Origin of the sequence: Chitinophaga polysaccharea (genome assembly GCF_902150045.1) — a bacterium.
Taxonomy (GTDB): domain Bacteria; phylum Bacteroidota; class Bacteroidia; order Chitinophagales; family Chitinophagaceae; genus Chitinophaga; species Chitinophaga polysaccharea_A.
In genome coordinates this window covers 417,672-475,342 of the sequence record NZ_CABFVU010000002.1, presented here as the reverse complement: position 1 = coordinate 475,342, position 57,671 = coordinate 417,672, and the positions used below count along the sequence as shown (strand labels likewise).

General features: G+C 46.5%; 47 protein-coding genes (2 of these 47 cut by a window edge). 23 read left to right on the top strand and 24 right to left on the bottom strand.

Going from position 1 to position 57,671, the window contains the following annotated elements; genetic code table 11:
- Positions 1 to 319, bottom strand: partial view of a heme exporter protein CcmB gene (locus FN124_RS16505; RefSeq protein ID WP_142685894.1) — the 5' end (the start) only. It extends 350 nt beyond the left edge of the window; only the first 319 of its 669 coding nucleotides appear in the window; it begins with the start codon at positions 317 to 319; its stop codon lies beyond the left edge, outside the window.
- A gap of 125 nt (positions 320 to 444) precedes the next feature.
- On the opposite strand from FN124_RS16505, the gene accC reads away from it, so the two are divergent.
- Both accC and FN124_RS16495 read left to right on the top strand, forming a co-directional pair.
- The gene (accC, locus tag FN124_RS16500) at positions 445 to 1,935 is read left to right on the top strand and encodes an acetyl-CoA carboxylase biotin carboxylase subunit (RefSeq protein WP_142685893.1); all 1,491 of its coding nucleotides are present in this window, start codon (positions 445 to 447) and stop codon (positions 1,933 to 1,935) included.
- Between the two features lie 76 nt (positions 1,936 to 2,011).
- Positions 2,012 to 2,494 carry a GtrA family protein gene (locus FN124_RS16495; RefSeq protein ID WP_142685892.1) on the top strand — a complete coding sequence of 161 codons (483 nt, stop codon included), beginning with the start codon at positions 2,012 to 2,014 and terminating at the stop codon, positions 2,492 to 2,494.
- A 35-nt stretch (positions 2,495 to 2,529) separates the two neighbouring features.
- Here FN124_RS16495 and FN124_RS16490 read toward each other — a convergent pair whose 3' ends face one another.
- Positions 2,530 to 3,099, bottom strand: a complete 570-nt coding sequence (locus FN124_RS16490; protein WP_142685891.1) for a thymidine kinase — start codon at positions 3,097 to 3,099, stop codon at positions 2,530 to 2,532.
- Between the two features lie 90 nt (positions 3,100 to 3,189).
- Here FN124_RS16490 and FN124_RS16485 point away from each other — a divergent pair, with 90 nt between their 5' ends.
- Positions 3,190 to 4,137: a DUF8457 domain-containing protein gene (locus tag FN124_RS16485; RefSeq protein ID WP_142685890.1), complete on the top strand. Its 948-nt coding sequence runs from the start codon at positions 3,190 to 3,192 to the stop codon at positions 4,135 to 4,137.
- Here FN124_RS16485 and FN124_RS16480 read toward each other — a convergent pair.
- Positions 4,107 to 5,369, bottom strand: coding sequence for a 3-deoxy-D-manno-octulosonic acid transferase (locus FN124_RS16480; RefSeq protein WP_142685889.1), 1,263 nt, complete (start codon positions 5,367 to 5,369; stop codon positions 4,107 to 4,109). The genes FN124_RS16485 and FN124_RS16480 overlap by 31 nt on opposite strands.
- Positions 5,370 to 5,478: 109 nt before the next feature.
- Here FN124_RS16480 and FN124_RS16475 point away from each other — a divergent pair, with 109 nt between their 5' ends.
- Genes FN124_RS16475 through rfbD form a run of 6 tightly spaced genes read left to right on the top strand, consistent with a single transcriptional unit; the run spans position 5,479 to position 11,455 of the window.
- Positions 5,479 to 6,618 (top strand): DegT/DnrJ/EryC1/StrS family aminotransferase, encoded by a 1,140-nt coding sequence (locus tag FN124_RS16475; protein WP_142685888.1) that lies wholly within the window; start codon positions 5,479 to 5,481, stop codon positions 6,616 to 6,618.
- The gene (locus FN124_RS16470; protein ID WP_142685887.1) at positions 6,615 to 7,928 is read left to right on the top strand and encodes a UDP-glucose dehydrogenase family protein; all 1,314 of its coding nucleotides are present in this window, start codon (positions 6,615 to 6,617) and stop codon (positions 7,926 to 7,928) included. Before FN124_RS16475 ends, FN124_RS16470 begins: the two co-directional genes overlap by 4 nt.
- 20 nt (positions 7,929 to 7,948) lie before the next feature.
- Positions 7,949 to 8,893 (top strand): UDP-glucuronic acid decarboxylase family protein, encoded by a 945-nt coding sequence (locus FN124_RS16465; RefSeq protein ID WP_142685886.1) that lies wholly within the window; start codon positions 7,949 to 7,951, stop codon positions 8,891 to 8,893.
- 14 nt (positions 8,894 to 8,907) lie between these two features.
- The gene (gene rfbB, locus FN124_RS16460; protein WP_142685885.1) at positions 8,908 to 9,963 is read left to right on the top strand and encodes a dTDP-glucose 4,6-dehydratase; all 1,056 of its coding nucleotides are present in this window, start codon (positions 8,908 to 8,910) and stop codon (positions 9,961 to 9,963) included.
- A gap of 55 nt (positions 9,964 to 10,018) precedes the next feature.
- Positions 10,019 to 10,579 (top strand): dTDP-4-dehydrorhamnose 3,5-epimerase, encoded by a 561-nt coding sequence (gene rfbC / locus FN124_RS16455; RefSeq protein WP_142685884.1) that lies wholly within the window; start codon positions 10,019 to 10,021, stop codon positions 10,577 to 10,579.
- A 9-nt stretch (positions 10,580 to 10,588) separates the two neighbouring features.
- Positions 10,589 to 11,455 carry a dTDP-4-dehydrorhamnose reductase gene (gene rfbD, locus FN124_RS16450; protein ID WP_142685883.1) on the top strand — a complete coding sequence of 289 codons (867 nt, stop codon included), beginning with the start codon at positions 10,589 to 10,591 and terminating at the stop codon, positions 11,453 to 11,455.
- A 101-nt stretch (positions 11,456 to 11,556) separates the two neighbouring features.
- Here the strand turns inward: rfbD and FN124_RS16445 are convergent, their stop codons facing one another.
- Positions 11,557 to 11,970, bottom strand: coding sequence for a TapB family protein (locus FN124_RS16445; RefSeq protein WP_142685882.1), 414 nt, complete (start codon positions 11,968 to 11,970; stop codon positions 11,557 to 11,559).
- 207 nt (positions 11,971 to 12,177) lie between these two features.
- Between FN124_RS16445 and tyrS the strand changes: the two genes are divergently transcribed.
- On the top strand, positions 12,178 to 13,458 hold the full coding sequence (tyrS, locus tag FN124_RS16440) for a tyrosine--tRNA ligase (protein ID WP_142685881.1): 1,281 nt from the start codon (positions 12,178 to 12,180) through the stop codon (positions 13,456 to 13,458).
- Between the two features lie 104 nt (positions 13,459 to 13,562).
- Here tyrS and FN124_RS16435 read toward each other — a convergent pair whose 3' ends face one another.
- Together FN124_RS16435 and FN124_RS16430 are read right to left on the bottom strand one after the other, a co-directional pair.
- Positions 13,563 to 14,840: an amidohydrolase family protein gene (locus FN124_RS16435; RefSeq protein WP_142685880.1), complete on the bottom strand. Its 1,278-nt coding sequence runs from the start codon at positions 14,838 to 14,840 to the stop codon at positions 13,563 to 13,565.
- 30 nt (positions 14,841 to 14,870) lie between these two features.
- Positions 14,871 to 17,918 carry an amidohydrolase family protein gene (locus FN124_RS16430; protein WP_260607473.1) on the bottom strand — a complete coding sequence of 1,016 codons (3,048 nt, stop codon included), beginning with the start codon at positions 17,916 to 17,918 and terminating at the stop codon, positions 14,871 to 14,873.
- Positions 17,919 to 18,106: 188 nt separating this feature from the next.
- Here FN124_RS16430 and FN124_RS16425 point away from each other — a divergent pair, with 188 nt between their 5' ends.
- The 4 genes from FN124_RS16425 to FN124_RS16410 all read left to right on the top strand — a co-directional run bounded on the left by FN124_RS16425 (position 18,107) and on the right by FN124_RS16410 (position 21,981).
- On the top strand, positions 18,107 to 18,550 hold the full coding sequence (locus tag FN124_RS16425; RefSeq protein ID WP_142685879.1) for a DUF4890 domain-containing protein: 444 nt from the start codon (positions 18,107 to 18,109) through the stop codon (positions 18,548 to 18,550).
- A 62-nt stretch (positions 18,551 to 18,612) separates the two neighbouring features.
- On the top strand, positions 18,613 to 19,947 hold the full coding sequence (locus tag FN124_RS16420) for a glycerate kinase type-2 family protein (RefSeq protein WP_185937238.1): 1,335 nt from the start codon (positions 18,613 to 18,615) through the stop codon (positions 19,945 to 19,947).
- 84 nt (positions 19,948 to 20,031) lie between these two features.
- The gene (uxuA, locus tag FN124_RS16415) at positions 20,032 to 21,207 is read left to right on the top strand and encodes a mannonate dehydratase (RefSeq protein WP_142685877.1); all 1,176 of its coding nucleotides are present in this window, start codon (positions 20,032 to 20,034) and stop codon (positions 21,205 to 21,207) included.
- 303 nt (positions 21,208 to 21,510) lie between these two features.
- Complete coding sequence (locus tag FN124_RS16410; protein ID WP_185937237.1) at positions 21,511 to 21,981, top strand: MarR family winged helix-turn-helix transcriptional regulator; 471 nt, start codon at positions 21,511 to 21,513, stop codon at positions 21,979 to 21,981.
- 7 nt (positions 21,982 to 21,988) lie between these two features.
- Here FN124_RS16410 and FN124_RS16405 read toward each other — a convergent pair whose 3' ends face one another.
- Both FN124_RS16405 and FN124_RS16400 read right to left on the bottom strand, forming a co-directional pair.
- Positions 21,989 to 22,297: a FecR domain-containing protein gene (locus FN124_RS16405; RefSeq protein WP_185937236.1), complete on the bottom strand. Its 309-nt coding sequence runs from the start codon at positions 22,295 to 22,297 to the stop codon at positions 21,989 to 21,991.
- Positions 22,272 to 22,700: a hypothetical protein gene (locus FN124_RS16400; RefSeq protein ID WP_142685874.1), complete on the bottom strand. Its 429-nt coding sequence runs from the start codon at positions 22,698 to 22,700 to the stop codon at positions 22,272 to 22,274. Before FN124_RS16400 ends, FN124_RS16405 begins: the two co-directional genes overlap by 26 nt.
- Before the next feature lie 44 nt (positions 22,701 to 22,744).
- Here FN124_RS16400 and FN124_RS16395 point away from each other — a divergent pair, with 44 nt between their 5' ends.
- Complete coding sequence (locus FN124_RS16395) at positions 22,745 to 24,043, top strand: tetratricopeptide repeat protein (RefSeq protein ID WP_142685873.1); 1,299 nt, start codon at positions 22,745 to 22,747, stop codon at positions 24,041 to 24,043.
- On the opposite strand, the gene FN124_RS16390 is transcribed toward FN124_RS16395, so the two are convergent.
- The 4 genes from FN124_RS16390 to FN124_RS16375 all read right to left on the bottom strand — a co-directional run bounded on the left by FN124_RS16390 (position 24,044) and on the right by FN124_RS16375 (position 29,933).
- Positions 24,044 to 24,280: a hypothetical protein gene (locus tag FN124_RS16390; protein ID WP_142685872.1), complete on the bottom strand. Its 237-nt coding sequence runs from the start codon at positions 24,278 to 24,280 to the stop codon at positions 24,044 to 24,046. It abuts the gene before it with no gap.
- 101 nt (positions 24,281 to 24,381) lie between these two features.
- Positions 24,382 to 25,539 carry an alginate lyase family protein gene (locus tag FN124_RS16385; RefSeq protein WP_142685871.1) on the bottom strand — a complete coding sequence of 386 codons (1,158 nt, stop codon included), beginning with the start codon at positions 25,537 to 25,539 and terminating at the stop codon, positions 24,382 to 24,384.
- 4 nt (positions 25,540 to 25,543) lie between these two features.
- On the bottom strand, positions 25,544 to 27,343 hold the full coding sequence (locus FN124_RS16380; RefSeq protein WP_185937235.1) for a glycoside hydrolase family 36 protein: 1,800 nt from the start codon (positions 27,341 to 27,343) through the stop codon (positions 25,544 to 25,546).
- Positions 27,344 to 27,410: 67 nt separating this feature from the next.
- On the bottom strand, positions 27,411 to 29,933 hold the full coding sequence (locus FN124_RS16375) for a glycoside hydrolase family 95 protein (RefSeq protein ID WP_142685869.1): 2,523 nt from the start codon (positions 29,931 to 29,933) through the stop codon (positions 27,411 to 27,413).
- A gap of 360 nt (positions 29,934 to 30,293) precedes the next feature.
- Between FN124_RS16375 and FN124_RS16370 the strand changes: the two genes are divergently transcribed.
- Genes FN124_RS16370 through FN124_RS16360 form a run of 3 tightly spaced genes read left to right on the top strand, consistent with a single transcriptional unit; the run spans position 30,294 to position 32,193 of the window.
- On the top strand, positions 30,294 to 31,175 hold the full coding sequence (locus FN124_RS16370) for an AraC family transcriptional regulator (RefSeq protein WP_142685868.1): 882 nt from the start codon (positions 30,294 to 30,296) through the stop codon (positions 31,173 to 31,175).
- Between the two features lie 51 nt (positions 31,176 to 31,226).
- Positions 31,227 to 31,505, top strand: a complete 279-nt coding sequence (locus FN124_RS16365; protein ID WP_142685867.1) for a hypothetical protein — start codon at positions 31,227 to 31,229, stop codon at positions 31,503 to 31,505.
- A 22-nt stretch (positions 31,506 to 31,527) separates the two neighbouring features.
- On the top strand, positions 31,528 to 32,193 hold the full coding sequence (locus FN124_RS16360) for a siderophore-interacting protein (RefSeq protein ID WP_142685866.1): 666 nt from the start codon (positions 31,528 to 31,530) through the stop codon (positions 32,191 to 32,193).
- A gap of 11 nt (positions 32,194 to 32,204) precedes the next feature.
- On the opposite strand, the gene FN124_RS16355 is transcribed toward FN124_RS16360, so the two are convergent.
- The 5 genes from FN124_RS16355 to FN124_RS16335 all read right to left on the bottom strand — a co-directional run bounded on the left by FN124_RS16355 (position 32,205) and on the right by FN124_RS16335 (position 40,347).
- A complete protein-coding gene (locus FN124_RS16355) occupies positions 32,205 to 32,807 on the bottom strand; it encodes a response regulator transcription factor (protein WP_142685865.1) in 603 nt (200 codons plus the stop codon).
- 340 nt (positions 32,808 to 33,147) lie between these two features.
- Positions 33,148 to 34,608: a sulfatase family protein gene (locus FN124_RS16350; protein WP_142685864.1), complete on the bottom strand. Its 1,461-nt coding sequence runs from the start codon at positions 34,606 to 34,608 to the stop codon at positions 33,148 to 33,150.
- Positions 34,609 to 34,988: 380 nt separating this feature from the next.
- A complete protein-coding gene (locus FN124_RS16345) occupies positions 34,989 to 36,332 on the bottom strand; it encodes an alpha-L-fucosidase (protein ID WP_142685863.1) in 1,344 nt (447 codons plus the stop codon).
- 36 nt (positions 36,333 to 36,368) lie between these two features.
- Positions 36,369 to 38,528 (bottom strand): alpha-galactosidase, encoded by a 2,160-nt coding sequence (locus FN124_RS16340; RefSeq protein WP_142685862.1) that lies wholly within the window; start codon positions 38,526 to 38,528, stop codon positions 36,369 to 36,371.
- Positions 38,529 to 38,550: 22 nt separating this feature from the next.
- Entirely contained in the window at positions 38,551 to 40,347 is a 1,797-nt protein-coding gene (locus FN124_RS16335) for an alpha-L-fucosidase (RefSeq protein WP_142685861.1), read from the bottom strand.
- Between the two features lie 662 nt (positions 40,348 to 41,009).
- On the opposite strand from FN124_RS16335, the gene FN124_RS16330 reads away from it, so the two are divergent.
- The 4 genes from FN124_RS16330 to FN124_RS16315 all read left to right on the top strand — a co-directional run bounded on the left by FN124_RS16330 (position 41,010) and on the right by FN124_RS16315 (position 45,789).
- On the top strand, positions 41,010 to 41,582 hold the full coding sequence (locus FN124_RS16330) for a TetR/AcrR family transcriptional regulator (protein WP_142685860.1): 573 nt from the start codon (positions 41,010 to 41,012) through the stop codon (positions 41,580 to 41,582).
- 39 nt (positions 41,583 to 41,621) lie between these two features.
- Positions 41,622 to 42,062, top strand: coding sequence for a universal stress protein (locus FN124_RS16325; RefSeq protein WP_142685859.1), 441 nt, complete (start codon positions 41,622 to 41,624; stop codon positions 42,060 to 42,062).
- 374 nt (positions 42,063 to 42,436) lie between these two features.
- Positions 42,437 to 45,016: a phosphatidylglycerol lysyltransferase domain-containing protein gene (locus FN124_RS16320; RefSeq protein ID WP_142685858.1), complete on the top strand. Its 2,580-nt coding sequence runs from the start codon at positions 42,437 to 42,439 to the stop codon at positions 45,014 to 45,016.
- 56 nt (positions 45,017 to 45,072) lie between these two features.
- Positions 45,073 to 45,789 (top strand): AcvB/VirJ family lysyl-phosphatidylglycerol hydrolase, encoded by a 717-nt coding sequence (locus tag FN124_RS16315; protein WP_142685857.1) that lies wholly within the window; start codon positions 45,073 to 45,075, stop codon positions 45,787 to 45,789.
- On the opposite strand, the gene FN124_RS16310 is transcribed toward FN124_RS16315, so the two are convergent.
- The 5 genes from FN124_RS16310 to FN124_RS16290 form a co-directional block, all read right to left on the bottom strand.
- Positions 45,779 to 46,474 (bottom strand): LytR/AlgR family response regulator transcription factor, encoded by a 696-nt coding sequence (locus tag FN124_RS16310; RefSeq protein WP_142685856.1) that lies wholly within the window; start codon positions 46,472 to 46,474, stop codon positions 45,779 to 45,781. The genes FN124_RS16315 and FN124_RS16310 overlap by 11 nt on opposite strands.
- A gap of 430 nt (positions 46,475 to 46,904) precedes the next feature.
- A complete protein-coding gene (locus tag FN124_RS16305; protein ID WP_142685855.1) occupies positions 46,905 to 47,180 on the bottom strand; it encodes an HTH domain-containing protein in 276 nt (91 codons plus the stop codon).
- Between the two features lie 219 nt (positions 47,181 to 47,399).
- Positions 47,400 to 48,764 (bottom strand): TlpA family protein disulfide reductase, encoded by a 1,365-nt coding sequence (locus tag FN124_RS16300; protein ID WP_142685854.1) that lies wholly within the window; start codon positions 48,762 to 48,764, stop codon positions 47,400 to 47,402.
- Positions 48,765 to 48,963: 199 nt separating this feature from the next.
- Positions 48,964 to 51,147, bottom strand: a complete 2,184-nt coding sequence (locus FN124_RS16295) for a DUF5916 domain-containing protein (RefSeq protein ID WP_142685853.1) — start codon at positions 51,145 to 51,147, stop codon at positions 48,964 to 48,966.
- Between the two features lie 184 nt (positions 51,148 to 51,331).
- Entirely contained in the window at positions 51,332 to 53,944 is a 2,613-nt protein-coding gene (locus FN124_RS16290) for a beta-N-acetylhexosaminidase (protein ID WP_260607472.1), read from the bottom strand.
- Positions 53,945 to 54,514: 570 nt separating this feature from the next.
- Here FN124_RS16290 and FN124_RS16285 point away from each other — a divergent pair.
- Positions 54,515 to 56,098: an FMN-binding glutamate synthase family protein gene (locus FN124_RS16285; protein ID WP_142685852.1), complete on the top strand. Its 1,584-nt coding sequence runs from the start codon at positions 54,515 to 54,517 to the stop codon at positions 56,096 to 56,098.
- A gap of 176 nt (positions 56,099 to 56,274) precedes the next feature.
- Here FN124_RS16285 and FN124_RS16280 read toward each other — a convergent pair whose 3' ends face one another.
- Both FN124_RS16280 and pgl read right to left on the bottom strand, forming a co-directional pair.
- Positions 56,275 to 57,051 (bottom strand): amidohydrolase family protein, encoded by a 777-nt coding sequence (locus tag FN124_RS16280; RefSeq protein WP_142685851.1) that lies wholly within the window; start codon positions 57,049 to 57,051, stop codon positions 56,275 to 56,277.
- A 115-nt stretch (positions 57,052 to 57,166) separates the two neighbouring features.
- Positions 57,167 to 57,671: the 3' portion of a 6-phosphogluconolactonase gene (gene pgl / locus FN124_RS16275; RefSeq protein ID WP_142685850.1), read on the bottom strand. 221 nt of this gene lie beyond the right edge of the window; the window shows 505 of its 726 coding nt (coding positions 222-726); its start codon lies off the right edge, out of view — the gene reads right to left on this strand; the stop codon is at positions 57,167 to 57,169.

Sequence of the window (57,671 nt, the reverse complement as noted above, 5' to 3'; positions counted from 1 at the left end):
TCATCAGAATCACATTATAGATCAGTTTTGCCGCGATAAAGCAACGCGGATTCACCAGGGAATAGAAATACAACAGCCGTCCACGGCTTTCCTGCATAAAGCTCTTGGCCACTGCATTTACTGCTACAAAAAGCTGTATCACCCAGAAAAGGGCGTTCCATACCTTATCGTCAGGCCGTCCCATCATCAGGTTAATAACGAAGACGGTAGACACGATATAGAGCAATACCCCATAAAAGGCATACTGCTGGCGGAGTTCCAGTGTAAGATCCTTTTTTACAAGGGTGAATGTCTGGTGCAGAGGGTTGCTTTTTTTCATGATCAGGCGCAAAGATAGCTAATCACAATTAGCTTTCAGCCGTTACTCATTTTTAAGTATATTTAGCCCCTCATTAAAAAATGACATCCCCATAGCAAAGGGGCCTTTTTAAAAGCAAACTGCCGATGAAGAAAATTCTGGTTGCCAATAGGGGAGAAATTGCATTACGTATTATGCGTTCTGCACGTGAAATGGGGATACAAACAGTGGCGGTGTATTCCGAGGCTGATCGTACCATGCCTTTTGTACAATATGCAGATGAAGCCGTTTGCATTGGTCCTGCTCCCTCCAATCAGTCGTACCTGCTGGGCGAAAAAATAATTGCCGCAGCTATTGAAAAAGGTGCGGATGGTATTCACCCCGGTTATGGATTCCTGAGTGAAAATGCCCGCTTTGCACAACAGGTAACTGATGCCGGCATTACCTTTATTGGCCCCTCGGCAGCTTCCATCGAGGTAATGGGAAGCAAGCTGGCAGCCAAACAGGCCGCGCAGAAATTCGGTGTACCGATGGTGCCTGGTACTGAAACGCCCTTACGCAGCGTGGAAGAAGCCCGGGAAGTAGTAAAGAAAACAGGTTTCCCTATCCTGATCAAAGCTTCCGCCGGTGGTGGAGGTAAAGGAATGAGAGTAGTGAACAATGCCGAAGAATTGGATGAACAGATCAGGATGGCTAAAAGTGAAGCCCTTAGCGCTTTTGGTGATGATGCTGTATTCATAGAAAAATATGTGGGCTCCCCACGCCATATAGAAATACAGATACTGGGCGACCGCCATGGTAATTGTGTGTATTTATTTGAAAGGGAATGTTCTATTCAAAGACGCCACCAGAAGCTGATTGAAGAAGCGCCCTCCTCCTGTCTTACGCCAGCAATCCGCGCGGCCATGGGACAATGTGCAGTAGATGTAGCCAGGGCCTGTGATTATTATGGGGCCGGTACTGTAGAATTCCTGGTGGATGAGCAGCTGAATTTTTATTTTCTCGAAATGAACACACGGCTGCAGGTAGAGCACCCGGTAACGGAGCTGATTACCGGCCTCGACCTTGTGAAGGAACAGATAAAAGTAGCCCGAGGCGAAAAATTGTCCTTTACCCAGGATAGTCTTAAAATAAACGGCCATGCCATTGAACTGCGCATCTGTGCCGAAGATCCGGCCAATAACTTCCTGCCCGATACCGGTAAACTGGAAACTTATATCCGTCCGCAGGGCTATGGTGTAAGAGTAGACGACGGATATGAACAGAGAATGGACATTCCAATCTATTATGATCCTATGATTGCCAAGCTTATCGCCTGGGGCAGCAACCGCGAGGAAGCAAGGCTGCGCCTGATCCGTGCCATCGGGGAGTACCAGGTAAAGGGGATCAAAACCACGCTGCCTTTTGGCCATTGGGCTTTACAGCAGCCCGCATTCATTGAAGGAAACTTCGACACCAATTTCATCAATAAATATTTTACGCCACAGTCGCTGCTCACAGACGAAAAAGACATCAATAAACTGGCCGCCATACTGGCTGCATATGTGTGGCAGCAAAACAATATAAATTTACAGGAAGCGACCATCAGCAGCAATCCACGTGAATCGGCCTGGAAAAAAAGGAATATGTTAAGATAAGCCCAAACAGTTGTTAACTTTCGTTAAAGTGTTTTCAAAAAACGCTAAAACGTCTAACTTTGCGCCAATTTTAATTATGTTACGTAACATCATTTTACAGATCCTGCAATTCTTTTACCAGCCCTTTTCCAAGGTGATGCCCTGGCAAACCTTCCGCTACCTCGCGTGTGGCGGGGGCAATACGGTATTGGATATAGCACTGTACTCAATATGTTATAACCTTGTATTGCATAAGCAAATTGTTCACCTGGGCGCTATTGATATGAGCGCGCATATTGCCGCCCTTTTTATGGCAATGGCCGTTACGTTCCCTACCGGTTTCCTTCTCAGCAAATATGTAGTGTTTTCTGAATCCAATTTAAGGGGACGCGTACAATTGTTCCGGTACTTTATGCTGGTAGGTATCTGTATTCTGCTGAACTATTTATTTATGAAGATATTTGTGGACCAGCTTCACTTCTATCCTACCATTGGTAAAATATTTACCACTGCGCTGGTGGTAACTTTCAGTTACCTTACCCAGAAGAAATTTACTTTCAAGGTGAAACAACAGGTATAAAAGAAAGAGGAAGGTCGGCGACCTTCCTCTTTCTTTTATACCTCCTCATAATAACAATGCCTGCATCTCGGCTCATACAAATCCTTCTCTCCCAATAACAACGTTTCTTTAGATGCCGATTTGCGGTAAGAATAATTGGCGATATGCCCGCACTTTACACAAATGGCGTGCAGCTTGGTAATGTAATCTGCCTTTGCCAGCAGAAAAGGCATCTGGCCAAATGGTTTTCCTGTATAATCCATATCCAGCCCGGCGATGATAACACGTACTCCACGAAGTGCCAGCTGGTCGCATACATTAGGTAACTCGTCGTCGAAAAACTGTGCCTCGTCAATACCCACTACATCTACTTCCTGGGCAAGCAGCAATATCTGTTGGGAATTTTCTATCGGGGTGGAAATGATCTTATTTTCATCGTGAGAAGTGATGCTTCCTTCATCATAGCGGGTATCTACCGCGGGTTTGAATATTTCCACTTTCAGATTGGCGATACGCACCCGTTTGAGCCGGCGGATCAGTTCTTCGGTTTTCCCTGAAAACATAGAGCCGCAAATAACTTCAATCCAGCCCCTCCGCCCTCCTGCAAGAGAAGGTTCAATAAACATATTATACTAATTTGATTACTAATTAATTAAAATATTCTAATTTTATGAAAATAAAATAATTTCAATCACTAACCCGTTAACAATTAAGGCATGGAAAAAATTAATGCATTAATTGATAAACTGCAGGAATTAAAAAATTCCGGGGCTGAGCTTTCAGCAATTTCGTACTACGCGCAATTGCTCCAGGCAGAGGTGCTGCATGCGCGCAACAAGCTGCATCAGCAACAGGTACAGTCCACCCAGGGAAATATCGCGGTAATTATGCCGGCACAGCAACCTGTGGCTGTAACAATGCCCGCAGCTGCTGCGCCGCAAACTACAACATTACCTTCAAATAAACCGGCGGAAGCACCTGTTGCCTCCCCTGAACCAGAAGAAGTGAATGCCCGTGCGGCAAAACAAAATGATGTACCTACCCGTAACACTGTAATAATCTCTGAAGATATTAACACCCGCGCCGCAAAGGCAGAAGCCCCTTCAACAAACGAACAGGCGGCAACGCCAACGGCATCACCTGCGGAAATACCTCCTGCGGCAGACCTGGTTCCGCCTAAGCCAGAACCGGTGGTAACAGCGCAACCTCTTCCCACGCTGGTAGTAAACCAACCGGCAGCGGAAAAGCCCAGGTCCACGCCTGCAGCCACCTTGTTTGATGATATCCCGCCTGCAAAAGATACAGCATCCTCCGGTAACGGTGAGCTTAGAAAAGATCTCAACGAACTTGTTGGCAGTACCGGTACATCATTAAACGACCGTTTACGTCAGCAACAGGTTGAGGTAGCACAAAAGCTCGGGGAAATGCCTATTAATGATCTCCGCCAGGCCATTGGCATCAACGATAAATACCAGTTTATCCAGGAGCTGTTCAGGGGCGACCGTGACCTGTACGAACGTTCTATTAAAACCATTAATGAATTTGGTAATCTCCGGGAGGCCGACTACTGGATACAGCGTGAAATAAAAATTATACAGGGCTGGGAAGATGACAATCACCTGGTGCAGCACTTTTATTCATTGCTGAGAAAGCGTTTCTCCTGAATATAATCCAATACTTTTTGGGTGGCGCCTTTATTAGCCGCCACATAATTCCCAGCAATGGCCGCCACATTGGAATAAGACGTTGTGTCTGCCAGCAACCTTTCCATATAAGTGTGGAGGTTTCTATAATTATGTACCACCAATGCTCCGCCTGCCGACACCAACTCTACTGCTTCGAAATACTTCGCAAACCCGGGTCCTATGATCACCGGCTTGCTGTAAACCGCCGGTTCCAGTACATTATGTATACCATCTTTGCCGAAGCCGCCGCCTACGTAAGTAATGAAAGCGTACCGGTAAAGCGTAGTGAGCATACCGATATTATCTATGATCAACACATCAGATCCGTTACCGCCCCCATTCTTCAACCTCGAAAAAAGTTGCGCCCCCGGAAATAATGCCAGGATCGACTGGATGTGGCTATCATGAATTTCATGTGGGGCAAGGATGAGCTTTATGCCGGTTTCTCCCTTTTCTTTCCACCAGTCGCTCAATACTTTTTCATCAGCCGGCCAGGTGCTACCCGCCACAATCAACCTGCTTTCTCCGGAAAAAACGGAAATTTCAGGCAATTCCCGGTGTTCATTCAGTAATGCAGCTACCCGGTCGAAGCGGGTATCACCACTAACACTGCAGTTTTGAAGCCCTATTCCGCGGAGCAGTTCCAGCGAGGCATCATTCTGTACAAAGATGTGTGTGAGCTGCCGCAGGAGGCGCCGGAACATATTTCCGTATCCCTTAAAAAATACCTGGTCGGGGCGGAAAATACCTGATACCAGCAATGTTGGAATATTCCGCTGATAGAGGGCGGTAAGATAGTGATACCAGAATTCATATTTTATGAAGATAGCCAGGGTGGGCTGAATAATATCCAGGAAATCGCGGGCATTTCGGCTGGTATCCAGGGGCAGGTAATACACATAATCGGCGCCCTTGTAATCTTTCCGTACCTCGTATCCGGAGGGCGAAAAAAAAGTTAACAGGATTTTATACGAGGGCCAGGTAGTACGAATAGCTTCCAGTACGGGTCTTCCCTGTTCAAATTCGCCCAGTGAGGCAGCATGGATCCATATCACCGGGTGAGTGCCAATACCATCCTGTTGCATGCGCAACCGCCAGTTCTGCCGGCCTTCCAGCCAGCGGCTGGCTTTGGCTTTCCCTGCAAATGCAGCCAGGTGTACCCCCGCTTTATATAATTGAAGCCCGGCATTATAAATTCCTTTTGCTATCATTCTCCTGCGTACTTTTACTTAATTTTCAGCTGAATGCAAAGATAATCCCCATCCAATCCCAAAATTTGTAAATTTGCACACTTTAAACAAAATAAAAATATACGATCATATGGTTCCTATTCAGATGGTGGACTTGAAACGCCAGTATACAAAGATTAAATCACAGGTGGATGCAGCCATCGGCGAAGTGCTGGATAGTTCCGCTTTTATTAATGGTGGTGCGGTTCAAAAGTTTAGCAGCGAACTGCAATCGTACCTGGGAGTAAAACATGTGATCCCGTGTGCAAATGGTACAGATGCGCTTCAAATTGCCATGATGGCGCTCGAACTGGAACCAGGTGATGAAGTAATAACTCCCTCTTTCACTTTTATAGCTACGGCTGAAGTAATAGCCCTGCTGCAGCTGAAACCTGTTTTTGTGGATGTGGACCCTAAAACATATTGTGTAGATATAGCGGCTGTAGAAAAGGCAATTACACCCAAAACCAAAGCCATTGTGCCGGTACATTTATATGGTCATGTAACGGATATGAAGCCGCTGATGGCATTGGCAGCAAAACACAAACTGTATGTGATTGAAGATAATGCGCAGGCGATAGGTGCTGATTATACTTTTGCCGACGGCACAAAGAAAAAGGCCGGTACCATCGGGCATATTGGCTGTACTTCTTTCTTCCCGTCCAAGAACCTGGGTTGTTACGGAGATGGCGGTGCTATTTTCACCAACGACGACGACCTGGCGGCAAAGATCCGCATGGTGGCCAATCATGGCCAGTCTGCACGTTATTATCATGATGTGGTAGGTTGTAATTCCCGTCTCGATTCCGTACAGGCTGCTGTATTACGCATCAAACTTCCTTTGCTGGATGAATATATTACAGCGCGTCGTGCAGTAGCAGACGCTTATGATGCTGCATTTGCAGATATTCCACAGATAACAACACCTTACCGCGCCCCTTACAGTTACCATGTATTTCATCAATACACTCTGCAGCTGAATGGCGCCGACAGGAATGAACTGCAAAAATACCTGGCAGAAAAAGAAGTTCCTGCGATGATCTACTATCCTGTTCCTGCTCACCGCCAAAAAATGTTCGAGCACTTCGGCGGCGCAGCTTTTGATCTCCCCGTAACCGATAATCTCACCACCAAGGTGATTTCCTTGCCAATACACACTGAAATGGATCCCGATCAGCTGGAATATATTATCCAGTCAGTTAAATCATTTTTAAACAATCTCCCCACATGAAGATTACAGTAGTAGGAACCGGTTATGTAGGTCTCGTGACCGGTACCTGTTTTGCCGAAACAGGAAATGATGTCACCTGCGTAGACATTGACGCCAACAAAGTAAAAAAGCTTTCTTCAGGCCAGATCACCATTTACGAGCCTGGGCTTGAAAAATTATTTGAGCGGAACTTAAAGGAAGAGCGTTTATTCTTTACCACCAGCCTGGAAGAGGGCATTAAAGATGCTGAAGTGATTTTCCTGGCACTACCCACACCACCAGGGGCGGATGGCGCAGCTGACCTTTCCTTCGTGTTAAATGTAGCAGAGCATCTGGGTAAGATCATGACAGATTACAAGGTAATTGTTGATAAAAGCACTGTACCAGTAGGTACAGCCGAAAAAGTAACTGCTGCCATCGCTCAAAATTGCAAAACTCCGTTTGACGTGGTTTCCAACCCTGAATTTTTGCGGGAAGGTGTAGCAGTAGATGATTTCATGAAACCAGACAGGGTGGTGATCGGTACAATGTCCGAAAGAGCGAGAAAAGTAATGGGTGAGCTATATGCTCCTTTTGTGAGACAGGGAAATCCCATTCTGTTTATGGATGAGAAATCTGCAGAGCTTACCAAATATGCCGCCAACTCCTTCCTGGCTACAAAGATTTCCTTCATGAACGAAATTGCGGTGCTATGCGAGAAACTAGGTGCTGATGTGGATATGGTACGCAGAGGCATTGGTAGCGACGATCGTATTGGTAAGCGTTTCCTTTTCCCTGGCATCGGTTACGGAGGCAGTTGCTTTCCTAAAGATGTACAGGCGCTGGTAAAATCATCAGAGGATGCCCAGTATGAATTTAAGATCCTGAATGCCGTAATGGATGTAAATGAAAATCAGAAGTTATTCCTTCTTCCTAAAATAAAAAATTTCTTTAAAAACGATCTGAAGGGCAAACACTTTGCTTTGTGGGGGCTTGCCTTCAAACCTAATACAGATGATATCAGGGAGGCACCAGCATTGTATATCATTGATGCCTTACTCGCTGAAGGAGCCACTGTAAGCGTTTTTGATCCTGAAGCTATGGCAAACGTAAAACAGGTACTTGGGGATAAGATTAAATATGCAGATCATCAATACACTTGCCTGGAAAATGCAGATGCCCTGATCATTGCAACTGAGTGGAGTGTGTTCAGAACTCCCGACTTCAATAAGATATCAGCCAGTCTTAATAACCAGGCTATTTTTGATGGCAGAAACCTTTTTGAGGTGTCCCGTATGAAAGAACTCGGCTATCATTATGAAAGTGTAGGACGCATACCGGCTACTTTGTAACTATTATTTATACCTGACATATGGAAAAGAAAAGAATACTCATTGCAGGTGCTGCCGGATTTCTGGGGTCTCACCTTTGCGACCGGTTCATAAAGGAAGGATTTCATGTAATTGGCATGGATAACCTTCTTACCGGCAATATCAAAAATATTGAACACCTTTTTCCGTTGCCGGAATTTGAATACTATCATCACGATGTCACCAAGTTTGTGCATGTTCCCGGCAAACTTGATTACATATTGAACTTTGCATCCCCGGCTAGTCCGATCGACTACCTGAAGATGCCTATCCAGACGCTGAAGGTAGGATCACTGGGCACGCATAACCTATTGGGACTGGCAAAGGAAAAAAAAGCGCGTATCCTTGTAGCATCTACATCCGAGGTGTACGGAGATCCGAATGTGCATCCACAACCTGAAGAATACTGGGGAAATGTAAACCCCGTTGGCCCGAGAGGAGTATATGATGAAGCCAAAAGATTCCTGGAATCCATTACAATGGCCTATCATAATTTCCATGGTGTTGAAACGCGTATCATTCGTATCTTCAATACTTACGGTCCCCGTATGCGGCTTAATGACGGACGTGCATTGCCTGCATTTATGAGCCAGGCACTGAATGGACAGGACCTGACCGTATTTGGCGACGGTAGCCAAACCCGTTCATTCTGCTATGTAGACGACCTGGTGGAAGGTATTTACCGCTTACTGTTAAGCGACTACCATCTGCCGGTTAATATCGGTAACCCACAGGAAATTACCCTGAACCAGTTTGCAGAAGAGATCATTGCATTAACAGGTTCCAAACAAAAAATTGTTTATCATCCATTACCCAAAGATGATCCCAAACAACGGCAGCCGGACATTACCAAGGCCCGCACCCTGTTAGGCTGGGAGCCCAAAGTAGGCAGGCAGGAAGGGTTAAAAATTACCTACGAATATTTTAAAGAGGCCTTATTAAAATAAAATTTTTCTCTGGAATGAAGCGGACATTATTAATTACTGGCGGCGCCGGGTTTATTGGCTCTCATGTAGTACGGTTATTTGTCAATAAATATCCTGATTATCAGATTGTAAATCTTGATGCTCTCACCTACGCTGGTAACCTGGAAAATCTGGTGGATGTAAAAGATAAACCGAATTACATTTTTGAAAAAGGTGATATCACAGATGAAGCGTTCATTGATGAGCTTTTCGCCAGGTATCAGTTTGATGGGGTGATTCACCTCGCCGCAGAAAGCCATGTGGACCGCTCCATCATGGATCCGCTGGCATTTATTAAGACAAATGTGCTCGGCACTGCAGTATTGCTGAACAATGCGCGGAAACACTGGAAAGATAACATGAGCGGAAAACTGTTCTATCATGTGTCTACCGATGAAGTGTACGGATCACTGGGCGATGAAGGATTTTTCCTTGAAACTACCGCCTATGACCCGCGTTCGCCCTATTCCGCTTCAAAAGCCAGCTCGGATCATTTTGTAATGGCTTATTATCACACTTATCATTTGCCGGCTGTTATTTCCAATTGCTCCAATAACTATGGATCTCACCATTTCCCCGAAAAGCTGATCCCGCTGGCTATTCACAATATCAAAAATAATAAGCCGGTGCCGGTTTATGGAAAAGGTGAAAATATTCGCGACTGGTTGTTTGTAAATGACCATGCCCGCGCAATCGATACTATTTTCCATCACGGGAAAATAGGTGAAACCTATAATGTAGGCGGATTCAACGAATGGAAAAATATTGACCTGATTCAATTACTGTGCAAGATCATGGATAAAAAACTGGGGCGGCCTGAAGGCACCTCTGCACAGCTGATCACTTTTGTAAAAGACAGGGCAGGACACGATCTCCGTTATGCTATTGATGCTACCAAGCTCAATAAAGAACTGGGCTGGGAGCCTTCTCTCCAGTTTGAAGAGGGGCTGGAAAAAACAGTAGACTGGTACCTGGAAAATGAAGCCTGGCTCAACAATGTTACCAGCGGAAATTACCAGCAATACTATAACGAACAATATCAAAAAAGATAGTGATGCCGCAGTTAGCCTAAAAACTAACTGCCCATTGCTTTTATAGCTATTACACATGCCTTTTCAACAAACCGGGATACCCGACCTGTTAATTTACGAGCCCAAAGTTTTTGGCGATCACCGTGGTTATTTTTTTGAAAGTTACAATGCCAATACCTTCAGCGCCGAAGGTATTGAGTACAAATTTGTACAGGACAACCAGGCCCGCTCTACCTACGGGGTACTCCGTGGGCTTCATTATCAGCTGGAGCCTTATGCACAAACCAAACTGGTAAGGGTACTGGAAGGAAGTATTATCGATGCCGTTGTAGATATCCGTAAGGGATCTCCTACCTATGGTAAATCCTTTGCGATAGAACTCAGCGCCAGCAATAAATTACAACTGCTGGTACCTAAAGGGTTTGCACATGGTTATGCGGTGATCAGCCAAACAGCAGAAGTTATGTACAAATGCGATAACTTCTACCATAAAGGCAGCGAGGGAGGAATTATTTATAACGACCCCTCTCTTGGTATTGATTGGGGCATTAACCTGGATGATGCCATCGTTTCCGAAAAGGACCTGATCCTCCCCACACTGGCAAACATTCAACATAATTTTATTTTTAACAGCTGATCATTTGCTATGAAGAATATTCTTGTTACCGGCGGAAATGGCCAACTAGGACAAGCCCTGCAAAAAGTAGCAGGCGATTATCCGCAATTCAACCTGTTATATACCGATTACCAGGACCTGGATATCACTGATGCAGACGCCCTGGCAGCCTATTTTTCTGCACAGCAGATCGATGCATGTATTAACTGCGCAGCATATACGGCAGTGGATAAAGCTGAGGAAGAGGAAGACAAGGCATTTCTGCTGAACTTCCAGGCAGTACTGGGTTTGGCTGAAATATGCGCACAACATAAGGCACAACTGGTGCATATATCCACGGATTATGTGTTCAGTGGCAAACAGAATGTGCCTTATACTGAAAACGATGAAACTGATCCGGAAAGCATCTACGGTGCCTCCAAAGTACGTGGCGAGGCAGCTGCAGCAGGCTACAATCCAGATACTATTATATTGCGGACCTCCTGGCTTTACTCTGAATACGCGGTTAACTTCGTAAAAAGAATGCGGCAGCTGATGCAGGAAAAACAGGAACTGAATGTGGTTTTCGATCAGGCCGGCACCCCTACCTATGCGGGAGACCTGGCCAAAGCCATCCTGGATATATTGCAATACAAGGCAGCTAATCCCGAAACTGCCATTGGTGGTGTATATCATTACAGCAACGAAGGCGTTACCAGCTGGTTCGACTTCGCCGTGGCTATCAAAGAAATGACGAACGCCACTACTGCTATCTACCCCGTTACATCCGATAAGTATAAAACAGCTGCCAAACGCCCCGCATACAGCGTATTGAATAAGGAAAAAATTAAAAGCACTTTTGGCCTCAACATCCCTTACTGGAGGGATAGCCTGGCCAAATGCCTGAAAAATAGCTAAAAGGAAAGTGGCTGTCTCCGAAATAAAAGACAGCCACTTTTTATCCGGGTCCTGATGGGAACATGTTAAAAGATGATTTACTTTTAATACATCTCTTTGCTTTATTTCTTCAATGCGGTGATCATTGTTCCTCCCATATCTTTCCCATCCTTACTGGATAAGGTTTTCACCGGTCCGAAATCCTGCGCAAACCATTCCACTGCACTCAATTTCATTGGAATCCCCTGCCCCATCATCTTCATCTGGAAATTCATATCTATGGACACGCCATTGCCAGTGCACTTAAAATGCCCGGTTCCGGAGGTTACCTGCTTATTGCTTTTATCGTAAAATGTATTTGTAAAATCAGACACAGTTCCACCCGCTTCCCTGCGCACATTGGTAACCTTATAAACGCTTTTCCCGCTGGCAGTTCCCTTCGCATCGAAAATGGACATTTCAATTTCTGCATTATTAAGCAGATAATAGTATCCCTTGCAATCCTGTGCCAGCACCGGTACTGCAAAGCACAGCACAACAAAAAAAAATAAAAGCTTTTTTCATAATATACCTGGTTTGGGGTAAGAAAGAATTTTGTCACATGCTTCTCCGGCTGTAGCTGGGTACTAAAGGCCGGTCTTCTTTATAAATTTACATAGATATTTGTTATACCAGCCAGGAATCCCTAAAATGGGCGAATCCTGTGAATTTTATGTAGGTTTGCAAAAATTATTATTAAAATCATGAATCTGATAGATGAACTGCGCTGGCGGGGTATGCTACAGGATATGATGCCTGGCACGGAAGAGCAACTGAAAAAGGAAATGACCACTGCGTATATTGGTTTTGATCCAACCGCAGAGTCGTTGCACATCGGCAGCCTGGTTCCCATCCTGTTACTGGTGCATCTGCAAAAGGCAGGACATAAACCCCTGGCGCTGGTGGGTGGCGCTACCGGAATGGTAGGCGACCCCTCTTTTAAAGCGGAAGAAAGAAAAATGCTGGACCTGGATACCCTGCAAAAAAATGTAGCCGGTATCAAAGCCCAGCTGGAGCGCTTTCTCGACTTTGATGCTGCAAAACCAAACGCAGCAGAAATGGTGAATAACTTCGACTGGTTTCAACACATTACCTTCCTCGACTTTATTCGCGATACCGGTAAACATATCACCGTTAATTATATGATGGCCAAAGATTCTGTTAAAAAAAGGATCGAAGGCGACAACGGGATGTCATTCACAGAATTCACCTATCAACTGATACAGGGCTACGATTTCTATCATTTATATACCGCCAAAAACTGTAAGCTGCAGATGGGTGGCTCAGACCAGTGGGGCAACATTGTTACCGGCACGGAGCTGATCCGCCGTAAAGCAAGGGGCGAGGCATTCGCATTTACCTGTCCGCTGATCAAAAAAGCCGATGGTACCAAGTTTGGTAAAACTGAACAAGGCACCGTATGGCTTGATCCTAAACGTACTTCTCCCTATGCTTTCTACCAGTTCTGGCTTAGAACAACCGATGTGGATGCGGAAAGCTATATCAAAATATTCACCTTCATGGAACAACCGGAGGTGGAAGCTTTGATAGAAGAACACAGGAAAGATCCGGGGCAGCGACTGTTGCAGAAACGTCTTGCCAAAGAGGTAACGGTATTTATTCACGGTGAAGAAAATTATAACTTCGCAGTAGAAGCAGCGTCTATATTATATAATAAAAACACTGCCGAATTACTGTTATCCCTTTCCGAATCTGACCTGATCGATGTGATGGATGGCGTACCCCAGTTTGAGGTACCAAGAACAGACCTGGAAGCAGGTAAGGATATTGTAAGCCTGCTCGCTGAAACAGGCATTTTCCCCAGTAAAAGCGAAGCCCGTAAAACAGTACAGGGCGGGGGGGTAAGCGTAAACAAAATAAAAGTTCCCGGTATTGACATGATCGTAAATACATCTTCATTACTGAGAGATAAATATATTTTGCTGCAGAAAGGCAAAAGCTATTTCCTGGTAAAGGCAGTATAAACCTTCATCATAAAAAGAGAAGAGGGAAGATAAAAGCAATTATCCGCTTTTTATCTTCCCTCTTCTCTTTAAATCAAATATATCAGCAGCAAAACAAACTTTGCTTACAATCCATACTTCTTCTCATACTTTTCGTATAACTGTTTCTGCTTATTATCCAGGTTTATTTCCCTTCCCTGGATAAATGCACGCGTAATTACACTCGACTTCATATCAAGAATATCACCGGTACTCACCGCAATATTTGCGTCCTTGCCGGCTTCAAGAGAGCCTGTTGTTTTATCGATCCCCAGTATTTTGGCGGCATTAAGCGTAACGGCCGACAATGCTTCTTCCTTTGTTAACCCATAAGTACTTGCAGTACCGGCTTCAAAACCCAGGTTACGTTGCTGCCAGAACCCTTCATTGCTTAAACAAAACAATACGCCTGTTTTCTGCAATTGCGCTGCTGTTTTGTAGGGCTGATCTACATCATCATCCTGCATTACCGGCAAAGCATGCGGTTGAGCCAGTACCACCGGGATATTATGCTGCTTCAGGATATCCGCAATAAGCCAGGAATCTGTTCCACCCACAATCACTACATCGAGCTGAAATTCTTTGGCAAAGTCTGTCGCTATCAGCATTTCCTTTACCAGATCGCAATGGATAAACAGCTTTTGCTCCTTTGTAAACAGCTTCCGCATCGATTCAAATTTCAGGTTGGTAGCGGTGTGTTTACCTTCCTGCTGATAAGCTTTAGCCTCACGGAAAAATGTTTTCACCGCTTCTATTTGTTCCATTGCCACCTTCAACCGGTCGGGTGAGCCAGGGCCACCGCCAACAGGTGATACACGGGGCATAAAAAAGTGCAGTGCATTGTCTGTTTTATAGGCGGCATCTTCCCAGTTCCAGGCATCCAGCTGTACCACGGAAGAAACGCCGCTGATGATGCCTCCCTCCGGTGTTACCTGCGCCAGCAATATCCCGTTGGAGCGCAATGTATTGATTACTTTGGAATCTGCATTATACGCAATGATGGAACGTACGGAAGGATTTATTTCCCCTACTTCGCGTGCATCGATCGTAGCACGTACACTCTCAAACTCTACCAGCCCCAGGTTGGATTCGGGTGCGATAATGCCGGGGTATATATGTTGCCCTTTCATATCCAGTATGGTGGCATCTCCACCGGCGGCGGGAATGTTAGCGCCTACTGCAGTAATTTTCCCTTTGCTGAAAGCAATGGAACCATTTTCAATTACCTGTCCGTTACCTACATGAATAGTGGCATTGGTGAGGTATACGGGTTTATTTTGCGGACCCGCCGGAGATATCGTTTCCTGCGCCCGGGCAGCATACGCTCCCAGTACCAGGCTTAATAAAATCAATTGTTTTCTCATCGCTTGTTGCATTTAGCGGTGCTTAAAAAATTAGTTACCAATAGCCTGCTGATGTCCTCCCTGCAGATCTTCACAATGATATATTTCTTCCGCCACCAGTTCAGCCTTCCGGGTAGGGGTACCTTTTTTCTTTTCCCCGAGCAGCAGTTGGGTAAGACGGTTGCGCTCTGCTGCTATACGCTTGCGCAGCTGTAAATCGTAATCGCGGTCAAACTCCACGATACCATCCACAATGGTCTTTTCGGCTTTGGCATAAATGCTCAGCGGGTTGTCGCTCCACAATACCAGGTCGGCATCCTTACCCGCTTTGATGCTGCCCATATGACTGTCTACATGCAGCAGTTTAGCAGGATTGATGGTGATCAGCCTGATGGCTTCTTCTTCTTTCATGCCGCCGTATTTAATGCTTTTGGCGGCTTCCTGGTTCAGACGCCGCGCCATTTCCGCATCATCAGAGTTAATGGCAGTGAGCACGCCCACTCCTTCCATAATAGCGGCATTGTAGGGAATAGCGTCCTGCACTTCCATTTTATAAGCCCACCAGTCGGCAAAGGTACCTGCACCTGCTCCATGCGCTTTCATTTTATCGGCTACTTTATATCCCTCGAGGATATGGGTGAAAGTATTCACTTTAAAGTGGAAGCTGTCTGCCACATGCATGAGCATATTGATTTCACTTTGCACATAAGAGTGGCAGGTAATAAAACGTTTCTGATGCAATATTTCCACAAGGGCGTCCAGTTCCAGGTCACGGCGCTTGCCGGAGCCCTGTTTTTCATAATCAAGCGCACGGGTAAACGCATCTGTATAGATCTGCTCTACTCCCATCCTTGTTTGCGGGAAACGTACAGTATTACGTTCGCCCCAGTTGGATTGCTTCACATTTTCGCCTAATGCAAACTTGATGAAGGGATCCCAGTTGGTTACTTTCAGGGCTTCCGCATTTTGTCCCCAGCGTAGCTTGATCAGCTGTGACTGGCCACCGATGGCGTTAGCGCTGCCATGCAGCAAATGAGAGGCCGTTACGCCACCGCTCAGCTGACGGTAAATATTGATATCGTCAGGATTTAATACATCGGCGATCCGCACCTCTGCAGTAACGGACTGCGATGATTCATTCACTCCCCTGCTGAGTGCAATATGCGAATGCTCGTCAATGATGCCGGCGCTCAGGTGCTTTCCTGTACCATCTATCACCCTGGCATTGCCGGCAGCAAGGTTCTTACCTACCTGGGCGATTTTACCATTGCGGACCAAAACGTCTGTATTTTCCAGTATTCCTTCTTTTTCGCTGGTCCATACGGTGGCATTTTTAATCAGCAGGTCTTGTGGAGATGGCAATTTTTCCCAGCCATAACCATTAAACGGGTAATACACCGGGCCAGTGGCCAGGGGTGTTTCCTTCTTTATTGAATCTGCTTTTTCAGGAGCTGCCTTTACAAATACTGCTGTCCATTTTACAGGGTTGCCGCTGGTGTCGGCACCAGTACCTGTCCAGCTGTTATCACCGATAATACCACTGAGACGCACATTGCTTTTACTGTTTTTAGCCAGTGGGAGTGACAATGTTACCAGCTTCCCGTTTACATCAATACGCCCTGGAAGGGTGTCTTTCTGTAAAACAGACAGTAAAGGTGCGGTAGCAGTGCCTCTCACTTCTACAGAGTAGCTGCCGCCTGGACTGAGGTTTACGGTATAGATACCGCGGATATCATTCCAGCCATCGGCTTTAATGGTATAGCGGTTACCTTGAACCCAGTTCTGGTAAAGAATGGTTTTTTCGTTAAAAACGGGGCCTGAGGTAATGAGGAAGTTGGCCAGTTTACCGGGTTCCAGGCTGCCTACTTTATCATAAGCCTTTATGAGGGTGGCCGGTGTTCTGGTTAATGCCTCCAGTGCTTTTTGTTCGCTGAGGCCATAACTGATGGCTTTCCGCACATTGGCCATGAATTGTTTTACATCTTTCAGATCAGCAGCAGTTAAACAAAAGGGGATACCTGCCTTTTCAAACGCAGCAGGCTCACCGGGGGCCATTTCCCAGTGCTTCATGTCGGCCAGCGAAACGTAGCGGGCGTCTGCGGGATCTTCCATATCAATAGCGCCGGGGAAATTAAGCGGCAATACGAAAGCCGCTTTAGTAGCGGTCATTTCGCTGATGCGCTGGTATTCATTACCACTGGCCCTGATAATATACTGTACTCCAAACTCGTCGCCGATTTTATCTGCGCGAAGCGCGTCCCATTTATCAGTAACTTCAAACAGCTGGGGCAACTGCTGGCTGGCATTCCATGCTTCCAGGCTAAGGTTCACGCCTTCTTTTGCGGGCCGGGTCTTATACCACTGGGCATCCAGGTAAGTTTGCCGCAACAGGGCGATACAGCCCATGAGAGAGTTCGGGTAATTCTGGGTGGAACTGCCTTTATCGAACGAATAGGCTGCTGCTGCTTTTTCCAGGATAACGGCTTTGTTTTCCCTGGTAGCAGCCAGGCTTACCAGCGCTGCCGTGCCACGGGCAATGCCATCCGGCTGATGGGTAAGCACGGCGCCAAAGCCCGCTTCCCGGAGAGGCGCGGCCTTTCCATCATTTACTGCAAAAAGATCCACGGCATTTACTTCGCTTCTGATAGCCTGGTTCCAGCCATATGCGCCTTTGGTGTTAGACAGGAACTGCGGAGCCGCATTCCATGGAGAACCTCCTCTTTTGGGCTCCGATAAGCCATAATTACTGGAAATATCTACGAAGGAAGGATAAATATACTTTCCCTTACAATCCACTATCACCGCATCTTTTGGTATAGCTGCCGAGGTACCGGCCGACACTATTTTCCCGTCGCGGATCACCAGCGTGGCATCGTTAAGAGTGGTTTGCGGGTCTTTTACAAGGGTAGCGTGCGTAAAAGCGAAGCATCCTTCGCGGGGATCGGCGATCCCGTTTACCGGGAAGGTTTCCTGGGCGCTGGCCACAGCACCGGTTGCTAACAGGGCCAGTAATAGCAGTTTACCGCGGTGCCGCTTCATAGCATAGGTAATACGCCGTAACAGCAGGGCTGCTCCGGGGTTCTCAAAAGCTTTTTTCATGTAAATCTTTATTTTTTCGGTTCAGATTCAGTTGATCCGCTAAATGTAATAAATCATTAAGGCGGGAATAAATAAAACGGCATATTTTTTATGAGTGGTAGGTGTATTTTGCATTCACACGAAAAAGGGATAATTTGAAAAAGGTTTACAGCTTAAGTTTGTTTAAATTCGTATAATACTTGCTGACTATGAAGTTTATTTCTGTTTATACATGGATGCTGCTCTCCGTTTTCTTTGCGGCAACTGCCTTCACCGCCAATGCCCAGGTAAAGGATACTTCCGGCACAAGAGGCCGCTGGACGGCAGAAGGGAGAGCCGATAAAATTACGGACAAGATTTCTCACAAGGTAAATCTGAACAAAGACCAGGAAAAAAAGATCCTCGTGATCAACCAGGATATTGTGCGCCGGATGGATGCAATAAAAAACAATCCTTCCCTCACCAAAAAGGAACGTATGACCCAGTTTAAAGCACTGGATTCAGAACGCAGCCAGCGCTTTAAAAGCGTTTTTACGCCCGCACAGTATAAAAAGTGGAACGACTGGGAGATGAATAAAAAGGAACAACTGGAACAAAGAATGGAAAAAAAGCGGCAAAAGAAGGAAGCCAGGGATTCCACCCAGCAACGATAAATTTCTTAACTTGAAAAATATTGGCAGTGAGTTATCTCACTGCTTTTTTTATGCCTGTTAATATGATCAACACAACTGCCGATATAAAAGATATTTTCATGCAGGGCGTTGCTGCGGTACATCCGCAACAGCTCATCAGGAAAAATGTACAGGTAATGCCTGCCTCCCGGGTTATTAATATTTCGGGAGATAGCTACGCCATCGCGGAGCACGCGGTTGTTTGGATCATGGGAGCGGGGAAAGCTGCCGCCGCAATGGCACAGGAGCTGGAAAGCCTCCTTGCCGGGCACTTTTCTTTGCAGGGAATGGTAGTTACAAAATACGGACATGCGTTACCGTTACAGCAGGTGGAACTGGTAGAGGCAGGCCACCCGGTGCCCGACGAACAAAGTGTAGCCGCTTCCGTTAAATTGCTGGAGATGGCGGCAAAAGTACAGCCAAACGACCTGGTTATCTTTTTGCTTTCCGGCGGCGCCTCTGCACTGCTGGCGGATGTACCGGCTCACAGCAGTCTAACTGAAGTACAACAGTTGTTTGAAGCGCTGCTGAAAAGCGGCGCAGATATCCGCGAAATGAATACGGTACGAAAGCATCTTTCCGGCATCAAGGGAGGGCTACTGGCCAGGAGCATATACCCGGCAACGTTATGCACCCTTGTGCTCAGCGATGTAGTGGGCGATGACCTCAGCGTAATAGGCTCCGGGCCTACAGTGGCCGATCCATCTACGTTTTCAGATACTATGGAGGTACTCCGCAAATATCATCTCACTGAAAAAATTTCAACGCACCTTCTTCAACACATCGAAAACGGTGTGGCAGGAAGGATCCCGGAAACGCCCAAGCCGGGCGACCCTTCACTGCTGCATACACATAACTACCTTACCGGCACCAACCGCATCGCATTGGAAGCAGCTGCAGAAAAGGCCAGGGACCTGGGTTATCATCCTGTATTGCTCTCTGATACTGTTACAGGAGATGTACATGCTGTAGCTGCTGACCTGGTGCAAACCGCGCTCAGATACAACGGACCTCTGCCTGCCTGTTTGCTGGCTGGCGGGGAAACCACCGTGGAAGTGACCGGAAATGGCCTTGGTGGCCGGAATCAACAACTGGCACTGGCAGCAGGCATTGCACTTGAGCCTTATCCCTTCCTCACCTTTTTAAGTGGCGGTACAGACGGCAGCGATGGCCCTACCAATGCTGCAGGAGCGATCGTAGATGCATCAACGATAAAAAATGCCGGGAAAATGCAGCTCGATCCAAATAGTTTCCTGCAACGGAACGACGCATGGCATTTCTTCTCAAAGGCAGGCGGACTAATGATTACAGGCCCTACTCAAACTAATGTGATGGATCTCATGATCATGCTGATCACCGCAGACGGCCTTAAAATTTGAAATCAAAGTTTGTATATGTGTGGATAGATTATATTTTTGGGGTTTGGAACTAGAAATTCTGGATTTACTAAACGTATTTGCATTATGCTGAGAATGGAACAGACATGGCGATGGTACGGGCCCAATGATCCGGTTAGCTTGTCTGATATTAAACAGGCAGGAGCTACCGGCGTTGTAACCGCATTGCACCATGTGCCTAATGGAATGGTATGGACGAAGGAGGAGATACAAAAGCGGAAAGCCATCATAGAAGCAGCCGGTCTTACCTGGTCGGTTGTGGAGAGCGTGCCGGTACATGAAGATATTAAAACGCAAAGCGGCCGTTTTAAAGATTATATCCACAACTACCAGCAATCATTGCGAAACCTGGCCGCATGTGGTATTCGTACGGTTACGTACAACTTTATGCCGGTGCTTGACTGGACCCGCACCGATTTGTCCTACACCGTAGAAGATGGCTCCAAAGCACTGCGCTTTGAGAAAGCCGCGTTCATGGCATTCGACCTGTTCATGTTGCAAAGACCGGAAGCAGAAAAAGATTATAGTGAAGAAGAAATTGCCCGTGCGAAGGAACACTTCGACAGCATGACCGAAGCGGATAAAGACCTGTTACAAAAGAATATTATTGCCGGGTTGCCAGGATCAGAGGAGAGCTTTACACTACAGCAGTTCCAGGTAGCATTGGATAAATACAAAGGCATTGACGCCACACAACTGAAGCTGCACCTCTTCTATTTCCTTCAGCAGATAGCGCCGGTGGCAGAAGAAGTGGGTGTTAAACTGGCCATCCACCCTGATGATCCTCCATTCCCGATCTTTGGATTGCCTCGCGTGGTAAGCACCGAACAGGATGCCCGTGAGCTGCTGATTGCAGCTCCATATGCCTCCAATGGCCTGTGCTTCTGTACCGGCTCCTACGGCGTAAGGGCAGATAACGACCTCCCCGGTATGATAGAGCGCCTGGGAGATCATATCCACTTCATCCACTTGCGCAGCACACAACGTGATGCACTGGGCAACTTCTATGAAGCCAACCACCTGGAAGGCGACGTAGACATGTTTGCCGTAGTAAAAAATATCCTGCTCACCATGAAACGCCGCAATGTTTCCATTCCAATGCGCCCGGATCACGGACACCAGATGCTGGATGACCTGCATAAGAAAACCAACCCGGGATACAGCGCTATAGGCCGTTTACGTGGACTGGCAGAACTGCGTGGACTGGAAATGGGCATCGCCGGGGCTTTAGGCTCTGATTGACTGACATCTACCAGCATCAGGTCTGCACAAAGAGTAAAGGTGGGGATAAGCAATACCATCGTCGGACTGAGATGCTATACCAGGGCAGAAAGTGTATTTGAACATATACCGTAATGGCTGATTACGCGTACAAATAACACTACCCTTATAATATATTAAAGACCCGCCCCACCGGCGGGTCTTACTGTTTTAAATAAACGATTATAAATTTTAAGCCACCGCACAAAAAATCACTGCTTTTTTGTAGCATTGCATCAGGACAAGATTTTATCAACTGTACACTTTTACCAAACCTACAATATGATGAGCGCAACTATAGATGCGAGATATGAGGCATGCCTGGCCAAAAGACCGGATAGCCTTGCCCGCCTGATCAATTTGTTCAAAAAAGATATAGACCTGCGTATTACACAGAAACTACAGGAACGCGGATACAAAAATTTCAAACTGGGCGATATGGTCCTCCTTGTACATATTGATGCCCAGGGCACTATTAACAACGATCTCGCCAGGAAAGCGCGTATCAGTAAACAAGCCATGAGTAAAGTGGTAAAGAACCTGGAAGCAGATAATTATATAGGCACACGCAAACACGATTCTGACAACCGCGCCAGCATTATCTTTCTCACAGAAAAAGGAAAAGAGTTTATGATCAATGCCTACGAAGCCGTGGACGAAGTACAGGACCTCTATGCCAGTATAATAGGTGAGGAAACGTTTACACAACTGAAAACAATCCTTAAACAATTAACGGCAGGCTTAAACCTGAGCTGATACTTCTTTATTTCAAGGTTATGTAGTACCTGTTGCCACTGTCTTTTACCAAAGGGACCTTAAGCGCCCTTTGCAGCGATACCAGTATTTCATCCACAGATTTATTCCCGAAGTCGACAGTGAGGCTGCGTTTATACAGGCTGGCTGCGGAAGGTGGTACCTGTATGTCGAGCCCGAAGTAACTGTTCACGGCATCAATCACTTCTTCCAACGGAGTATTCCGGAACGTGAGCCGGCCTGTTTTCCAGGCCAGCAGCGACTGACTTTTTACTGCTTTGAACTGCAGCGGCTTATGTTGTTCCCGCTTTGCCAGCATATTGGAGGTAAGGACCTCCACCCAGCACATGTAATTCCGGGGTTACAGTGAACCCCTCCACATAAGCAAGCGAAGCGCCTTTGCCTGTAATAAGGGTACAACCCGGCACTGGCAGCAAGGTATCAATATGGCCGGTATTGTTCACGTAATGTATTTGCTTCACCGGGGCCAGCCGGTAAAAATAAACCAGCGCACCCATAACCACTATCAACACTGCCGCAGCAGCAGCCAGCCATCTGCGGCTAACACGACGGGAAGATGACGGAATAACCAAAGAGATATCTTTTTCCGGTACGGTAACCCCTTCTGCCAACCATGCCGCCAGCCTGCTTTCCAGGTAAGCAGCCTGCTCAGGCCCTTCACTGCGGAAAACGGCGAATAAATAATTAGGCCACTTCCGCAAGGTTTAATATTTTTAATACAGAGGAACCGGCAAAAACGATATGTATGTCACCTGAACAATTAATAAATAACGACCAGGAATATATTGAGGGATTGCTTCACCATAAACCAGCAGTAATTGAAAATATCTATCAGCGGTTTGCATCTAAAGAAAAGCGGTTCATACTGCAAAAGAGCGGCCACGTAAAAGACGCAGCCCATATCTTCGAAGAGGCACTGATGGACATTTATTACTTCGCCCGCCGCCATCCGCTGAAGGTCACCGACTTTGAGCCATTTCTCCAACTATTATGCAAGCGTATCTGGGAACAGGAACTGGAAAGAAGAGGACAGCGCATTCCAGGCCTGGAAGCTGAGGAGCTTTCTACCATGAGCAGGGATGATATCCAGGATGTGGAAGATGTGCTTAAAGAAGGAGAAAAACGGCGGCTCGCCTATCACTACTACCTTGCCCTTTCAGATGATTGTAAGGAACTGCTCCGCTGGTCACTCACTGATGGCTGCCTGCAGGAAGATATTGCCGCAGAAACAAACATTCCTGTTAAAGAGCTTCCCGGCAGAAGAGCCGATTGTTTCCGCAGCCTGTTCAGGGATATCGATACCAAATTAAAAGCTAACAGTCTTTCCGAAAAAGACCTGCTGGAAACAGACCGTTTTCTCAGCGGCCAGATGAACGAGGCAGAACGTAAAGCCTTCTCCGACAGGCTGCAGGGCGATGCCCTGCTTACCCAGCAGGTAAAACGCTTCGACGCCGTTCGCCAGCTGCTGGGCCAGAGAATCTGTAACGATACCAACCGGGATGAATTGCAACACCTGTTATTCACTCATCGCAATGCGTGGTATACACTGAAAGATAATTCACCTATTCCCATCCGGAACTATGTTATCCTCACTGCACTGATAGCGGCAGGATTAGCCATATTGCTGTATGTGAGCCCCTGGAGAAAAAATATTTACCGGCAATTTGCCTCTACGGAAATGCAGATCCCGGACATAGACAGCCTGCGGCTTCCCGAAGAAGCCATCGTACAGTTTAATCATGGCCACTTCAATGAAGCGGTAATGTTGCTGAACAAAGCACTGACTGCCAACCCCGGCAATTTATATGCCCGCTACTATCGTGGTGTAGCACTGATCGATCAAAACCAGACCGGGGCCGCGCGACAGGACCTGCTGACTGTTTTTAACAACAGCAGTGAGCTTCGCTATGAAGCCGCATTTTATATGGCGTTGAGCTACCTGAAAGAAGGGCGTAAACAGCAGTGCCTCGAATGGCTATTGAAAATTCCATCGGGTGCGCCGAATTACCTCAAAGTGCAGAAACTGATAGAAGAATTAAAATGATTAATTCAGGTATTGTCCTTTACTACAGTGGATAATATTTTCTACTTCTCCTTTAATTAACTCATAAACAGGCGTCTTACCTGTTTTGATCTGGACCAGTTGTTGCAATACCAGGAAATAGATCTCTCCGCGGTTGCAGCCATCAATCTGGGCTTTTAAAATGTCATGCTTTACCTCTTCACAACCGGTGGCATCCAGTTTCTGGTAAATAACATACAAGTCATCCATCCAACTCATTTCTCTAAAGTTTAAACATAGTGTATAGTTACCTAAAGTTAAGGATTTATATTAAGAAAATAAAGCATCTGAATCTTAAATAATTGTAAACTCTAACACACTCATAACCAGATAAGAGGATTCCGTACGGGCAGGTTCCGCAATACTTCCTCCTCTTCAGGATCCTGATTGAGCGATAGCCACAACCGGTAATATTCAGGGCGCTGAAGCGCCGCTGCGCCGAAAATAAGGAAAGGTTGTGCCACCGGCCAGTTATCCCAGTACATCACATCATGTGCATAAGGCCAGCTATTCTTATTATTTACAAACGGATAAAGCCAGGCAATTCCTTTAGCGATACTCTTACTGCTGTCGGCCGTAAAGCGCCACAGGTCATTATCCGGAGTGCTCAGCAACTGGCAGATGGTGCTCATGGCATCGAGGTTAAACAATGAATAGCCATAAGGTTTGGTACGTTTCAGCTCCAGCGGGAAACTACCGTCGGCAGCCATCTGGCGGGGTAATAATACCGTCTTATAACGGGTCCTGCAAAAGTCCAGTATTTCCCGGTTACCCGTAAAACGTGCAAATGCTGCTACCTGCATTACCCAGCAGGTGCCATGGTTATTGGCCGCATTCATTTCATCTTTCCCGTATGGATGTGTAGTAAGCCATTGCAGGTATTCGCTAAACCAGTTTTTAAAACTCTTCAGATCGGCGGCTGGAATAAGGCCTGCCTTTTCCATAACACCCAATGCCTGCACCACTTCCATCAGGTGGATAGTGTCAATGATACCAATGCCACGGCCGGTTACTTTCCCTTTAATTGCCTGTGCATATAACAGGGAAGGGTTCATACGCGTAGCGGCTGTTTCAAACCAGGCCTTCGCATGCAATAGCGCGTGCTGCAGATAGGTATTGTCTTTGGTAGCGATATATCCTGCCGCCAATGCTCCCATCACCCGGCTGAAGCGGATCATAGCCTGCCGGTGCGCCACGAAGTTGCCGGGATTGGTTTCACCGTCACGCTGGATATACGCCCCGTTGGGGTTTTCCGGGTCCGGCCACCAGTAATCTCCTTCCGAATAAAAATCGTGTACCCCGCCGGCACTGCGCTCGCAGCGGAAAGCCGTAATTGTTTGAGGCGCCTGTTGCAGCGCCCAGGCAGCCCGTTTGATCACCTCCGGCCGCGTATCTTTAAGCAGTTGCAGCTGAAAAGGAGATTGCCCATGTATTGCACAGGAAAGCGTTATGAAAAAAGCCAGCAGAAAAATACGCATGGAGCTATTTTTTGGGTGTTAATAACAATACCCGGCCATCATGCCCTGCCAGGTCCATTACAAAAGAACCGTTATAAATCCCAAGATCGGCGCCTGTCCAGTAGTCTGATACCTGGTATCGCTGATCCAGTTTTACTGTTAATTTTTTGGAAGATGATTGCCAGTTGAGAAGAATTACCTGTTTACCTGCTGTTGTGGTCAGTTGGCCGACTTCAAAACCAGTGCCTTCAAAAGCAGCGGCCTTCGCCGCCGGTGGTAAAGCCTTTCTCAAAACGTGTAACCGTTCCTGTGATATTTTTGTAAGATCATCTCCACTCAGCAGCATACCGCCGGTTGCATATAACAGCGCTGCATGAAAATTAAATTCATTGCCGGGCATGTTCCCGGTCAGCACCAGGCAATCAGGATCATTCCACCATAAGCGGCCGTTTTGCCAGGCACGGTAAAGATTTTCCCTTCCCGAACGCTCAAATACAGACCAGCTGCGTTTGATGTCCATAGAGCTACGGCTGCCATGAATCAATCCCAGCGAAGGCCACAGCGGATGATTGCATCCCAGTATAAAAGCATCCCTACTCCCTTTGAGAATGGCCTCCATACCCCGTCTGTATGCTTCTACCCTTGTAGCCCGGGCATCATAAAAATGACCACCATGAATGGCGCCCCAGAAATTGGCATCAAGCTTAAAATAAGTAACACCCCATTCATTGCGCATGGTGCGAAACAGTTGCTCCAGGTGCTGTTGCACAGCCGGGTTTGTTCCATCCAGCACATACCAGGGCTTCAGTCGCCAGCCGCCAAAAGTAACCAGGTCGCTGCGCAAAGGCGCGCCCGATGCATCTTTTACCAGCCAGTCTTTATGATTCCTATAAATAGCGGAATTACTGTCGCAAATAAAAGGTGCTACCCAAATGGCCGGTTCAAAACCCTTTTCGCGGATCGTATGCAGTACCTGCTGTACATTTCCCCCGAAAGAATTTCCCGACTCAAGCCAGTCGCCCATATGTGGCTGGTAACCATCGTCTACCTGTATATACTTCAGTGCTGGTATATTGTTCTTTATATAATCCAGGTTGTCATAAATATTCTGTGCGGTTACCTTGGGGCCAAAGCAATACCAGGAGCACCAGCCTGTAGGCGGTTGTTTAGATTGAAGCCGGGGATGATGTTCCTGTATCCTGGCAGCAAAGCGGTCCAGCAGCACATTCCCATCCCTGCCGGTGATCATCATTAATTCTTCCAGGTTGAAACCAGTACCTGGAGCCAGTTCCAGACTCTCCAGGTCGGTTACGGTTTTGATAGTATCTGCCGAAATATAGAATTTGCTTACAAAGCGCCTGCTGGATGTATAGCCAAGTAATACCTGGTCGCCGTTTGCAGGGTATAAACGCAGCAGGTTATATACCGCCATGTATCCTTCCGGCTGGGGAATTTTATAATGCCCGGCATCTGTATAGTTACCCAGCGTTTCAGGGTGAGCAAGGGTACCTGCCGTTTGTGTAAGCATCTGGAATCCTTCTGCATAAAACGGGGTAGTGGAGGGCAATATCTTACCGGCTATGCCCGTCACTACTTCTTTCAATCTCAGCGGCATACTACCGGTATTGACTATACGTATTTCACATTGATCATTCTTCCAGTTACGGATCACTTTGATATAATCGGGCGCTATGCGGCCATCAGCGGTGTACACCAACGGCGTACTACTTTTCAGCGCCTGAACAAACTGCCCCGGAGTTCCGGCCCAGGTATTAATTATTCCCAGGAGCAAACAGGGAATCAAAAACCAGCTATATTTTTTCATCGTGGATATTATTTGTTTATAGCATCGCCCAAATAGTGTTAGTAGCTGAAGTAAACGGTGGAACAGTTCATAAAATATTATAAGTTTTGCCGGGTGCAGTAGAAAAATCATACTCAAAAACTTTTTTCAACTGCAACACCGGCAATTTCGTTGGATCCTTTACAACAGTCCGCACAGGGACCTGTAACCGGTAAAACGGGTTTGTATTATTACCAGCAGCCACTTTTGCCGGCTTACCATCAATACTAACGGGCAACTGCGTACGAATACGGCAGCTCCCGCCTAATGCAGAACGGATTACAGCATGTGCAAGCTGTCCGTTCTTCCATTCCATATCTACCTCAAAGCCGCCCCTGGCCTTTAATCCCTTTACACTGCCTGAAGGCCAGGCATCCGGTAATGCCGGCAGCAGGTATAGAACACCATCATGACTCTGTAACAGCATTTCTGTAATACCAGAGGTTACGCCAAAGTTGCCATCAATCTGAAACGGAGGGTGCGCGTCGAACAGGTTGGGATAGGATCCTCCGCTGTTATCGGCTACACTCACTGCCTGCCCTCCTGCCAGGAATAATTGTTTGTTCAACATGGTATAAGCGTGATTGCCATCTTCCAGGCGCGCCCACCAGTTTATTTTCCATGATTTAGACCAACCGGTGCCTCCATCTCCTCTGAGCAGCAAGCTACGTATAGCCGCTGCCGATAGTACCGTATCTCTACGTGGTGAAATGAAATTCCCGGGGAACAAGCCATACAGGTGTGACACATGGCGGTGGGAATCTTCCGGATCATCCCAGTCTTTATACCATTCCTGCAATTGGCCATACTGCCCCGTATGGAATGGATACATTTCCTTCATGGTTTGTTTTATACGCGCTATAAGGTCCGCATCCTGCTGCAGCACCTCCGCCGCGCGGATCGTGTTATTAAACAGGTCGTGGATAATGGACAGGTCCATGGTAGTGGCAATACTTACAGATCCTTCCCGTTTACCATTCACCATAAAATTATTTTCCGGTGTGGTAGAAGGGCTTGTTATCCATTGACCATTATTATCCTTCACCAGCCAGTCGAGCATAAAAACTGCTGCTCCCTTCAGATCCGGGTATACCTGTTGCAGCATTTTCTTATCACCGGTGAACTGGTAATGCTCCCATAAATGCCTGCTCAGCCAGGCGCCGCCCATAGGCCATATGGCCCATTTTGGGTTACCGCTGGGATCAGAAAAATCAAAACCGCCAGCCGGGTTGGTCATACCCCATATGTCGGAAGTATGATGGGCCGTCCAGCCTTTAGCTCCATAGTTAACGGAAGCGGTTACACGCCCGTGCTTAGCCAGCTGTGCGATAAAATCGAATAAAGGATCACCACATTCCGACAGGTTAGCGGTTTCTGATGGCCAGTAATTCATTTCCGTATTGATGTTAATGGTATAGTTGGAGCCCCATGGCGGCTGCATTTCCTTATTCCATAATCCCTGCAGGTTCATGGCCGGTCCTCCTTTACGGGAGCCTGATATCATCAGGTAACGGCCGTATTGGTACAGCAGTGTAGTCAGTTGTGGATCGCGATTACCTCCGTGAAGGGTATATACTTTCAGTCGTTCATCTGTTGGCAGCAAGGCGGAACTGTCTTTCCCAAGATCGAGCTGCACACGGCTGAATAATGACGTATAGTCGTGTACGTGATCATCAAATAACCGGGCATAGCTTCCGGCCTGTTGTAAAGGGGCTATAACAGCCAGGTGGGGATCTTTGCCATCGGGTAATCCATCTTTATAGCTGGTACCTACTGATAAGAGAAGGACAGCTTCGGTGGCGCCGGAAATATGTATACCGCCGGTATCAGCTTTTACCTGTCCCCCGCTTACGCGTGCATCAAGATGTACCTCATAGTTAATACCTTTATTTCCATAAACAACCTGTTTTGGTTCATAGGCCCTTGCCGCCACATATTCCGGGCATCTGCCTTTCATTACTACATAGTGTGGATTCACCACAGAGTTGGTATGCGGCATGGGGTTGGCGAAACGGGTGCTGAAACTAAGCCATCCCGGCTTACTGGTTGCATATCGTATCACCAATAACTGATTGGGATAACTGCAAAACACTTCTCTCGTATAGGCAATGCCGTTAGCCACATAGCTAACCCGGGCTATTCCATCGTCCAGATCCAGTTCACGTTTATATTGCGTAGCCTCACCGGGTATATCGCTGTTGATAAAAAGACTCCCCAATGTTAGATACCTGGCGCTATAGGTGCCCATCATTTTGCGGGCCAGCTGATCCGCTTCCATGTATTTTTCCTCCGCCAGCAGGCGGCGGATAAGAGGCAGCACTTCTTTTGCTGCGGGATTATTACCATCACGGGGAATACCGGACCAGAGATAGCCTTCATTAAGCTGCAGTTCCTCCTGCTGTATACCTCCAAAAACCATGGCGCCAATGCGACCGTTTCCAACGGGCAAGGCTTCCACCCATTGCCGGGCGGGTTGCCGGTACCAGAGCTTCAGGAGGGAATCTGCCGGTGATGCGGCACCGGCGCTTACGAAGGCTAACATCAGCGAAGCCGCTAACAAATGCTTTATCATCAGTGTATTATTTTTTGGAGTGTATGAGCATACAGACATTCGTCTTTCATCATGGAATTCATCAGTTTCCGGCAAATGTTTGCAACACAACTCCGGCTGCTTTAAATTAGTATAGTCAGCATTTATGCAACAGCTTTAATGCTTGTTGTATCAATATAGCCCGAAACTATGCAATCGGTTGCAAATAAACATATGCAATTTTACCTTTTTCAGGTATCTTTTTGAGGCAGCGCGAAAAAGACAGGAATACAGAGAAATGCAGGCTTGTTGAAATAAAAAAGTACCTGTCGTTCAAAAAGAAAAAAAATTATACAATAATTGTTTCCCCTGATCGTCTGATAATAAAGTGAGGATGTTGCTATGAAAAAAGAAAAACAATCCATCATTGCATCGTACCGGCTGGAAGAACTTCAGGTTGTTCCGGGGTTGATGATAGATGTTCATTATAAAAAAGCCGGGGAACCGGCGCATCACCCCAATGCTGATCTGACAACTGCCCACCGGCATGAGTTTTACACATTGGCGGTAACGGGTAAAACGGGAAGTCAGCATATGATAGATTTCAGGCTGATAGACATGCCCCCGGAGAGTATGTTCCTGCTGGCACCATGGCAGGTACATTTATCTTCGGATGCGGATCAGGCATTGGATGTGTACCTGATCTCTTTCACGGCTGATTTTTTACCAGCTGGTTTCCCTGCCTTACCTGTATGTATGGAATGCCCGGTAACGCCCGACAGCCGTACTTACCAGGAGATATGGCACTTATGCGCACAGTTGCTGCAAGAGTTTAATACCCGCAAAGCGCTTCAGGAGCAGGTATTGCAGCATTACCTGGCAGTACTGCTGACATTCTTTATGCGTTGTCTTCCTGAAAATAACAAGGGGGCATCCCTGCAACCGGAATTATTGACCCGTTACCGGGAACTGATGGAGAAACACCTGCTGAGCTGGAGCAGCTCCGGCGATTATGCAAGGGCGCTGCATGTTACTACAGATCATTTGAACGAGGTAGTAAAACAGGAAACCGGGCAAACAGCTTCTGCTTTGCTGGCTGCAAGACGGATACTGGAAGCCAAGCGTATGTTACTGCATTCCACCCATGGCATCAAGGAAATAGCGTGGTGCCTGCAGTTCAATGAGGTTACCTATTTCAACCGCTTTTTTAAGCAGCATACCGGGCAAACACCTGTTGCTTTCCGGATATCGAGCCGGGAAAAGTATAATTATAACCCGGAATAGTATAATAGTGGGAAAGTAAGGGTCCGTTAGTTTTGCTGAAACAATTAGTTTATGAAACCATCTGCAATTTTACCCGGTGATGTTAACCATGTTGAAATAAACGGTCAAACCCTGAGGAAAGGTTCTGTAGCTGCTTTCCTTGCTAACGTTGCAATTATTGAGCAAAGTACGGATACTCACAGTGAAGCCTACACTGCAGCGCTGAAAGACATGCTTGAACTGGTTCCTGCACTGGAAGCCCTGAGCGTTTTCAAACACCTGAGCATCAGGTCCGAAAATATCAGGGGCCTTATTATCCGGGCTTACCCCTCTATGACCGGCATCTTATAATCACCCAATTATATTTACTTACATGATTTCGATTAAAGACAGGGCGACCAGTTTCCTGATGTCGCGCATAGGAAAAACTGCGCATGTAATAAACCTGGCGCGGATAGGAAATTTTTTACTGGAGATACACCTGCAACTGCCACAGGCATTACCTGAACGGAGCACCCAGCATCTTAAATGCGAGGTGGCGCCATACACTTACCGTGATTATACTGTAGCAAACTGGGATACCGCTAAACAAACCGCCACACTCATAGTGGATTGCGGGCATGAAGGCGTTGGCAGTTCCTGGGCGTTGAACCTGCAACCTGGTGATGAGGTATATTATGCCGGACCCGGAGGCGGTTTCCATCAACCGTCTGATGCTCAATACCTGGTTTGCATAGGAGATGCAAGTGCCACCGGGCATTTCCATTCTTTGTATCTGCGAAAAGCAGCCGCACAGCAGTTTTATTGTTTCCTCCAACTGGAAGATCCTGCTACACGACAGCTACTGCAAATGCCTGTGCAGCCGCTTTCCAATAACGGTCACTATCTCACCGATTTGCATGAATGGTTATACCATTATGATTTCCCGGCAGGAAATACTACTTATTATGTAGCAGGAAATCAGCAGATGGTGGTACAGGTGCGTAAATCATTACGTCTGCAAGGTAAACAGGTAAAGGCACAGGGATTCTGGGGCTAAATATTACAGCATCAGACCAGGTGTTCTTTCATTGCTTTTACAATAGCATTGGAGCGGGAATTTACATCAAGCTTACGATAAATATTCATGATATGGGAGCGAACTGTTCCCACGCTGATATGGCATCCGTCGGCTATCTGCTTATAGGTGTCGCCGTTTACCAGGCAACGTAAAATTTCCTTCTCCCTCGGCGACAGCCCATAGGGATCCTGATAAACCTGTTTCTCCTTCCGGAAAAAGGCCAGTACTTTGTTTACTGCTACCAGGTTCGATTGCAAAGCGGTTTCATATACCTGGGCAATAAATTCGGACAGGGAAACCGGCGGTACATGATCTACTTTAAACGAATCGGTAGCTGCCGGTACCGGCCTTAGTTCCTGCTCCGTTTCATTCAGGGTGAGCAATAGCACATTTATATCAGGGTAAGCTGCTTTTACTATGCTGGCGGCTTCTATTGCGGTCAGTCCGGGTATCTCTATATCCATAAAAACCAGGTTGCAGATATCTTTTGCTAATTGTTGTAACGTTTCTGATGATTCGCTGTGCAATCCCGAAACCTCTAAAACAGGCGTTCCTTCTAAACTACCAGGATTAATAGGCCGCACTTTTTTCATAATATTTCTTTTGGGTTATGTATATTCATATGAAGTTTCCCATTAATAACTGCTAGTTCCCGGAGGCTGGTATGGTTGATAAATTATAATGGAAAAGAATCATACGGTTCCCATACCCGTAACAAATTTGAAACAATTACATGCAGCAGTCAATCGGATACATATATGGTTTTTCAATAAATATTAATATACAATTCATTTTATATTACCGATAAAACGAAAATGTAACGTGGTTGTGGGCAGTCTTTTAATGGAATAACGGGAATCTAATCGGTTACTAATCAACTATTTAAAAGTTAGCTTATCTCTCGTTTAAACAAATTATACTTTAGCATATATATTACAATTGTACTTTTCCAGCCATCCGCCGCTCTGTTCCTTTTGCCCCGGTGAGGTCGTCTCCGAGTGCCAACCGGTACTTTTCTGCTATTGCCTGCAGGGTTTTCACTACTTCAGGAAACTGCTTCTGCACATCCAGCGTTTCTCCCGGGTCACGCCTCATATCATATAAAGCCATTGGCACCTCTACTTCCGGCTGTGCTCCCGGAAAGCCGTCATACCCGGGAAGATTTAATTTATATGTTCTCGCCTTATGCGGAAGCACCAGCTTCCACGGCCCTTTCCGGATAGCTTCCAGACTGTTCACCTGATAATATACGGCCAGTTCATCCCTTGGGTTTGCACCCGCTTCATTAAACAATAATGATTTTAAATCCACGCCGTCAATTTTGCGGACAGGCAATGCAGCACCGCATAAATTAGCAACAGTAGGTAACACATCTATAGTAGAGGCCATTTTGTTACAAACACTACCGGCAGGAATTTTTCCCGGCCAGCACATTATACACGGCACCCTCACCCCGCCTTCCCAGGATGTACCTTTACCTTCACGCAAACCTCCCGTGTTCCCGGCATGATTACCATACGACAACCACGGACCATTATCACTGGTAAAAATCACCAGGGTATTATCAGATAAGCCGTTTTCCTCCAACGTTTTTAATACCTGACCAACAGACCAGTCTATTTCTTCCACTACATCTCCAAAAAGCCCATCCTTACTTTTCCCTTTATACTTATCAGAAACCGCAATAGGGACATGTGGCATACTATGCGCCAGGTAAAGAAAAAACGGTTGCTGCCTGTTGTTCTTTATAAAGCGGCAGGCTCTTTCGGTATAGAGGGTGGTGAGCTGTGACTGGTCTTCCAATGTTTTAATATACCTCAGTGGCTTATTACCTTCAATCAGGGGCAAAGGCGGATATTTTCTCCGCGGATTGGCAGATGTATCTGCATATGGCTTTCCATCATAATGCACCGGCCACATATCATTGGAATAAGGCAGGCCCAGGTACTCATCAAAGCCATGTTGCAACGGCAGCCAGGGTTCCTTGCTTCCCAAGTGCCACTTACCTACCATTCCGGTACGATAACCCTGTGCTTTCAAAATGGATGCAATGGTTTGTTCTGCAGTGTCCAATGCTATAGGTGAGGCTGGCGACAAAGCACCGTGTATACCTACCCTGTTCGGATAACAGCCTGTAAGCAACCCGGCCCTTGATGCAGAGCAAACTGCCTGTGCAGCGTAAAAATAAGTGAAACGCATGCCCTGTGCGGCCATACGGTTAATATTAGGAGTATGCCAGGGAGTGCCGGCGAAACATTCAAGATCACCATACCCCATATCATCCATGAAGATAATTACGATATTCGGCTTTTTTGCAACCGGCAAAGGCGCTGTAAAACTGAAGGATACAGCCACCAATAGGAATGTACTCAGGCAAAAAAAGGCGTTTTTCATCCAGGATGTTTAACAATAAAAAATGGTTAGTATAAAAATATACATCTTCCCGAGATTTCCTAAAAAAATTTTAGACCCTCGGATTTTGTCTTGGAACACTGATTCGATGATTATGATGATTAATTTGATTTAGCTTTTTTGTAGGATGATAATAGGGGGAGATATAAGCGGATTTTTTCCTGGGACACTGATTACGCTGATGATAATGATTAGTTTGATTTAGTTTTAGAGTTTGAAATTGGCCTTAAAATTTGAAAATAAAAGGGAGATAAAGCGGGTTAAGTCGCTTCTATCTCCCTTATTACCAGAGGATTCAGAAAGTAAAAATCAGGCTGATCATTATCATCAGCGTAATCAGTGTTCGAGGACCAATTCCGTTATTATTGAAGTACCAGTTCTATTACCGGTATCTCCACATCGGGCTTGCGCACCGGAAGTTCCAGGGCCAGGTCGCCTTTGTCGGTGCCCCTCATTTTTATTTCGGAACCGTCATTCAGCAACTGTGCATATTTAACCTTGCCTTTCATTCCGGGCAATTCAAAACGCTGCAGCGGGTAATCGAGCAAATGCACATATAAGCGTTTGGTAGTTGGGTTATAAGTCAGCAAGCTGTTATCCGGGCGTTTGAATTCTGCCGGCGCCTCGGTACAGCCATAAATGGAACGGCTGTTCACCTGCATCCATTCGCCCATTCCTTTAAGCCTTTCCTGCGCACGGGCATCGAAAGTACCGCGGGAAGTAGGACCCACATTCAGCAACAGGTTACCGCCTTTACTTACGGATTCAATCAGCAGTACAAGCAGCTGCTTGTTATCTTTCCAGGAAGTTTCATCCCGGTAATATCCCCATGAACCGGAAAAAGTCTGACAGGTTTCCCAATGAATGCGTTTCCCATTACGGGTGGGCCATTCAGATACCTTATACTGTTCAGGGGTGGCAAAGTCGCCGCCATCTTCATACTCTCCCAGGTCCAGCCGGTCGTTGATAATAATTCCGGGCTGCAGCTTGCGGATCATCTTAATAAGCTCCAGTGAGTTCCAGTCGTTATGATCTTTGCCATGTTCTCCCGGAAAAGAAAAATCGGTCCAGAGAATATCAATTTTTCCATAATTGGTCATCAGCTCCTTCACCTGGTTCTTCAGGTAGGTACGGTATTTTTCCATATCACGTCCTTTATTCAGCTTCTCATAATCCTTTGGATCGGCAGGGCGCTGCGGGTGTACACGGTCAATCGTATAATCAGGATGGTGCCAGTCGATCAGCGAATAATAAAACCCTATCTTCAATCCTTCTGCACGAAAAGCATCCACCCATTCTTTGATGAGGTCCTTTTTCGCTGCTGTATTGGTTGCTTTATAATCCGTGTATTTGGAGTCGAACAAACAGAAACCTTCATGGTGCTTGGTAGTGATCACCGCGTATTTCATACCTGCCGCTTTCGCCTGCCGGGCCCACTCGCGTGGATTATACAGGTCTGGGTTGTACAGGTCAAAATACTTCTGATAGGCGCTGTCTGTAATATGCTCATTGCTTTTCACCCACTCGTGCCGGGAGGGCATGGAGTATAGTCCCCAGTGAATAAACATCCCGAAGCGGTCGTTTACCCACCAGGCCAGCCGTTGCTCTTTTTGTGCGTCCGTTTCGTTAAATATTCTCTTTTCCTGTGCATTTACTGCTGCCAGCATCATGAGGAAAGTGAGAACGCAAAGTGATAGTTTCTTCATAACTAATAAATTATACAGATTTGGTTTGATACAGGTTTACTCTGCCACCAGCCAGGTATAGCCGTTTGCCGGGATGGTTACTTTTACATGTGCCATGTAACCACGGTCAAGCGTATACGTTTTTAGCACGCCTTCCTTTTCGCGGATACGGACATTTTTTGTAAGACCGCTGTAATACAGCGGCAAAGCCACTTCCCGGGTAATTGCCTGTTGGGTTGGGTTATACAGCATCACCAGGGCTTTCTGCAGCAGTTGTGCGCTTACGTGCATAATGCCATCCCAGTCGCGGCCGTCGGCCCTGCGTAAATGAATAATATCTGTATTGAGGATACTGCGATACTTTTTATACCAGTCGATCATATTCCTGACAACGGCTTTGGTACTATCGGTATCGTATAAACGCGGGCCCCGGTAACAAGCCTGAACCCCGGCTCCATAATACTGCGCCATCAGCTGGTCATAAGCGTCCAGGTGGTCTTTCAGAGGCTCTAGGGTGGCTGCGGCACCGCCTCCCTGGTATTCACTGAGCGGTACAAAGCCCCAGCTCATGGAAGGGGTTTTCTCCCAGGTGCCGTCAAAAATATTCTGCCTGTTCAGGATCAGTTGTTCCGCCCGTGGCAGGGAAAAATTTACTTCGCGATAGCCCAGCGCTATTTTGTTGGTACCATCCAGGAAATACCAATCCGGGGCATTTACATATACGCCTCTTTCATTGAGCCAGTGATACAATCCTTTCTGCAACTGCATTTGTTTCCATTGGGAATCTTCCAGCCCGGTGTGGCCGGGATGGGTAGTGGATGCGCAAACATCGCCTGGGTAAGGGCCATCATTTTCAAAGATATCGAAGCCGGTAGCGCTGATAAATTTTTTAATCTTTTGCAGATAACCCAGGCCCCACTTACTACCCATGCAGGGAGCGTTACCAAAAAATGCACCTCCGGTTTTACCGGTAGCAGGGTTAATCACATCATCTTCCTCACTGATACGCCTGCTCGAAAACAGGGAGTAGCCGCCAAGCATTACCTTTTTACTATGTGCATAATCGGCCAGCGCTTTGAACTTCGCAATATTGGCAGTGCTGGTATCTTCCATATTCAAACCACTGCCAAAGCTAAGGATCACGCCTTCATAGCCGGTTTCAGCACACTGGTCAATGATAGCTTTTACTTTTACCGGATCGGTGTTTACCAGGTGCATGAAAACAGGGTTCTCTGTAGTCCAGGGCGCAATGGTGCTGTAAAATCTTCTTTTAGCCAATCCATTCCTTTCACGGTCATATCCATCAAACAATAACTCATAGGTACGGATAGATTCAAAATGTTCACCGGCGGCCAGGGTAACGCCAACAGGCACCGTGGGGTATACTTCCAGCACACAGGGTGTTTGCAGGTCGTAGTTCACCTGTGTGGTGTAGGTACTGTCGGCCTTCCAGTGTGTGGTTTGATCACTGAGATTTGCCTTCATGGCGTTATTGAAAGCATAGTTGCTTTCGATATAAATTCCGTGTGGCACCTGCATTTTATTCACACTGCCAACTACGGCCGATTCTTCTTCCGGGGTAGCCAGTATTTCATTCACTACTTGTTGCAGTTTTACCGGCTGCCCGCTCTGGTTAACTATTTCCAGCCATTTGGAGATCAGCGGTATTCCATCAAATATATCGTAGTGTATTTTTACCTGGATGCCTTTCAATTCAGGCGCCTGCGCCTGGTAGGAGAAAGTAAGCTCTTTCCCTGTAGGCTGCTTTGAGTTACTGCACCATCTCCTGGCCTGCCATTTTAAATAGGGGGAGATGGCTGTTACCTGGTGACCGCTGTATATAAAATCTGATGATCCGGCTTTCAGGTTATCCAGCCATACAGGGAGCAGGTATGCCTGTTGCTTTTGTCCATATGCACCGCCTATCATATAGTCGTGCCCGTTAATTGTGATCCTGGCTTCCGGCTTAATGGCGCGCAATAATTGTTCTCCGCTTACCAGGTTGCTGTAACCGGTACAAATCACGTTGGGGGTTATACGAAAACTACGGCTCAGCAACCCGTTGCTGAGTGTGATTTCCTTGTTCTTTTCGGTTACCGTGGCGGTATAGGGCTGGTGATTTATTAACCAGTCGGGCGCAGGTGTTTTTACCTGCGCAACTGCTATGCCTGAACCAAGACTGGCAACCAGTCCTAACAGGAGGTTTGTTTTTTTCATGTTCTTGTTCTTCTTATAAAAGTTATTTAACCGGCTGCAGGATCACTTTCCTCAACCAGCACAATTCATTTTTGTTACCGGAAACCGGTTTCACTGTGAGGTTCTGTTTTCCTGCTTTATCGATATGTATGATACCTATTGCGTGTTGAATAAAATTCATGGGTTGATGACTGCCGAAGCTGCCGGTTTCCAGTGTAAGGAACGGGAGCTGCTGTCTGCCCAGGGTTACCAGCCCCTGCTGTGAAGCGCTTGAGGGCTCGCAGGCATAGTCAAGTATAATTTTATAGTCGCCTGCATCCTGCACTTCCAGTGGAAATATGATGGCATCGTTGGGGGTTACCATACCGGTCATGCAGTTATCATGCTTCCAGTCACCGAAGTAATGGGAGTAAGTAAAAAGCCTGCTCTGGGCCTTCCCATTGAAAATGGCCCATACAGCGGGTATCTCCGCCTGTGGATATTCACTGCTCACGGTTTGTGTACGGAGCTGCGATAAATCTGTTTGCTGTCCTGCGTATACCAGCTCAAGCACAGTACTTCGTGTATCCGGCAACGTTACAGGCAGATTAATAATGGTTTCTTCCGGCAGTTGTTGCCATGTAAGTGGATTTTTATTGCCCAGTATTTTCACCGACTTAATTTTTGCGGTTAGTCCCGGTATGCGTAGCTTCCTGTTGGCCGGCATCTGCCATACATGCAGGAATAATTTTCCTGGTTTGCTGGTGGTTACTCCCCATGGTTGCGCGGGGATCAGTCCCCAGGTGGTACCGTAAATGCTTTCTCCATAGGTTTTCAGCCACTTGCCCACAGCTTTCAGGTAATCCACGGAGTAAGCCGGCCATTTGCCATTTCCATCGGGCCCTACGTTGAGCATAAGGTTTCCACCTTTGGAGGCTACATTTCCCAGGAGGTGTATAATTTCTGCGGGGGATTTAAAGTTCAGGTCGTGGCGGATATATCCCCAGGAGTCGTTATGGGTATAAATTGATTCCCATGCGCCGGAGATGGGAACCGGTGGCACTTCAGAGTCGCCAAAGTCGCGGTAATCACCAAGGTCATGCCCTACGCGGCTGCTGAAAAGGCAGCCTGGCTGCAGCAATCGCAGGCTATCGATCATTTGCCTGGTCTGCTCAGCGGTCAGGCCTCCAGGCATATCAAACCAGATAAGGCCGAGGGAGCCATAATTGGTTAATAGTTCTTTCAGTTGCGGGATTGATTTAGTGCGGTAATATCGCTGGTAATCTTTCTCCTTATTTTTAAAATCCCAGTTATTCCCACCACCATCCGGCTCATGCCAGTCGAGGAACTGGGAATAATAGAATCCAAACTGTATCCCTTTTGCGCGGCAGGCAGCAGAAAGCGCCTTCATCGGATCTTTTTTATAGGGGGAAGCATCAACAATATCGAAATCGGTTACTTTGGAATCATACATACTGAAGCCTTCATGATGCTTGGCGGTGATCACCATGTACCTGATACCTGATTGCCGAGCCGTTTCCGCCCATTCTTCCGCATTAAACCCTACAGGATTGAATGTTTGAGCTACTTTGGCATATTCAGCTGCAGGCGCTTTTGCGCGGTTCATGATCCATTCGCCGCTGCCGTAATAGCTGCTGTCGTGCCAGCGGCCACCCAGCTCAGAGTAAAGGCCCCAATGAATGAACAATCCGAATTTTGCTTCTTTAAACCATTTTAACCCCGGATGCGATCTGTTATTTACGGCACCTTTATTCCACATGTCCGGCATATCCTGGGTGCTCGCTCTTAGCGGGTTGAGCAGGCATAACAGTATTAGCAACGTGGGAATCCGGTGGAACATATAGCTAAATTTAGTAGTAATGTCCGTAAAAAATATACATATCCGCCGGTATATGCAAATGCCTGGAAAATGGTATCAGGGAAAGGGAAAATGATACAATCAAGGCTTTGAGGGTAAGTTTTCGTCATTAACCAATGATTAACGATTATTATAAAGGGTAATATCTAATTTCGGTAACAGATAAGTTATAGTAACTTTCAAAATTCAGCAATCATCTTATTTAGCTTAATAACAGGCTATAATGTGTTATCAGCATCTGACGCGATTCCGCAGATGCCATGTGAATGTTTTAAAACGCCTCTGCTGTTTGTCATCGGCAGAGGTTTCTTTTTGCCCGGTTTTCTCTCCCGTTATACAATTCTTATTTAGATTTAATTAACTCTCTGCACTACGAAAGCAATTAATATTGTTTCCATTCAGTAATCTTCTGATAACTGAAAAAATGCATACAACTAAGAAATGTTCTACAGCACCTGTTGGCCTTTCCAGGCCGACGGGTGATTTCTGTCGCCCACGACGCGCAACCTCGTTAACAATCACCCACCGGTTAAACAACCAATGGGTTTTTGATTTAATCATCATCTAGCTACAGCGCCTTGCAGTTTCCACTGCGGAGGCTTTTTTGACTTTAAAATGAATATATATTCGCTTATATTTGTAGTGTGAAACGGAAAGATGATAAGAAAATAATCCAGATCTTCCAGGCGGCGCTCAGGCTGGTGGCGGAAAAAGGATTATCCGGCGTTACGATGGGCGACATCTCCAGGGAAGCCGGCATTGCCACAGGCACCTTATATGTTTATTTTAAGGGGAAAGATGAGCTGATCAATGCGCTATTTGCTGCCTGCCGGGAAAATTCGGTACAGGTATCCTTTAAAGGTTACAACCCGCAAATACCCTTCAAGCCCGGGTTTAAAAACATCTGGCTGAATATCCTGCGCTATAAGCTGCAACATTTTGAAGAAGTTATTTTTATGGAACAATGTTATCATTCACCGTTTATCACCAACGATACGCGGGAAAAGGCCCTGCAACTTTCGGCCCCCTTCTACGCCCTGATAGACAGAGGTCAGAAAGAACAACTTATCAAGCAGGCAGATGCAGGGCTCTTGCTCACCTTTATTATCGGCGCCATGAACGAACTGGTTAAACAAACGCATTACAGTAGCATCACCCTTAACAGAAGCAGGATCAATACCGCCTTTGACCTCTGCTGGGATGCACTGAAAGCATAACAATAATGAATAAATATTCACAAACTAATATATCTGCATATGTCAGACATTATGATCGCAGTAGACCTGAGCAGCTTTTCAGAAAACCTGATCAGGACCGGCCTGGAACTGGCCGATAAAATGAATGCTTCCGTTACCCTCTACTCTGTGGTAGAAATAGGTATCGGTATCGGTTTGCCAGAAGGCGGCCCTGTATTCACCGACGATATTCCCGCACGGATCCGTGAAGTGGAAGAAAGACTGGAAGCATACAGGCAAAACTACCCTGATAAAAAGAACATCAGCATCCTGGTAGGTACCGGGAATCCTAAAAACGAAACCCTGGCACAGGCACATGAAAGCAATGCAACTATGCTGGTAGTAGGCACGCATGGCAGAACCGGCCTGGATCATATGCTCCTGGGCAGCAATGCGGAATATATTATCCGTCATTCCCGTATACCCGTGCTGGTAGTTCCGTATAACCAGGAAGAGCATTAAGACTAACACTCAACAATTAATACAACCGTATTGATAAAAACTCCCGGCGATCCCGCCGGGAGTTTTTATGGCCCATCCGGAACCTTTAATGATGAATAATTAAAGTATACCTGTACATTAACCTGCGCCCCGGCAGCTGCAACAACGAAATTACTATAAGCTGGTCTTGCCCCCGGTACCTACTTCCTCCAGTTAATTGGGGAATAATGAACTTATTCATACGGAGAAGGTTATACTAATGAAATAAAAACCGGAAGATCATCTCCCATAAATTAAAATCCCCTTAAACTCCCCGCATTTACAGGGATTCGGTTAAAAGTTGGTATAACTTTGCGGGTTAATGCGAACAACAGATTAACGAAACCCACGGACCCTTGAAAAAGAAATTTTTTACTGCGGCATTCCTGCGCAAGCTCCATCTGAAAGAGCTGCTGGCAGTGTTATTTATATTGCTGGCTATTTATTTTTTCCGTTCACAGCGCCATGAATTATATTCCCTGATCCCTGCTATTGAGAGGGCGCACAGGGGTTGGGTAGTACTTGGGGTAATGGTAACCATTGCCTATATTTTACTGCAGGCAGCGATGTATGTATTCAGCTTCCGGGCAGTAGGCGCCAGGCTGGATACCGGCAGAAGTACCGAATTATTCCTGAAACGCAATCTTTTATCGGTCTTCCTGCCGGCAGGAGGTATCAGCTCTCTGGCTTACCTGCCGCAGAGCCTGCGCCGTACCGGTTTGCATAAACAACAGATCCACCAGGCTTCGGGCATCTACGGATTTGTTGGCATCCTTTCCGTTTTCCTGGTAGGCATACCTGTGGTGGCATATGCAATGCTCCATGCAGGTACTATGAAAGATGCCCTGTGGGGACTTGTGGCTATTTGTTCACTGCTGCTCGGAGTAGTATGGCTGGTACGCTCCATGCAGGCTAAGGGCAGTGCCTACCGGTTACTGGTGAAATACTTCCCGGGGGCAGCGCAACAGGTGGATGAAATATTCACATTTCAGTTGTCTGTGCCTTCTTTCATGAATACGGTAATAGCATCGGTGCTGATAGAAGTAGCCGGTGTAGGCCACCTGTACCTGAGCATGCTGGCCGTGGGTGTTACGCCATCATTGGAAGCAGCTTGTGTAGGATACATTGTGGCTACCATCTTTTTAATCATTTCTCCTTTTCTGCGCGGGTTGGGCGCCATTGAATTGTCGCTCGCCTATATCCTCAGCAACTATGGGTTCAGCACCCTGGAATCGCTGGAAATCACTTTATTATTCCGCCTGTTTGAATTCTGGTTACCGCTGATTGGGGGCATGTTTGCCTTTGCATTGAAGGGTAGGGACCTGGTATTACGGTTACTTCCGCCCATCCTGATCTTCCTGTTGGGTATGGTGAATATTTTTTCCGTGCTCACCCCTCCCCTAGCCAACCGAATGCATTTATTGCGGGCTTATATCCCGGGCACTTCTATCCACGCCACTAATTTGCTGGTAGTGTTTCTTGGGCTGGTGCTGCTGGTAACCGCCACCTTTTTATTCCGTGGTTTGCGAAGCGCGTGGATTGTTGCACTGGCAGTGTCGCTGCTATCGGTATTCGGGCATATAGGGAAAGCGCTGGATTATGAAGAAGCGTCCCTGGCCCTGGTGACCAGTGTTATATTGCTTATTACTTCGCGCCAGTACCGGGTTAAAAGTAATCCCCAACTGGTGAACATTGGTGTGGTAACGGCCATGGCTACACTGTTTGTAGTCCTGATCTTTGGTACCATCGGTTTTTATTTTCTGAATGTGCGACATTTCGGTATAGATTTTACCTGGCAGCAGTCTATTCGCCATGCCTTCCATTGCTTTATGCTGCTGGAAGACGATGGATTGCAGCCGGTTACCAGGTTCGGGAAAGAATTTATGTCGGCCATCCGTGTGTTAGGCGTGAGCGCATGGGCTTTCCTGTTTTACACCATCATACGGCCTTACCTGCATGTGACCCAGCAAACCAATACCAGCCTGGAGAAAGCCCGGTTTTACCTGAGCCAGTATGGCGATTCCCCGATGGATTACTTCAAAATAGGACAGGACAAATTATTATTCGTATCTGAACAGTATGAAGGTTTTATCGCTTACCGGATAGCCGGCAGCTTTGCTATTGTACTGGAAGAACCGGTGTGCAGTGAAGATAATAAACTGCTGGTATTACAGGAATTTGAGCAGCAATGCCGGAAGATGGGCCTCCGGCCGGCTTTTTACCGGGTAGATGAAGACAGCACCTATTATTTCAGCTACCTGAAAAAGAAAAAGATGCTGATTGGCCAGGAAGCCATTATGGATATACGGGATTTTACGCTGAGTGGTAAGGATAAGAAATCGCTGCGCAATGGCTTGAACAGCCTGGCCAATAAGGGCTATACAACTGCTTTCCATACAGCGCCACAGTCGCCGGCAATGCTGCAGGCTTTAAAAGCAGTAAGCGATGAATGGCTGCATCAGTATGAAGTAAAAGAGCTCACCTTTTCACAGGGACTGTTTGATGAAGATGTGATCCGGAACCAGGATGTGATTACCGTAACTGATGCAGAAGGACAGGTAGCGGCCTTTCTTAATATAATCCCCGACTATGCTCCCGGTGAATGTACATATGATCTTATCCGGAAACGTGCCGACGCGCCTGGTGGCGTAATGGATGCGCTCATCATTGCATTGATCCAGGATGCGCAGCAAAAAGGTTTACACTACCTGAACCTCGGGATGGTACCCATGTCTGGCATTATTCAGCCGGAAAACACTGCTGAAAAAATGGTGAAGTATGCGTATGAAAAACTGCGATTCTTCCGGCACTATCAGGGCTTACGGGAATTTAAGGAGAAATATGCCACTGAGTGGACTAACAAATACCTGGTGTATGAACATGATTTTGACCTGATACAATTGCCATCTGCATTGAGTAAGGTAATGCAGCCATAGGCAGGCGAACAATCGCGGAACGGATTTTGTTTTATGGGGATGGGTTAATTTAGTATATGGCACCAGGTAAAATGTTCAATACAGCAAAGCTGCTTAGCTTTTTCTTCTTATTTACAATATTTCAGTCAAAAGCGCAGAGCGGGATCAGTAACCTGCCGGTAGTTATCAAGGCGCCTGCCGCCGGCAGTACGGCTCCATTGATCCTGTATATAACAGGAGACGGCGGAATGAAGAAATTCTCAGCCAATGTGATTGAGTCGTTCCGTCAGAAAAACTACCCGGTGGTAGCATTGAATGCGCTGAAGTATTTTTGGAGTAAGAAGTCGCCCCAGCAGGCGGCAAAGGATATCGCCTCCCTGATCACTTATTACCAGGGCCAATGGGGCAGTAACCACGGCGTGGTGCTGATCGGGTATTCACTGGGCGCGGATGTGCTTCCGTTTATTTATACCAGTTTGCCACCGGAAGTTGCAGAGGAAGTAAAACACCTGGTATTTTTATCTCCCTCCCTTTATACTGATATGGAAGTACACCTCTCAGATATGCTGGGAAAATCCAGTAACAAGGGAATGAGTGTTCCGGCTGAGATGAATAAAATTACCAACAAGCCGTTATTGTTAGTTTTCGGAGCAGAGGAAAAAGACTTCAACCTTTCAGCATTGAATGTCCGGTACGAAAAACTGATACTGCCTGGCGGGCATGCTTATGATGAAGATGCTGCCGGTGTAGCAGGAAAGATACTGGCAGGTTTGCATACAGGTGTTACTCCATAGGCAGCTGGTATCTCCTGACCAGTTCCTTCCTCATTTCCTTTGTCAGGGTAATCCTGGCTTCACCAATCATTACATGATCTTCCGCCAGTGAGGTAATGTGGCGAAATCCTATTACAAACCAGTGATGCACCCGCATAAAAGCATTTGCAGGCAACTGGGAAATGATCCAGTCCAGTTTTTCGGTGGTAACCAGCTTCTGATCGCGAAGATGCAACATGATATGATCATCCATTACCTCTACATACTGCAGCTCATCATAAAATACTTTTTCAATGCGGTGCTGCGTTTTCAGGGTGAAATAATCCGCTGAATAACGGGTGGGGTTAGTTGTTGCTTCTATTTCTATAGTCTTGTATATTTTAGAAAATACTTCATTTAACGCATTGGCGGTAAAAGGCAACTGCATAAGTGCAACAGGCAGGAAGTCAAACCCTGCAGATGAGGTGCCATTATACACCATCAGTAAAACCGGCAGCATGCCGGTTATAGTCATGGGCGGGGAGAGCGGATCATTGTAATCTCCTGCTATCAGTACGTGAATGGTTTGTGTTTCTATCCAGAAACGCGCCTCCTGCATTGTTTGGCTGCGGCATACCAGGTAAACATAGGGGATAGCAGATAAATAATTCTCCAGTTCTTCAAATCCCTCCGGGTCATTACCCAAAATAATACAGTTTAGTACCATAGGGTTGATTTTGGTCAAATAAGGATACGTAAATTTACTTGAGTCAGTTGCCACGGAAACAGACGATTTAAACAGAGCAGGTGACTGAACAGAAACCTGCGTATAATCTAAAATCTAATCTAAACCGCGTTATGAAAAAAAGTTATTAGCATAAGATTTAATCAAAAGCTGACAACAGTAAATTTGACCTTATTTGTGATGATAACAGTTAATCGAATGTTAAGTATTTTGGAAAAAGAAAAGGTGGACAGTTAAAGTAACTGTCTGTGAAGACAATACTTTCCCAGTCCACCAATTAAGGAAGATTACATAAAAGATCCCGGAACAACTGTCGTGCAGCCGTACAGCAGATCTAAGGCCCTGAAAGGGCGGCGCGGGCGCAGGGAGAGCTAACAGGGAGGCCGGTTAACTGGTCGGTGCGCGGACCATATTACCAAATAAGGAAGCATAAAAGGAACATCGTACTCACGGCGACCAGGTTTTTCGAGAACCTGACATTGAATCCGCCTTTTTCTGAGTAGAAGTAACTTTCTTTGTACCGGTCGTACTCAATGGGAGCACCTAACTCCTTCATCATTTTGAGGAATTCATAGAGTGTTCTTTCGGAAATACGAAGCCGCTTGGCTAACTGAGCGGGCTTACCGGTCCCTTTGATCCTGATGAGGTAATCAATGGTCTGTAGTCTGTCAAAATAACGCTTTGGCATGTGGCATAGAGGGGTCTTAACGGTTATTTACTGAATATACGATTTGTGTCTTTATTAAACCAGCATTATCATATATATATTTAAACGTAAATATTAACAATCTGGTTTAAACGGGTTTTCGAAATTTTAGCTGCGGAACAATGGCGCTGATGCGGATTAGCTGCGTACTTTTACTAAACGTACCAGTGTTGTTTTTATTTGCATGCACGTTAAAAAAACTCACTGCAGTAATGCTTCATAGATAATGTTGGCAAGGGCTGTTCCTTTGTCCACTGCGGGATCCGGAGGCCTGGTGGCATATACTTTTCCATTCTTTCCAACAACAATAAATGAGGGATACTTACTAATGTTGTATTGTGTAAGCACTTCCCTATGCCGATCATCCAGCTGCCATATCCATCCCGGCAAATCCTTTGCAGCAGCGCCATCGCAGCAGATGTTCACAAACGTAACCGCGTTATGGAAGCAGTCTTTTATTGCTGTAAGGGCAGGCAACACCTGGACTGATCCACTGTAGAAATGCAGCAGTACTACCTTTCCGCTGAATTGCTGCAGGCTTATTAATTTTCCCTGTGCATCCGGGAAACTAAAAACCGGCGCCGTTACACCTTTGCTGATCCCTTTCCTGGATCGTCCGTAAAGCTTTGCAATGGCCTGTTTACATGCTTCATCCCGTACCAGTTCCAGGTAATCGCGCACACACCACTCCTGCTCTTCTGCCGGGTTACCTGCCGCAAAACCAAGCGTTAATGAATGCGCCAGCAACCTGTCGCGCAACCGGCCACTGTAATGGATTTTCAGCCACTCGTAAATAGCCCTGTTGTTACACTCATAACGATGCCGGATAAAATAATCCGCCTCTGCTTTATGCAGCAGATAACTCAAATAACGTATAGGCGTTAGTGTTGTATCCGGAAGAAGTACCTGGGGCAATGCAGGCAATATGTTCTCTTTATAAAAAAGCACCTGTCTTTCTTCCAATGTACTATCCGGCGCTGTGGCCACTTTCCATAGTGTACTCACCAGGCCTGATGCCGCTTCACCCAGCACATGCGCCCTGGCTATCGCCCAGGTGGCCGGGCTCAGGCTGTCGCGGTATAACGCCATCACCCTGTTGCCGGCCTCTAATTGCTGACGGTAGGCCGCTGCCAGCTGAAATGCATCGGATGATGCAGGAACGGTTATACGCAACTGTGCGCGCCTGGCCTCATAAACAGCCCTGTTCAACCCTGCAGCGCTTCCTGCAAACCGGATACTGTCGCCCTGTATCATCAACTGCAAACTATCTCCCCCTCTGATCATCCCATAAAAATTATATCCGCTACCGGCATCTGTATAAAAAAATATTTCCTTCCCCACCGGCAATGGTATGCGGAAATAAAAAGAATCAGGTTTTAATAAGGTATTCTGAGTAACAGCAGGAGAAATGCCCGGATCATACCAGTAGGACAATGATACCTTCTGTACAGGGCGGCCCGCTGTCTTACCCGTAATTACGGTGGAAGATTGTGCTACAGCAGTTCCTGCCAGCATAAGTAAAACACAGCTGTTACGCAGCAGCTGCCTTATCACAGGACGGTTCATAATCAGATTTTTAGATGGTAACAATCCCCATGGTAAAAACCACAGGGAGGTAATATTCACAACGATAGTAAATGAAAACTTTATATATATCTTAACGGGTATAGCCGTTCATTATATCAATCTTATAGTGCAATAATAAAGGGTACAAATAAGGAAAGTGTTAATCGAATCTTAACTGTTAATACAAAACAGGATTTATTTAGAGATTAAGCCAGTATACCAGCTTCAGTACCAAAGCCCGGTTCCTTACGTAAAACGGTTCCGGGAGATAATTGTCCGTATAAACGATAAAAAGATCTGAGGCCGGCCTGTAACGCCACTGGAAGCGGGTATTGAGGTTCATATTCTTCTGCTGCCCGTTGTACTGCATAAAACCGGTAAAGAAAAGCGTGTTTGTCATCGTTACATCCAAACGGGGGCCTACCAGCCAGAAGGAATTATTGCCCCATGGCTTTGGCAAATTGATATTGTTGTAATTAGCGCTCAACGCAATACTCACATATGGCTGGAACCGGTACCCCAGCTCAGTATTGGTCATTAACCGGCTGCCATCCGCATAATAGCCTCCATAGCGGGCCGACAAAGAATAAGTGAACAAACTTTGAGGTTTGGATACATAATCGGCACCTATGGTATTCCAGTTATGCCGGCTCCCGTTCACTAAACTATCTTTTCCTGTATTGGTGGGATCGAAAGGCTGTAGCAATTTGATATAGGTATTGGATGCCCAGACATTGAGCGTGTTCCGTTTCCGGAACACAATACCATAATTGAGCATGGTTTCATTATCGGTACGATGCATATTGGCTTCATCAAAGAACCAGGTACTGGTTACCTGCGGTCCATGGCTCAATACAGACCCCGATAAGGGAAAGAAAAGACGGGTCACCTGCGGCGCTATCCTGATATAGCCCTGCCTTGGCACATATCCCACCTCCGCATTGTAGTTGCGCCCTACGTATTCATGCTGCCAGCCAATATTCCATTCCTTGCTGGTGTATTGCAGGTTAGCCGCATGGGCTATATCATGACCGGTTTTATTGGGCGTATATGACTTCAGCAGCATGGCTTTCCCCGTCCAGAAGTTATTGGAAGACGCCAGGTTGTATTCCAGTCCCATGTTCCGGTTATACCTGTTGTAAAGTGGTTTATCCGTCACTTTAGAGGGATCATAATTCACCGATTCCTTGTTGATAAAAATAAACCCGATATTGGAACGGGAAAATACACGGCGCTGCAAAGCGGCCACAGTAAAGTTCTGCGCGGGCAACCCGGTCTCCTCCTGTTTTCCCGTTTCCATGTTCATAATGCCCAAACGCCAGTCTTTATTGAGCTTACCACTGAGCCTGGCGCCAAAACGGATCGGCACACCACCAAGACCAATACGCCTGGAGAAGAACGGGCGGATAGTAGCATACCCGAAGTTGGACATCTGGTCGCCGTTCTCCAGGAAAAACTGCCGTTTTTCAGGGTAAAACAATTCAAAGCGATCCAGGTTGGTGACCTGTTTATCTACGTCTACCTGTGAAAAATCCGGGTTTACCGTGAGGTCAAGATTCAATGAAGAAGTAACGGCCACTTTAGCGTCCAACCCTGCATCCCGCCGGTATTTGGTAGGAGTTGCCTTATCGTAGTCCTTCAGCATGCCTCCCAGCACATAAGGAATCAGCGACACATTTGCACCTGCAGGGGGAGGCGCTGCATCCCATACAAGGTTACCGGTATACGCCAGTGAAGCAGTAGGGAATTGTCGTGGTACCGGCGCCCAGGCCGACTTCTCTGTCGTTTTCAGATCGTTCCGGCTGAAATTGATTCCCCATTTGGTAATCCCCTTTTTGTAACGGATGGTTTTAAAAGGGATCACCGCTTCAAACACCCATTTATCAGGATAATTTTTTACTACAGATGTCCATTTATTATCCCAGCTCAGGTCCACTTTTCCACCATCGTACATCAAACCGTCCCATTGCGCCCCTGCAGCATTGGCGCCAAAGGAGAAACCATTGGTCTGATCGTCGAACGGGTCCATAAATAAAAGGAAGTTATCATTCTTCAGGAAAGCAAAATCACGGCGCAGTGATTCTACCATGTAAGGCCCGTTGCCAACGGTATAGTTTTCCACCACGAGATAGAGGTTCTTATCGTCATAGGTCATCCGCACATCCGTACGCAGTCTGGCGGCGCTGGTATCCATCGGCAGCACCATGTGAAAGCCGGTGGCAATATCAGCCTGCAGCCATGCCGCTTCATCTATTACGCCATCTATTTTGATGGGAGAAACTGCTTTGCGGATCTGCAATTGATAAGCGTCATTTTTCTTTTGCGCACGCACTGAGAAGCAAATAAAACTACAGCTGATAATAAGTGGAATGATACGATACATCAGGTTGCTATGGGTTTCCGGACAAAATACAAAAATTGCAAAAGGGGCAAGAAGAAAATGGATGAAGGGTAAATGCAGCGGATCTGTAAAAAAAAGGAAGATATAAACCGGGATAATCCCTTAATTGAAAGGCGGTGAGCTACAGGTTCCCCTGCTGCCCACCACCGCTCTATCTTCCGGAAAATTATAATTTATTACTCTTCATCTGCGTATCGGCCACAGGAACCTTTACTGTTGTAGTTCTGCTACTGCGGCCCCTCGTACTGAATACCTTCAGTTTCACCGTTTTGCCACCTGCGGCAACAGGCGTAGTATAGACAGGGCTTCTTAACGTAGGCTCGTCACCGTTAGTTGTATACCTGATCACTAATCCAGGCATCTGCACATTGGCGCTCAGCACGCCATTGTCTACCTTTGCACCTGCAGTCGGGATACGCCAGTTGAAGCCACCGTCGTAGTAGTCAAGGCGGGGCATTTCGCGTTTACCCATCACGTTGCTGAACACGCTCCACGCCTGTGCATATAATGCATCCGCTTTTGCGGTATCTTTTTCTGTGGCCCATTCCGGATCCTGTGCCCATGCTCTTTCTGCAAGACCCAGCAATTTCGGTAACATCATATATTCCATACGTTCGGAACTGGTCACGGTTTCACTCCACAGCAATCCCTGTATACCCGGTATATTGGACGCGCCAAAACCTGTTAACCGGTCCTTTCCAACAAATAACTCCGGTGTAACCGGGTTACCCCTGCCATCTACTTTTGAATTCCTGTAATAATCAAACGGAATAAAGTAAAACGGTTTATCCACATCTACAAATCCGCCCCAGTAGAATCCCGGCTCATCAAAAGATTTCATGTAAGCCATATCAAAGTAGAAATTGCTCACACCCGATAAAACTACTTTGTAGCCTGCATTGGCAAGACGATATGATAGATCTTCCTGTCCTCCGCCAATCACGTTATTCCATACATTCAGCTGAAAATGATCATTTACAAAATCAGGATTAGGAATACTCTGCGATTCGTTACCAATAGTTGTTTTACGCATCCCTGCTTCCTCCCAGCCGGCTACGGATAAGCCGCGGGCTTTCAGCAGGTCGTTCACTTTACGATAGTAATAATACCAGAGGTCATTTACATGCTGCAATGATTTATCCTGCTGCATCAATGCAATACAGGCGGGCGATTTTTCGAACACGCCACCCGGTACTTCATCGCCGCCCATATGTACTGCATCCAGCGGTGCGCCGGCTTCTTTATACATTGCCTGCAGTTCTTCCACCACTTTATCGAGGAAATGATAGGTAGATGGCAGGGCCACATTCATTACGTTGTCGTTCCAGTATTGCACAGAATGATATTCTGATTTATCGTCCAGATCGGTGAGCAGGTATTCTTTTGCCTCCTGGTCGCGGCCCGCTGCTTTCAGCCTGTAGTAGCGTGATTCCATTGATTTCACTGCTGCGCGGGCATGTCCCGGACTTTCTATTTCCGGTAAAACCCGTATATGCCTTGCCGTTGCATAACGGAGGATCTCAATAAAATCGTTGCGTGTAAAATAACCGCTACCTGCTGTATTGGTGGTATCAGGACCGGAGCCATAAGATGGAGGCAGCATATTTTTCCAGTCGCTGCTATGGCCACGTTTAGCACCTACAGCTGTCAGTTCCGGCAAGGAAGGAATTTCCACACGCCAGCCTTCATCATCACTGAAATGAAAATGCAGCACGTTTAATTTATACAGTGCCATCAGGTCGATGATGCGGAACATATCACGTTTGCTATGGAAGTTGCGGGCTACGTCTATCATGAAGGCCCGATAACCAAAACGCGGTTCATCGGTCACCTCCACACCCGGGATGGTGATGGATTTCTGGTTGCCTGCAAATGCAGCAGGAGGAACCAGTGTTTTCAGCGACTGGATCGCATAAAAAGCACCAGCTTCCGTACCGGCGGTGATGGTAATCCCTTCCGGCGTTACCCTCAAACGATAACCTTCCGGGGCAGTAATACCAGCATCATACACAAGACTGATGGTAGTTGTTCCTTTTTTTCGTTTGCCCAGCAACGTTAGCAACTCGGTATCCAGTATTGCAGCGCTGGCAGACAGTTGTGGATCCGCTTTTACTTCCGGCAACGCGTCCAGCACCAGGTTGCTGCCGGTAGCTTTGTACGATTCAGGCGTAGGAAAAACCAGCGGGAGCTGTGCTACCGGGATATCCTTTACAGTAGCATTCTGTTTGAATATATCCGTTGGAGTTACTACGGCGGTTTTATCACCGGGATAGCGCATCAGTTGTTTTGCAGTGGTAGAAGGCCGGATGCTATAATCTTTTATAGAGAAACCTTTTTCAGGTTGTTCGTTCCACACAAGATACAAACCGGAGGGAGCGTCTGTAAAATTTACAGCCCACGCATCGCCGGTAATGGCCAGCTTCAGTGAATCGCCGGGAGCGATGCCGGTAAATCCTTCTGCCGGTGTAAAGCGGTACAGGTCACCGTTAATGTGCTCCACTTTCACATGGCCCGGCAGTTCGCCTGGCGTTACCATCCTGATAAAATTAAAGTACAGCTGCCACCCTTTGGAAGGAAACGGTTTACCTGCTGTGTTTATAAAAGTGAAGGCCGACTGGAAATTGTCGCGGCCCTGGTAATGGTTTTCCACTACTTCCCAGCTGGTTTTCAGCCGGGCGGCATCATAGGGTGCGGGTTGTTGTGCCCGGACGCCCGCTACAGTACTAAATAAGAGCATGCAAGTTGCAATCAACTTGCCAAGATCATTGTATCTTTTCATGTTGTGGATGATTGAATCGGCTTATTTTGAAAGATAATAAAATAATTTAAAAACTAGAGTTTGATTTTCGCGGGGGTTTGTCTGACGCGGATTTTGTCTTTTCCAGGATTTTGATGATTACACTGATTTTTACTTTTTAACCGAAGTGGAATAGTGCGGATTTTGTCTGACCCAGGATTTTGATGATTACACTGATTTTTACTTTTTAACCGAAGCGGAATAGTGCGGATTTTGTCTGACTCAGGATTCAGATGATTATGCTGATTTTCATCTTTTGATCGAAGCAGATATTGAGCGAAGGTTGCCTGACTTTGGATTATAATGATTAGCGGACAAGCCTGGTTCTTATTTTTTGAAGAGTAAGAACCAGATTAATTCCTTATCGCCTTTACCTATTAACAGAAAATAAAATCAGGTCAATCAGCGTAATCATCTGAATCCTGAAAAAGACAGGATCCGCGAAAGATTTAACAAATTTATCTGGCAACGTTAATTAGATTTATAGGAACAATAGCAAAGGAAGTATTCATAATCTCCAAAGGAGCATCAAAAAATCAAAAAAATACGTCTATGGTCAAAGCATTTATTGGGTTCTCAGTTGTGAGTATAAGTGTTATCGTTGTTTTAGGATTATTTTTCCCCTGGGTTTTCTGGCTGCTGGTATTGGTGTTACCCATTGTTATCATGGGTATACTCGACATCATGCAAACCAAACATGCTATTATCCGGAACTACCCCATAGTGGGCCGTATGCGGTACTGGATGGAAGCATTGCGGCCCAAGATCTATCAATACTTCGTAGAGAGTGATATTGATGGCAGCCCTATTAACCGGGTAGACCGTTCCACTATTTACCAGCGTGCCAAACGGGAGCTCGATTCCCAGCCATTTGGTACCCAGTTCAATGTATACGCTGAAGGATATGAATGGATGGCACATTCTATTCAACCGCAGAACTTTGATAATATGGAGAAGGACCCGCGTGTGACCTTTGGCGGGAAAGACTGTAAACAACCCTATTCCGGCAGTATCCTGAATGTTAGCGCTATGAGCTACGGATCACTCAGTAACAACGCCGTACAGGCGTTAAACGGGGGTGCTAAAATAGGCAACTTCGCACATAATACAGGTGAAGGCGGCATCAGCGACGCTCATCTCAAACAGGGAGGGGATATTATCTGGCAAATTGGTACCGGTTATTTTGGCTGCCGCGATGATGACGGTAATTTTTCCGATAGCTTATTTGCGGAAAAAAGTGCGCTCGCACAAGTTAAAATGATAGAATTGAAAATTTCTCAGGGCGCTAAACCTGGTCATGGCGGTATATTGCCGGCAGCCAAGAACACGCCCGAAATTGCCGCTATCCGTCATGTTAAACCACATACCACTGTATTCTCTCCGCCTTATCATAAAGCATTTAACAGTCCGCGTGAAATGATGCTGTTTATCCGGCGCCTGCGCGACCTCAGTAAAGGCAAACCTGTTGGGTTCAAATTATGCGTTGGCCAGCAACGGGAATTTTATGCTATCTGCAAGGCCATGATAGAAACAGATATTTATCCCGACTTTATTACTGTAGACGGCGGGGAAGGTGGCACCGGTGCCGCTCCTCCGGAATTCTCCAACTCCGTGGGAATGCCGCTGATGGACGGACTTTCGTTTGTTCACGACACACTTACCGGGTTCAATATCCGTCATCATATGAAAATCATTGCCTCCGGTAAAATACTCACGGGCTACCATATGCTGCGTGCAATGGCACTGGGCGCAGATACCTGTAACAGTGCCCGTGCAATGATGATGGCACTGGGTTGTATCCAGGCACTGGTATGCAACACCAATAAATGTCCCACAGGTGTAGCCACTCAGGATAAATGGCTGTCGGCCGGCCTGGTGGTGGACGATAAAAAACACCGTGTAGCCAATTATCACCGCGATACCATAGAAAGCGCCATAGAACTGACCGGTGCAGCCGGTTTAAAAGATCCGCATGATATTACCAGGCGGCATATTTTCCGCCGGGTATTTATGAACCAGGTAAAAACTTTTGAAGATATCTACCCTAGCACAGCCCCGGGCGCATTACTGAATGGGCTAATGCCGGAACATCTGAAAAGGGAGATGGAAACAGTGGGAATTGATACATGGATCTAGTATAAAGGAGCTGGGCTTTTATCTGTAAAAGATAAAAGCCCAGCTCCTTTTTTTCTTCCTGAATATTTTCAAATTCTAAAAATATAATCCGCTCTTAAAGTCTATCCCCCATCTGCTTATATCTCTCAACATCTTTAAAAATCCAAAAGAAAAACTCAAAGTAATCAGCAAAATCATCATAATCCTGAGCCAGACAAAATCCGCGGCTGGTATAATGCCAATGCGTTTTCCCGGCATATCTTAGCGGCAATTTTCTCGGGGAAATTCTGCAGGATCAGTTGCAGATCTGCTGCCGCAAATGGACGTGGCGCACGGGTAGAGGGCATATCGGTACCAAATAATAATGCGCCTGCATTAATAGCGGTAATCTGCCGCATGGCAGTTAACACGTCAAAATCGCAACGGCTAAAACCAGTTGCTTTTATCCACGCTCCTTTTTCTACCAATGGCAATAAATATTTGAATCCTGCTTTAGATAACCCCAGGTGATCAATTACCACAGCAGGCAGTTTATGCAGGGTGGTCGATAATCCCGGCAACTGCCGGGAATCCACATACAGCTCCACATGCCATTTCACCAGTTCATATACACGCAGTCCCAGCTGTTCCAGGTGTTTTACACTTTCGGAACCTCCGCGCTGCACATTAAACCTTACAGCACGTACACCTGCCTCATGCAGGGCTACTATTTCCTCATCGCTGGTACTGGCAGGTATCTGCGTAACGCCTACATAACCAGGCCCCAGCTGCTTCAACGCTTCCAGCAGGTATCCCTGATCAAATCCCTGGAAAGAGCCGGATACCACAGCGCCTCCATCAATCTTCAGCGGAGCGGCCTGTTGCCGGTAGTCAGCTACTGAAAAATCCGATGGCATAAAACCCTGGTTAGGCTGCATGGGAAACCGGTGATCAATGATGTGCAGGTGTGCGTCGAATACGGGCTTATCAAACATAATCTCATCGTTGTTACAATACACAAGCTACAGAAAATAGCTGAAAGCAGAAAGCAGAAGGCCCGGAGGGATCCTGCAATCCGTCCGGGCCCTTATGGCCTTGCTTTGGGTTTTGTTAAATTTCCATTGCGCCGGCAGCGGCTTCGTCCACAAACCAATGTAACTCACCTTCTTCCGGCCTGATCAGCTGGGAAGGATATTTCTCCGCGTCAAAGGTGCCTTCTATCACACTTTTCAGCGTGATGGCTTTATTGGCGCCTGTGGTAAGGAACAGCACACAGGCAGCCCTGTTCACCACAGGTGCGGTTAAGGTAATGCGGTACATATCCTGTGCTTCCAGGAAAAATGATTTCACCCAGGCCTTTTTTTCATGTACAATGGGTAAGCCCGGGAACAGCGACAATGTATGTCCGTCGTCTCCCATACCGAGTAACACCAGGTCAAAGGTGGTATCCTCTTTTCCGAAATACGATTTCAGGATTTTCTCATACTCAGCAGCAGATTCTTCCGGGCCAATATCGGTGCGCATCACATGGATGTTTTCGGGATTTGCGCCTACTTTATCAAGTAATGCTTCAAATGCCATGCGGGCATTATTGCGTTCATCTTCAAAAGGCACA

Coding starts and splice junctions, on each gene's coding strand:
- accC (WP_142685893.1), top strand. CDS start 445: ATGAAGAAAATTCTGGTTGCCAATAGGGGAGAAATTGCATTACGTATT.
- FN124_RS16495 (WP_142685892.1), top strand. CDS start 2,012: ATGTTACGTAACATCATTTTACAGATCCTGCAATTCTTTTACCAGCCC.
- FN124_RS16490 (WP_142685891.1), bottom strand. CDS start 3,099: ATGTTTATTGAACCTTCTCTTGCAGGAGGGCGGAGGGGCTGGATTGAA.
- FN124_RS16485 (WP_142685890.1), top strand. CDS start 3,190: ATGGAAAAAATTAATGCATTAATTGATAAACTGCAGGAATTAAAAAAT.
- FN124_RS16480 (WP_142685889.1), bottom strand. CDS start 5,369: ATGATAGCAAAAGGAATTTATAATGCCGGGCTTCAATTATATAAAGCG.
- FN124_RS16475 (WP_142685888.1), top strand. CDS start 5,479: ATGGTTCCTATTCAGATGGTGGACTTGAAACGCCAGTATACAAAGATT.
- FN124_RS16470 (WP_142685887.1), top strand. CDS start 6,615: ATGAAGATTACAGTAGTAGGAACCGGTTATGTAGGTCTCGTGACCGGT.
- FN124_RS16465 (WP_142685886.1), top strand. CDS start 7,949: ATGGAAAAGAAAAGAATACTCATTGCAGGTGCTGCCGGATTTCTGGGG.
- rfbB (WP_142685885.1), top strand. CDS start 8,908: ATGAAGCGGACATTATTAATTACTGGCGGCGCCGGGTTTATTGGCTCT.
- rfbC (WP_142685884.1), top strand. CDS start 10,019: ATGCCTTTTCAACAAACCGGGATACCCGACCTGTTAATTTACGAGCCC.
- rfbD (WP_142685883.1), top strand. CDS start 10,589: ATGAAGAATATTCTTGTTACCGGCGGAAATGGCCAACTAGGACAAGCC.
- tyrS (WP_142685881.1), top strand. CDS start 12,178: ATGAATCTGATAGATGAACTGCGCTGGCGGGGTATGCTACAGGATATG.
- FN124_RS16435 (WP_142685880.1), bottom strand. CDS start 14,840: ATGAGAAAACAATTGATTTTATTAAGCCTGGTACTGGGAGCGTATGCT.
- FN124_RS16430 (WP_260607473.1), bottom strand. CDS start 17,918: ATGAAAAAAGCTTTTGAGAACCCCGGAGCAGCCCTGCTGTTACGGCGT.
- FN124_RS16425 (WP_142685879.1), top strand. CDS start 18,107: ATGAAGTTTATTTCTGTTTATACATGGATGCTGCTCTCCGTTTTCTTT.
- FN124_RS16420 (WP_185937238.1), top strand. CDS start 18,613: ATGATCAACACAACTGCCGATATAAAAGATATTTTCATGCAGGGCGTT.
- uxuA (WP_142685877.1), top strand. CDS start 20,032: ATGCTGAGAATGGAACAGACATGGCGATGGTACGGGCCCAATGATCCG.
- FN124_RS16410 (WP_185937237.1), top strand. CDS start 21,511: ATGAGCGCAACTATAGATGCGAGATATGAGGCATGCCTGGCCAAAAGA.
- FN124_RS16405 (WP_185937236.1), bottom strand. CDS start 22,297: ATGCTGGCAAAGCGGGAACAACATAAGCCGCTGCAGTTCAAAGCAGTA.
- FN124_RS16395 (WP_142685873.1), top strand. CDS start 22,745: ATGTCACCTGAACAATTAATAAATAACGACCAGGAATATATTGAGGGA.
- FN124_RS16390 (WP_142685872.1), bottom strand. CDS start 24,280: ATGAGTTGGATGGATGACTTGTATGTTATTTACCAGAAACTGGATGCC.
- FN124_RS16385 (WP_142685871.1), bottom strand. CDS start 25,539: ATGCGTATTTTTCTGCTGGCTTTTTTCATAACGCTTTCCTGTGCAATA.
- FN124_RS16380 (WP_185937235.1), bottom strand. CDS start 27,343: ATGAAAAAATATAGCTGGTTTTTGATTCCCTGTTTGCTCCTGGGAATA.
- FN124_RS16375 (WP_142685869.1), bottom strand. CDS start 29,933: ATGATAAAGCATTTGTTAGCGGCTTCGCTGATGTTAGCCTTCGTAAGC.
- FN124_RS16370 (WP_142685868.1), top strand. CDS start 30,294: ATGAAAAAAGAAAAACAATCCATCATTGCATCGTACCGGCTGGAAGAA.
- FN124_RS16365 (WP_142685867.1), top strand. CDS start 31,227: ATGAAACCATCTGCAATTTTACCCGGTGATGTTAACCATGTTGAAATA.
- FN124_RS16360 (WP_142685866.1), top strand. CDS start 31,528: ATGATTTCGATTAAAGACAGGGCGACCAGTTTCCTGATGTCGCGCATA.
- FN124_RS16355 (WP_142685865.1), bottom strand. CDS start 32,807: ATGAAAAAAGTGCGGCCTATTAATCCTGGTAGTTTAGAAGGAACGCCT.
- FN124_RS16350 (WP_142685864.1), bottom strand. CDS start 34,608: ATGAAAAACGCCTTTTTTTGCCTGAGTACATTCCTATTGGTGGCTGTA.
- FN124_RS16345 (WP_142685863.1), bottom strand. CDS start 36,332: ATGAAGAAACTATCACTTTGCGTTCTCACTTTCCTCATGATGCTGGCA.
- FN124_RS16340 (WP_142685862.1), bottom strand. CDS start 38,528: ATGAAAAAAACAAACCTCCTGTTAGGACTGGTTGCCAGTCTTGGTTCA.
- FN124_RS16335 (WP_142685861.1), bottom strand. CDS start 40,347: ATGTTCCACCGGATTCCCACGTTGCTAATACTGTTATGCCTGCTCAAC.
- FN124_RS16325 (WP_142685859.1), top strand. CDS start 41,622: ATGTCAGACATTATGATCGCAGTAGACCTGAGCAGCTTTTCAGAAAAC.
- FN124_RS16315 (WP_142685857.1), top strand. CDS start 45,073: ATGGCACCAGGTAAAATGTTCAATACAGCAAAGCTGCTTAGCTTTTTC.
- FN124_RS16310 (WP_142685856.1), bottom strand. CDS start 46,474: ATGGTACTAAACTGTATTATTTTGGGTAATGACCCGGAGGGATTTGAA.
- FN124_RS16305 (WP_142685855.1), bottom strand. CDS start 47,180: ATGCCAAAGCGTTATTTTGACAGACTACAGACCATTGATTACCTCATC.
- FN124_RS16300 (WP_142685854.1), bottom strand. CDS start 48,764: ATGAACCGTCCTGTGATAAGGCAGCTGCTGCGTAACAGCTGTGTTTTA.
- FN124_RS16295 (WP_142685853.1), bottom strand. CDS start 51,147: ATGTATCGTATCATTCCACTTATTATCAGCTGTAGTTTTATTTGCTTC.
- FN124_RS16290 (WP_260607472.1), bottom strand. CDS start 53,944: ATGAAAAGATACAATGATCTTGGCAAGTTGATTGCAACTTGCATGCTC.
- FN124_RS16285 (WP_142685852.1), top strand. CDS start 54,515: ATGGTCAAAGCATTTATTGGGTTCTCAGTTGTGAGTATAAGTGTTATC.
- FN124_RS16280 (WP_142685851.1), bottom strand. CDS start 57,051: ATGTTTGATAAGCCCGTATTCGACGCACACCTGCACATCATTGATCAC.